Here is a 57203-nt window from a genome sequence, read left to right on the forward strand (position 1 = left end):
CGGTTCAAGGAAAGCCTGTCGGACCAGCAGCCGTTCACGCGCATGCTGGTCAAGCTCAAGCGCGAAATCATCACGATGAAAAAGCCGGCGATTCGCCCGGAACTCGGCCGCGCACCGTTCGTCGACGCACCCACGCTGAAGACCTGGCTCGACCGCGGTCACGACGACGAAGGCCGTCCGGTCGTGATGCTCGACACGCGCAACGCGTTCGAAGTCGACGTCGGCACGTTCGACAACGCGCTCGACTATCGCATCACGAAGTTCAGCGAATTTCCCGAGGTGATCGAGAACAATCGCGCCGACCTCGAAGGCAAGACGGTCGTGTCGTTCTGCACGGGCGGCATCCGCTGCGAGAAGGCCGCGATCCATATGAAGGACGTCGGCATCGACAACGTGTACCAGCTCGAAGGCGGCATCCTCAAATACTTCGAGGAAGTGGGCGGCGCGCATTATCACGGCGACTGCTTCGTGTTCGACTATCGCACCGCGCTGAATCCGCAACTCGAACCGACCGCGACCGTTCAATGTTTCGGCTGCCGCGCGGTGGTCACGCCCGAGCAACAGCAATCGCCGATGTACGTCGCGGGCAAGACCTGTCCGGTGTGCCATCCGGACCGCAAGGCCGCGTGCGCCGCGTAATCACAGCCCGGGCGGCAAGCGGCGCGTGCGCGTCGCCTGTCGTCCCCAAACCATGACCTATCGCGGACGCTTCGCGCCGTCGCCGACCGGCCCGCTGCATGTCGGCTCGCTGGTCAGCGCGCTCGCGAGCTGGCTCGACGCGCGCGCGCATCGTGGCGTGTGGCTCGTGCGCATCGAAGATGTCGACGGACCGCGCACGGTGCCCGGTGCCGCCGAGGACATCCTCGCGACCCTCGAACGCTTCGGCATGCACGCCGACGAAACGCCGGTCTGGCAAAGCCAGCGCGTGGCGCGCTATCAGCGGGCGCTGGAGCAGTTGAAATCGACCGGTCTCGTCTATCCGTGCGGCTGCACGCGCAAGGAAATCGCCGATTCGCTGGTGCTCGCGCACGCGCGCAACACCACGCTCGCCTACCCCGGTACGTGCCGCACGGGTCTGCATGGCAAGCCGGCGCGCGCGTGGCGGCTGCGCGTGCCCGACGGCGAGCGCGCCGTGATCACGTTCGACGACCGCTGGCAGGGCCCGCAGACGCAAAACCTCGCGACCGAGGTCGGCGATTTCGTGCTGCGCCGCGCGGACCATCAGTGGGCATATCAGCTGGCGGTGGTGGTGGACGATGCGGACGCGGGCATCACGCACATCGTGCGAGGCGCGGATCTGATGGATTCGACGGCGCGGCAGATCTACCTGCAGCGTTGTCTCGGCGTGGCGACGCCCGCGTATCTGCATGTGCCGGTCGTCACGAACGAGCACGGCGAGAAACTGAGCAAGCAGAACGGCGCGTCGGCGCTCGATACCGACAAACCGCTGGACGCGCTAGGCGCGGCGGCACGGCATCTGGGACTGGAGCTGGGGAGCGAGCCGCCTGCGACGCTGGAACAGTTCTACAGCGCCGCGACCGCGGCGTGGGCGCAACGGATGAACATTCGCACATCGGCATGATGCGCACGCGCGGCGTTGCACCAGCGCGTCAAGCTGCAGCCTTCGTTACGACGACGAAGGCGTCTTCCTCGGCATCCCGAAGCCACCGAGCAACGCGGCCAGCTGCCGCTTCGGCACCGACTTCTGCTGCGCGTTCGACGTGGCCGTGTCCTCGATCTGGCGCACCGACGCCGGCGACGGCTCGTACGGCTTCAGGAAGAAATCGTCGACCGGCTGCGCGCGATGATGATGCGGACGGTCATACGAACCCGACGCTCCGCCCGTGCGACGGCGGCTGCGCTCGTCGCGCGGTTCGCTACGATCGCGGCGCGGCGGACGATCCTCGTGATGATGGCGCACTGGCGCCTCGACGGTCAGGCGCTGCAAGTCGAGCGGACGCTTGATCAGCTTCTCGATGTCGGCCAGCTGCTTGCGCTCGTTCGGGCTGCACAGCGACAGCGCGTCGCCCGATGCGCCCGCGCGGCCCGTCCGGCCGATCCGGTGCACGTAGTCTTCGGCGTTGAACGGCAGGTCGAAGTTGATCACGGTCGGCAGTTCGACGATGTCGAGACCGCGCGCGGCGACATCCGTCGCGACGAGCGCCTCGACTTCGCCGCGCTTGAACGCGTCGAGCGCCTGCATGCGCTCGCTCTGCGTGCGGTCGCCGTGAATCGCGGTCGCGACTACGCCGTCGCGCTCGAGGCTGCGCGCGAGCCGGCTCGCGCCGATCTTGCTGTTGCAGAACACGAGCACCTGCTTCAGGCCGCGCTCGCGGATCAGTTGCACGACCGCGCCGGTCTTGTCGCCCTCGGCGACTTCGTAGACGACCTGCGTGACATTGGTCGCGGTCGAGTTGCTGCGCGCGACTTCGATGGTCTGCGGGTTGCGCAGATACGTCGCGGCGAGCTTCTTGATTTCGCCCGAGAACGTCGCGGAGAAGAGCAGCGTCTGGCGCTCTTTCGGCAGCAGGTTCAGGATGCGCTGCAGGTCGGGCAGAAAGCCCATGTCGAGCATGCGGTCGGCTTCGTCGAGCACGAGCATCTGCACCTGACCCAGATTCGCGGTTTTCTGCTGCACGTGATCGAGCAGACGGCCCGGCGTCGCGATCAGGATTTCGACGCCGCGGCGCAACTGGTCGGACTGCGGATTCATATCGACGCCACCGAACACGACCGCGCTGCGCAGCGCCGTGTGCTTCGCGTAGGCCTGCACGTTCGCGGCGACCTGGTCGGCGAGTTCGCGGGTCGGCGTGAGGATCAGCGCGCGGACCGGATGGCGCGCCGGCGACGCGCTCGTACTGGCCTGCGGCAGCAGACGCTGGATGATCGGCAGCGAGAAGCTCGCGGTCTTGCCGGTGCCGGTCTGCGCGGCGCCCATCACGTCACGGCCCGCCAGCACGACCGGGATCGCCTGAGCCTGGATCGGCGTGGGCGACGTATAGCCCGATTCCTTGACGGCTTTCAGGATGTCGGGCGCGAGGCCGAATTGATCAAAAGTCTCGGTACTGGGCGTGACGGCGGTGTCGGACATGGTGGCTTTCGCTAAAAATGCGCGTGGCGCGATGCGCGCAGCAGCGGTCGGGACCGCGGAGGGCATCATGATGAAGGCGGAGCCACGTCGTTCCGCGCGAGACCCGTCTGAGTTCGGTTAATGCGGCCGGCTCCGGCTGGCGGAAACACCCGCCGAAAGCCGAGCATTGTAGCACTTCAGCAAAAACGCTCGTGACAGCCGACTGGCGGCTCCCGGCCGTCGCTTCGGTCGAAGCGTAGTGCGCACAAACGACAGTGGCGTGACAGTCGGGCGCTTTGGCGGGCGACCGGCTGCGGGCGACCGGCTGCGGGCGACCGGCTGCGGGCGACCGGCGGCATCAGCCAGCCGCCCCGCCCCGCACGGGCCCCATTGCGAACCGCCGCCCCGCCCCCGCTCACGTCAGATCGATCCCTTCACCACGTCTCGCGCATCACCATCAGCCGCAGTTCGGTCATATCCTCGATCGCGTAGCGCACGCCCTCGCGCCCGAGCCCCGAATCCTTGACGCCGCCATACGGCATGTTGTCGACACGGAACGACGGCACGTCGTTGATGAGGACACCGCCCACCTCGAGCGCATCCCACGCGCGATGCGCATGCGCGAGCGAGTCGGTGAACACGCCGGCCTGCAGGCCGAAGTCGCTGTCGTTGACCTGCGCGAGCGCCGCCTCGAAATCGTCGAAGCGCTCGAGTATCGCGATCGGCCCGAAGGCCTCCTTGCGATACAGGTCGGTGTCGCGCTTCACGCTTTCGAGCAGCGTCGCCTCGAACATCGCGCCGTCGACCTTGCCTCCCGCGACGATCCGCGCGCCCGCCTGCACCGCCCCTTCCATCCAGCCGGCGAGCCGTTTCGCTTCGGATTCGGAGATCATCGGCCCGACGAAGGTCTTTTCATTCTTCGGATCGCCCATCACGAGCGACTTCGTCTTCGCGATCAGCTTCTCGCGCAGCGCGTCGTAGACGCTCGCATGGGCGAGAATCCGCTGCACGCCGATGCAGCTCTGCCCCGACTGATAGAACGCGCCGAACGCGAGCCGGTCGACCACGTAGTCGAGCTTGCCGCCCTGGTCGCCGTCGACGATCGCGGCCGCGTTGCCGCCCAACTCCAGAATCACCTTCTTCTTGCCGGCTTTGCGCTTCAACTCCCAGCCGACCGCGGGCGACCCCGTGAACGACAGCAGCTTGAAGCGCTCGTCGGTCGTGAACAGGTCGGCGCCGTCGCGATGCGCGGGCAGAATCGAGAATGCGCCCTTCGGCAGATCGGTTTCGGCGAGAATTTCGCCCATGATCAGCGCCCCGACCGGTGTGCGGCTCGCCGGCTTCAGCACGAACGGCACGCCCGCCGCGATCGCCGGCGCGACCTTGTGCGCGGTCAGGTTCAGCGGAAAATTGAACGGCGAGATGAACGAGCATGGCCCGATCGGCGCGCGCTTCACGTAGCCGTGGTAACCGTTCGCGCGCGGAGAAATCTGCAGATTGACGATCTCGCCGTCGATACGCACGCTTTCCTCCGCGGCAACCTTGAACGTATCGATCAGGCGCGTGACTTCGCCCTTCGAATCGTTGATCGGCTTGCCCGCCTCGATGCACAGCGCGAGCGCGAGTTCGTCGTAGCGCTCGCGAAAGCGCTTCACGCAATGTTCGAGCACCGCCTGGCGCTTGAACGGCGGGTAGGCGCGCATGGCGGGCATCGCATCGACCGCGAGGCCGATCGCCTTGTCGATCGCGGCGGCGTCGGCCATTGCGACACGCGTGGCGACTTCGCCGCTGAATTTGTCGGTGACTTCGAGGTCGGTGTTGGCGGCCACCGGCTCGTTGGCGAGGTAGTAAGGATAGGTTGTCTGCAACATGTCGCACTCTCCTTGATTCGATGCACGGAAGCTCAAAGCCGCGCGGACAGCCGCTTGATCTCGCGATTGAGCACGCGCTCGTTGTCCGAATAGTCGATCGGCACGTCGATCACGTGCACGCCGGGCGTCGCGAAGCACTCGCGCAACAGTGGCGCGAACTGCCCTGCCGCCTCGACCCGATGCCCCTGCGCGCCATAACTCTGCGCATAGGCGACGAAATCGGGGTTCGCAAGCGTCATGCCGTAGTCCGGGAAGTTCATGTTCTCCTGCTTCCAGCGGATCATGCCGAAAGCGTCGTCGCGCAGAATCAGGATCACCAGATCGAGCTTCAGACGCACCGCCGTTTCGAGCTCCTGCGAGTTCATCATGAAGCCGCCGTCGCCGCATACGGCGATCACCTTGCGCTCCGGATGCACGATCTTGCTCGCGATCGCCGACGGCAGCCCCGCACCCATCGACGCCAGCGCGTTGTCGAGCAGCAGCGAATTCGGCTCGTGCGCGCGGTAGTAGCGTGCGAACCAGATCTTGTACATGCCGTTATCCAGACACACGATGCCGTCGACCGGCGTGGTCTCGTACACGTCGTTGACGATCCGCACCGGGTACATCGGAAAACGGTCGTCGTGCTGGCCTTTCACCAGATGCGCCTCGAAGTGCTCCTTGATCTCCTTGAAGCGCGTGAAGTCCCAGTGCTCCTGACGCGTCTTCAGGCTCTCCTTGAGCTGCCACACCGCGTTGGCGATATCGCCGACCACTTCGATCTGCGGGAAATACACCGGATCGACTTCGGCGCCCAGGAAGTTCACGTGGATCACGGTCTTTTCGCCCGCCTCGCCGCTGCGCATGAAGAACGGCGGCTTTTCGATCACGTCGTGACCGACGTTGATGATGCAGTCCGCGAGTTCGATCGCGCGGTGCACGAAGTCGCCGTCGGAGAGCGTCGCGTTGCCGAGCCACATAGGATGCGATTCGTCGATCACGCCCTTGCCCATCTGCGTCGTGAAAAACGGAATGCCGATCTGGTCGACGAACTCGCGCAGCATCTTCGTCGTAGTCTTGCGGTTGCCGCCAGCGCCGATCATCAGCAGCGGATGCTTCGCGGCGGTGATCGCCTCGACCGCGCGCGCGACCGCCTTCTCCTCGGCGACCGGACGGCGGCTGTAGCTCTGCGGAATCGGCTTGCCGTCGCCCTCCTCGTGCGCGACGTCCTCGGGCAATTCCAGATGCGTCGCGCCCGGACGCTCTTCCTCGGCGCGGCGCACCGCCTCGCGCACCGTCGCCGGAATATTGCCGATCGACACGATCTGCCGTGTGTATTTCGTGAGCGGCTCCATCATCCGCACCACGTCGACGATCTGGAAGTGCCCCTGCTTGCTCGACTTGATCGGCTTCTGGCCCGTGACCATCAGCATCGGCATGCCGCCCAGCTGCGCGTAGGCGGCCGCGGTCACGAAGTTGGTCGCGCCGGGGCCGAGCGTCGCGAGACACACGCCGGTGCGGCCCGTGAGCCGCCCGTAGGTGGCGGCCATGAAGCCGGCCGCCTGCTCGTGGCGCGTGAGGATCAGACGGATTTTCGAGCGGCGCAGCGACTCGAGCAGATCGAGATTTTCTTCACCGGGGATGCCAAACACGTACTCGACACCTTCGGCTTCCAGCGATTTGACGAACAGGTCCGATGCTTTCATTGAGGGTCTCGCTTGATGACTCGGGGGACAATCGAAGACGATAACGACGGCAGCGCGCGAAACACGGCACCGCGCGCGGCATGGCAAACGGCATGGCGAGCGCCATGCCGGACAGCTTACTACTCGAATGGAAACGATGCGCGCGAAAGCGGGAGGCCGCGCGGGGGGCAGGAGGCCAAGCACGAGAAGTGCGCGCAAAGAAGGAAGCGGCGGAAGGAGGCGGCGGCAGAGGAAGGAACCATCGCATCGGGTCCATGTGTCGCCGATCGGCGAATCAACGGATCACGGTCACGCAGTCGGAGAGGATCGGCGGCGCGTTCTCGCCGCTCGTCAGGTCATACAGGTTGGCGCGCGGACCCTTGGTCCACCACGTATAGCTGCCGGCCTGGTACTTCGCGCCGGACGCCGAGATCGTGTTGACGAACAGCATCGACGTGCCTTTCACCGGCAGCACGGCGAAGCTTTGTCCGTTCTGCGCGTTCCAATAGGTGACCTGCAGAATCTTGCCGGTCGCGCACGTGTATTTGCGCGTCTGGTGGTTCTTGCCCTCGATGTGCCGGAACTGCAGCGGCGCGGCCGACGCGCCGCCGGAAAATGCCGCCGCCCAGCCCACCGTCGATACTGCCGCCGTGAGGAGTGCAACACGCCATGTCTTCATCGAGCACCTCGATTGTTGCGGGGGTCAGGCGGGGAAGGCACACCAGCCGCGAGGCCGGCTTACAGACGAGTCACAGGCAGTTCAACGATAGGTCAAGGATCGATCACATCGGCGCACGCATCGGTCGGCGCGGCGGCGACGTGCCCGACGATCGGCACGATCTTCAGTCCCGCCGAAGCGACCCGGCAAGGTGCGGCCGCGAGGCCGCAGCCGCTGATGCCGGCACACAGCGCGAACGCCACGCCGAGTGCGCCGACACGGCGAAACGCGCCGCGCCATCGATTGCTACGCGATTCAGGCGCCATACGATCCTCTGCTCCAATCTCTTTGCTTCGATAAGCGAAAAACGAATGCGGCGGGCTCGTTCGCGTGCGTCCCGCACACTGTTGCGCCACGCGTCGCCGCCTCCCCTTACTTCGCCGACACCGGCCGCACCGCGGCCGCGGCCTGCTTCGCGCGCGAGCGCGCCTCGTCGATGTTCTCGCCGGTCGCGAGCGCGACGCCCATGCGACGTTTGACGAAGCTCTCCGGCTTGCCGAACAGGCGCAGGTCCGCATTGGGTACCGCGAGCGCCGCCGCGACGCCTTCGAACGCGATGCCGGCCTCGTCGCGACCGCCGTAAATCACCGCCGACGCGCCCGGCGCACGCGGCGACGTGTCGACCGGCAGGCCGAGGATCGCGCGCGCATGCAGTTCGAACTCCGAGAAGCGCTGCGAGCACAGCGTGACGAGCCCAGTGTCGTGCGGACGCGGGCTGACTTCCGAAAACCATACGTCGTCACCGCGCACGAAAAGTTCCACGCCAAAGAGACCGCGGCCGCCGAGCGCCGCCGTCACCTTGTGGGCGATCTCGCGCGAACGCTCGAGCGCGAGCGGGCTCATCGGCTGCGGTTGCCACGATTCGACATAGTCTCCCGCCACCTGCACGTGGCCGATCGGATCGCAGAAGTATGTGCTGACCGCGCCGCTCGCGGGGTCGATCGCGCGCACGGTCAGCAGCGTGATTTCGTATTCGAAGTCGATGAAACCCTCGACGATCACGCGCCCGTAATTCACGCGGCCGCCCGCCATCGCATACTGCCACGCGGGTTCGACATCGGCGTCGCTGCGCAGCACCGACTGCCCCTTGCCCGACGACGACATCACCGGCTTCACGACGCACGGATAGCCGACCGTCGCGATGCCCGCGCGCAGCTCGTCGAGCGAATCGGCGAACGCATACGGCGAGGTCGCGAGGCCAAGCTCTTCAGCAGCGAGGCGGCGGATGCCTTCGCGGTTCATCGTCAGTTGGGTGGCGCGCGCGGTCGGGATCACTTCGGCGAGCGCCTCGGTTTCGATTGCGGCGAGCTCGTCGGTGGCGATCGCCTCGATTTCAGGGACGATCAGATGCGGGCGTTCCTGCTCGACCAGCGCGCGCAGCGCGGCGCGGTCGGTCATGTCGATCACGTGCGCGCGATGCGCGACCTGATGGCCCGGCGCATTCGGGTAACGGTCGACGGCGATCACTTCGACGCCCAGCCGTTGCAGCGCGATGATCACTTCCTTGCCGAGCTCGCCGGCGCCCAGCAGCATCACGCGCGTCGCGGATTCAGAAAGGGGCGTGCCGATCCGTTGGCCGATCTGCATGGGAACTCCAGATAAAAGTCGGGATGAGGGTGGGATTGGATAGACCGCGATGTTAACATGCGGGCCCCTTGCCGCGCGGCGGCCGTGGGCGCGCTCGCGAGGCCATCGCGGTCGGTCGGAACCGCGCTGCCGCTGCGACGTTGGTACCCGCGATCACGTCGCCGCGAGCATCGCTCGCGCACGGCAAGCTTAGTACGTTACCCTTACGCCTTCGCCAGTTTGAACAGGAACGACGCCATGCTCATCCGCTCCCGCCCGCGACGTCTTGCGCGCATCACTCCGTGCCTGCGCACGGCCGTCGCCGCGTTGAGCATCGCCGCGCTGCTCGGTGCCTGCGCGATTCCGAAACATCCGGACACGTCGGCGCCGCCGCCCGATCCGTTCAATCCCGCCGCCGCGCAACTTCTCGACGACACGAGCTGGGTGCTGAGCGCGTGGAAGAACGCCGATGGCACGGCGCGCGCGGCGCCGCCGAAGGATCAGGGGCCGCTCACGCTGACGTTATCGACCGAAGGCGGTCAGCGTCACGCGAGTGGCTTTTCCGGCTGCAACCGCTTCATGGGTTCATACATGCTGAAGGACGGCAAGCTGAGCTTTGGCACCCTCGCCGGCACGCGCATGGCGTGCGTCTCGCCGCGCGGCGACATCGAAAAGCCGTTCCTCGATGCGCTCGAGCGCATCGATCGCACCGGCGTGCAGATGCGAGCGCCGCAGCAGATGCAGCTGATCCTCGATAACGGCGACACACTTACGTTCGATCGTAGCGACAAGTGATGCGAGTTTGCGCTGCGTTCGGGACTCACGCCGGCCTTCGAAGCCGCGCGCTGCGCCGTTTAAACTCGACGGATTGCGCTTCTCGCGCGCGCTCCGTCATTCGTAGATGTCTGGTATGCACACGGTAGTTTTCGGCTGGTTCGGCGGGTCGGCCGTCTGGTTCATTCCACTTTTGTGGCGCCTCGTGAAATCGGTGCTGCCGGGCGGCGCGGGTCTGCGCGGCCCCGGCACGATCCGGCTGTGGCTCGGCTTCGTCTGCGTGCTGGTCGCGAGTTGCACGCTCGAGGGCTCGCTGATCGGCAGCGTCGGCGTCAATGGTTTCGGTCATGCGCTCGCCGCGGGGCTGGGTCATCTGCTCGGCCGTATCGGCACGCCGCTCGCGGCGCTCGCGCTGCTCGTGATCAGCCTGCCCTGGCTGATCGACTTCCGCTGGAGCGACGTCGCCGCCTGGGCCGACGGCGCGTTCGGCCTCGGTCTGTCGCGCGGACTCGCGAAGCGCGACGAGGATGCGCGCCGCCACCGCAGCGTCGACGACGGCGCGCCATCGCATGTTTCGCCTGCTACCAACACGATGGCACCGCGCAACAGCAAGGGTCGCTACGCGCGGCCGACGGTGTGGCGTCCGCCCGCGAGCGGGCGCGGCGCAAGCGCCGCCGCTGCAGCGGCCGGCATTGCGGGTAGCAAGGACGCTTCCGCCCGTAGCGCCGGCGCGGGCCGGCGCGCCGATGTGGCCGCTGGCCCCGCGCGCGGGCCGGCCAGGCAGAACGAGCCGGAGTTGCGCCCGGGGTCGATTGCGTCGCCGCGTCCAGCCGCATCGATGGCGACCCAGGCGCCGCATGTCGATCGAGCGGCGCACAGGCCCGCCGCATCGTTCGTGCCGACCGAGCCGGTCGCGCCGGCCGGCTGGCTGCGCCCGACGCAGCCGCGTGCGGCGACGTTGGCGGGATCGCTGGGTGCCGCGGGTGCATCGTCTGCATCGGGCACGTCGGCTCGTGACGGCGCGGCGCAGGTCGGTCGGCGCTCCGTCGGCGAACAGCGCTCGGCCGCGCCGTTCGGCTCCAGTGCCGCGTTGGCGGCGACGGCCGCGGCCGCGTCCGGCGTATCGGCGCGAGCGGCACAGGCAATGGCGGGTCGCGCCGCCGCGTCGGGCGCCGGTATCGGCGTGACAGCGGGATCGATGAATGCTGCGGGCCGCGCAAGCCGTCCGTCGTCGCTGCCACGTCCGGCCGATGGCAGCGCGGCGGTCAATCGCGGTGCGACCGCGCGTCAACCGTTCCCGGCCGCTACGCGCGCCAATGGCGTGACATTGCCGTCGACCGTGGGCCGGCCCGTACCGAACTTCACGCGGACGATGGCGAACGCATCGACAGTCGCGCCGCCCGCGAGCGTCGAGGAAACGCTGCGCAGCATCGCGGAAAACGCCGCGCGCTGGACCGATATGGCCGGCGTGAGTCTCGCGCGCAGCCGTGGCGCCGATAGCGCGAAGATCGGCGATGCGGAGCATGCGTCGACGGCGTTCGATCTGCCGCCGGCGCAGCAGGACGCGCTACCTGTCGAAAACGGCGAGACGATTGCGGCCTCGCATGCGCAGAACGTGCAGAGAGCGGCGCAGAGCGTGCTGCCGGCGCAGTCGCAGCAACAAGCCGCACCGGTCGAGTTGACGGCTGAGCATACGGCGGCTGAGTCTGATACGCCGGTCGAGGGCGGCAACGAAGCGGTTGCGCAATGGCCGACCGAACCGCCGGTCATTCATGCGCCGCTTACGGCTGCGATGGAGTCGGTGGCCGACGTGGCGGCTGCGGCTGTCGAAGCCGCGGGGGTAGAGCCCGTTGCGGCGGTCGAGCGGTCGATATCCGCTGCAAGCGCGCCGCAACATGAGACGCCGGGCGAGGCACCGATGGCCACTCCATTCCAGCGCTTCGCAGCCAGCCTGCACGACGACGCTTCGCCAGAAGACGTACCGCCGGTCGACAACGATCCGACGCAGTCGGCGCCCGTGATCGACAGCCCCGCGCAGATCGGCGTCACCGCTGCGCAAGCGACTACAGCCATACAGACAAACACCAGCATCCCGGCATCGCAGAGGGAAGAATCCGCGCGAACCGTCGAATCGGCCCCCGCCGTCGACGCGACGCCGCACCAAGCGCTCGCGCCTGTCGCCGAAATCGTCAACGACAAAACGCTGGTGCCGTGGGAGAGCAAGCTCGGCCCCGCTTCCCTGCCCGCTCGGACCGAGCCCGCGATCGAGCCCGCGAACGCCTCGCCGTCATCAACTTCGACGCCGACACCGCAACCGCAGGACCAACCCATCAACCAACCCGCCGACCAAGCCGCCACCGAGCCCGCCGCCCGCCCGCCGCTGCGCGGCCACGTGCCAGTCAACGGCTTCGAGTTCCATGCGCCGGCCGCATCGATGGTCGAACTGCCGACGCTCGATCTGCTCGCCCCTGCGGACACCGACATCGAATCGATCCCGGACGAAAAGCTCCGCGAAACCGGCCAGCTGATCGAGCAGCGCCTGCAGGAATTCAAGGTGCCGGTGACGGTGGTCGGCGCATCGGCGGGGCCGGTCATCACGCGCTTCGAAGTCGAGCCGGCGCTCGGCGTGCGCGGCAGCCAGATCGTCGGTCTGATGAAGGACCTGTCGCGCGGGCTCGGTCTCACGTCGATTCGCGTGGTCGAAACGATTCCGGGCAAAACCTGCATGGGCCTCGAACTGCCGAACGCGAAGCGCCAAACGATCCGGCTATCGGAAATTCTCGAAGCGAACGTCTACCAGAACTCGCACTCGCAACTGACGCTCGCGATGGGCAAGGACATCACCGGTCATCCGGTCGTTGCCGATCTCGCGAAGGCGCCGCACATGCTGGTGGCCGGCACGACCGGTTCGGGCAAGTCGGTCGCGATCAACGCGATGATCTGCTCGCTGCTGTTCAAGGCGACGCCCGAGGAAGTGCGCCTGATCATGATCGACCCGAAGATGCTCGAACTGTCGGTCTATGAAGGGATTCCGCATCTGCTCGCGCCCGTCGTCACCGACATGAAGCTCGCGGCCAACGCGCTGAACTGGTGCGTCGGTGAAATGGAAAAGCGCTACCGGCTGATGTCGGCGGTCGGCGTGCGCAACCTCGCGGGCTTTAACCAGAAGATCCGCGACACCGAGGCGAAGGGCAAGAAGCTCGGCAACCCGTTCTCGCTGACGCCCGACGCACCCGAGCCGCTCGCGCCGCTACCGCTGATCGTCGTCGTGATCGACGAGCTCGCCGATCTGATGATGGTCGCCGGCAAGAAGATCGAAGAGCTGATCGCGCGGCTTGCGCAGAAGGCGCGCGCGGCCGGCATCCACCTGATCCTCGCGACGCAGCGGCCGTCCGTCGACGTGATCACCGGCCTCATCAAGGCGAACATTCCGACGCGCGTCGCGTTCCAGGTGTCGTCGAAGATCGACTCGCGCACGATTCTCGACCAGATGGGCGCCGAGTCGCTACTCGGCCAGGGCGACATGCTGTTCCTGCCGCCGGGCACCGGCTACCCGCAGCGCGTGCATGGCGCGTTCGTCGCCGACGAGGAAGTGCATGCGATCGTCGAGTATCTGAAGCAGTTCGGCGAGCCGCAATACGAGGAAGGTATCCTCGACGGCCCAGCCACCGATGGCGGCGCGGCCCAGGACCTGTTCGGCGAGGCGCCGGATGCGGAAGCCGATCCGCTGTACGACGAAGCGGTCGCCTTCGTCGTGCGCACGCGGCGCGCGTCGATCTCGTCGGTGCAGCGGCAATTGCGCATCGGCTACAACCGCGCGGCGCGGCTCGTCGAGCAGATGGAGACGGCCGGACTCGTGTCGGCGATGAGTATCAACGGCAGCCGCGAAGTGCTCGCGCCGGGGCCGGCGGAATGAGCGCGCGGTGAATTGGCGAGGCGGTGTGCGTCACGACGGCGACACCAGCTTGAAATCGACCGGCGAGCCGAGTTCGAAATGCTGCTTCGGATTCGGATCGAGCAGCCCCGTCTGCGGATCGCGCTTGAACACATAGACCGTGTCGCTCAACTGATTGCCGACGATCAGCCAGTTGCCGGTCGGATCGATGGTGAACTCGCGCGGTGACTTGCCGAGGGTCGACTGCCGGCCGATCTGCTTCAAATGCCCATTGGCGGGATCGACCGAGAAGATCACGATCTCGTTTGCGTCGCCGCGATTGGACGCATACACGAAGCGACCGTCCGGCGACATGTGGATCGCCGCCGCGCCCACCTGCCCCTTGAAGCCAGGCTCGGTGAGAGACAGCGTCTGTACGAGCTCGAGCTTGCCGTCGTGGTAGTCGAACGTGCTGACGGTGGCCGCCAGTTCGCTCGTCAGATACGCGTGCTTGCCGTCAGTGCCAAAGATCAGATGGCGGGGACCGGTGCCGGCCTTCTGCTGCGTGTAGCCCCAGTCGGTCGCCACGAATGGGCCCGCGCCGGCGCTGCTCTGCGGCGCGTAGCGGTACGAGTACAGCTTGTCGGCGCCGAGGTCTTGCGCGAACAGATAATGGCCGTCCGGCGAGAACACGGTCGAATGCACGTGTGAGTTGTCCTGCCGCCCTTTCACCGGACCGCCGCCCTCGTGATGCACGGTCTGCACCGAGGTGCCGAGCTGGCCGTTCGCCTGCAGCGGAAACACCGCGAAGCTGCCGCCCGGATCGGGCGCGACCGAATAGTTTGCGCTCAGCAGATACTTGCCGTCCGGCGCGATGCTCAGATAGCAAGGATCATTGCCATCCGACGACACCTTGTTCAGAAACGTCAGCTGCCCGCGCGCGGCATCGAAGCCGAACGCGCTGATGCCGCCACGCTGGGTGGCCGGGCCGTTGTCGCCGGGCAGTTCGTTGACCGAATAGACGAAGCGGCGGTCGCGGCTCACGACCAGAAACGACGGATTGACCGTCTGCGCGACCGACACCTGGGTCGCCGCGCCGGTCTTCGTATCGAAGCGGAAGACGTAGATGCCCTCGCTCTTGCCGCTGGTGTAAGTACCGACCAGCATCGTATAGACGCCGTCCGCGGGGACCGGGCCGGAATCTTGCGCATACGCGTGCGAAGCAACAATCGAAACCATCAGCGCGAAACCTTTTATCATCGAACGGGCGGCCCGCAAGTGCGCTGGCCGCCTCGCGCGACGCGCGGCGCGGTCCGCGCGATGCGGACGGGAACCCGAAAGACAAACACGGGCAAGAACAGAAGTAAAAGCGGAAGTCGGGACTGGGCGCACGGCAACACGCCAGACGGCACGGCGACTGCGAAGCATGGGGCCTCCTGGACATCGGTTGTCCGGTACGGGCTCGCGAATGAGCCGGTGTACAAGCGGGTGTTACGGTGTCTGGTCTGCCGCGCCGCGAATCGAGTGTCGTTCCGCGTTGTTGTTGTCGCAGTCAGTATAAGAGCGTTAGGTCGGATCATGCAGTGAATCCGCCGCTGCCGCGCGGTCTGCGCCAGCGGCTCTGGTCCCGCGCGGCGGGGCGTTCTTCAATCGTTTTCTCAATCGCGCGTCACGCGTCTCAACTACGGAGTCTTCATGAACGTCACTCTCAGCCTGGGTCCGCTCGTTTCGCTGATCGCCGGCATCCTGATCCTGATCATGCCGCGCCTGTTGAACTACATCGTCGCGCTTTATCTGATTATCATCGGCATCATCGGGATCTTCGGCGTGGGCTCGTCGCATCTGTGAGCGACATGCGGCAACACCGGGCGCGAGATTTGCGTCCGGTGTCGAGGCGTTTTGGCCTGAAGGGAACGTTCGGGCGGTGCCAACGCCTTTCGCACGAGTCAGAGCGCGGCAAATGTCACGCCGTGACATACGCGAGATGCGGGCATTGTGCGAAATGCACGCGCGCGACTTCAACGCGCCACGCGAACATCCGCCTACGCCACGCGAAGGCGCAGTACGAAAGAATGCGGCGAAAGCGCGGCGCGGATACGCCAGGATCTGCGCGACGAACCCGCGGCGCTACCGCTCAACCGTTCGCCAGTTGATCGAGCCGCAGGCGTCCCTGCAACGACAGCGCGCCGACCGCATAATGACCGGCGTCCTGCTGATAGCGCCGGAAGCAGGCCCGCTCGACCAGGAAGGACGCGGCAGCCAGCATGCCGTTGCGGCTCAGGCCGAGCCGGTCATGATCGAGCGGCAGCATGGAATCGCCGGCAAGCTGACTGGCGGCGGAGAGAATCGTGATGCAATCGGATTTCGAAGGGTTCAGCATGGCTTTCGTCCTCGGAAACGGCGTCTGCATGCGCCATGAGCAAGGCCGATTCGCAGTCCGGCATATCGCCGGACATCGGCATGAAATCCGATTGTAGGCATGGATTTGACAATTTACCAATCCACGTTTTGCCGCACTATGTGGTGAACCAAACAATGCTGATCGTAGTCCGGTAATAACACTCCCTCGAAGCGCGGCTGTTGTCGCCGTCCGTAATAACGACTCGTTTTTCCGACACGTTGTCCATGCCTGCACACATCGAAGACTATGCACTGATCGGCGACGGCCATACCGCCGCGCTCGTCTCCCGCGAGGGTTCCATCGACTGGCTCTGCTGGCCGCGCTTCGACTCGGGCGCATGCTTCGCCGCGCTGCTCGGCACGCCCGACAACGGCCGCTGGCTGCTCGCCCCCGCCACCGGGGGCGAGCACGGCGCGCCGACCATCACGCGGCGCTATCGCGGCGAAACGCTGATTCTCGAAACCGACTTCGAAACGCCCGACGGCGCCGTCACGCTGATCGACTTCATGCCGCCTGGCAACGGCTGGTCGGAGTTGATCCGTATCGTCGTCGGCAAGCGCGGCACCGTGCGGATGAAGATGGAACTCGTGCTGCGCTTCGACTACGGCTTCTCGATTCCGTGGGTCGACAAGCTCAAGCACGACAGCGGCATCAAGGCGATCGTCGGCCCGGACAACGCGGTGCTGCGCACGCCGGTCGAACTACACGGCGAAGACATGAAGACGGTCGCCGAATTCACCGTGACCGAAGGCGAGCGGGTGCCGTTCTCGCTCGCCTACGCGCCGTCGCACCTGCGCATTCCGCCCGCGCACGATCCGCACACGTCGCTCGCGCGCACCGAGAACCACTGGCTCGAATGGGCGGCCCGCGGCACCGTCGAGGGGCGCTGGGCCGGACCGATCCGCCGCTCGCTCATCACCCTGCGCGCGCTCGCCTACGAGCCGACCGGCGGCATCGTCGCGGCGCCCACCACGTCGCTGCCGGAGCAGCTCGGCGGCGAGCGCAACTGGGACTACCGCTACTGCTGGTTGCGCGACGCGACCATCACGCTTCTCGCGATGATGCGCGGCGGCTACTACGACGAAGCGCGCGCCTGGCGCAGCTGGCTCGGCCGCGTGATGGCGGGCGCGCCGAACCAGTTGCAGATCATGTACGGCATCGGCGGCGAGCGGCGCCTGCCCGAATCCGAAATCGACTGGCTGCCCGGCTACGAGGGCGCGAAACCGGTGCGCATCGGCAACAACGCGGTCGGGCAGCGTCAGCTCGACGTCTACGGCGAGGTGATGAACGCGCTGCATCTCGCGCGCGTCGGCGGACTGCAGGCCGACGTCACCGCGTGGAGCGTGCAGCGCGCGATGCTCGAGCACCTGAGCACGATCTGGCGCGAACCCGACGAAGGCATCTGGGAGACGCGCGGCGGCCCCGAGCATTTCACGTTCTCGAAGGTGATGGCGTGGGTCGCGTTCGACCGCGCGATCCGCTCGGCCGAAATGTTCAAGCTCGACGGCCCCCTCGACGAATGGCGCGCGACGCGCGACACGATCCACGCCGAGGTCTGCGAGAAGGCGTGGAATCCGGAGCTCAATGCGTTTTCACAGTACTATGGCAGCGACCAGCTCGACGCGAGCGTGCTGCTGATGCCGCTGGTCGCCTTCCTGCCACCGCACGATCCGCGTATCAAGGGCACGGTCGAGGCGATCGAGCGGGACCTGATGCACGGCGGCTTCGTGCGGCGCTACCGCACCACCGAATACGACGACGGCCTGCCGCCCGGGGAGGGCACCTTTCTTGCATGTTCGTTCTGGATGGTGGACAACCTCGCGCTGCAGGGGCGCGTGCAGGAGGCGATCGAGATGTATGAGCGGCTGCTCGCGCTATGCAACGACGTCGGCCTGCTGTCCGAGGAGTACGACCCGGTCGAAAAACGTCTGGTGGGCAATTTTCCTCAGGCGTTTTCGCACGTGGCGCTGGTACACACCGGATTGAACCTGATGAAGCACGAGCAGGAAATGGCGCAGGCGACCGGCCATCCGCCGCATAACGGCATCCGCGCGATGGAGCTTGAGGTTCAGGCAAGCCCTGATAGCGGCGGAGCAGCATCGCCATTAGCATGACGCCGTGACAATTCGCGTACACTGAATGCGAATATTGTTGCTTTGCACAAATTTGCCTTGTTCGATATCATCGATGACTGTCGGCCGACAATAATGTGCCTACAACTACAATGGCCCGCCGCAACGCCTCACGCGTGTTTGCGAAGCCCCATGCGAACCGCTTAATACGGAGCAAACATGCTCTATCAATTTCACGAATTCCAGCGGGCGATCCTGAGCCCCCTCACTGCCTGGGCTCAGGCCGCATCGAAATCATTTGCGAATCCGGCCAGTCCGCTAGCCTATGTGCCGGGCGCCACGCGCCTTTCCGCCGGCTACGAACTGCTGTACCGGCTCGGCAAGGACTACGAGAAGCCTGAATTCAATATTCACCAGATTGTCAAGGACGGTCATAACATTCCGATCGTCGAGCAGACGTTCATCGAAAAGCCGTTCTGCCGTCTGATGCGCTTCAAGCGTTTCGCGGACGACAGCGAAGCTGTCAACCAATTGAAAGACGAGCCGGTCGTGCTCGTCTGCGCACCGTTGTCGGGACACCACGCCACGCTGCTGCGCGACACCGTCACCACGTTGCTGCAAGACCACAAGGTCTACATCACCGACTGGATCGACGCGCGCATGGTGCCGTTCGAAGCCGGCGAGTTCGGTCTGAACGACTACATCGCGTATATCCAGGAATTCATTCGCCATATCGGCGCGAAGAATCTGCACGTGATCTCGGTGTGCCAGCCGACGGTGCCGGTGCTCGCCGCCATTTCGCTGATGGCGAGCCGCGGCGAGGACACGCCGCGCACGATGACGATGATGGGCGGCCCGATCGACGCACGAAAGAGCCCGACCTCGGTCAATTCGCTGGCCACGCAGCACTCGTACGAGTGGTTCGAGAACAACGTGATCTTCACGGTGCCACCGAACTATCCGGGCGCGGGCCGCAAGGTCTATCCCGGCTTCCTGCAGCACACCGGTTTCGTCGCGATGAATCCGGAGCGTCACGCGGCGTCGCACTGGGATTTCTACCAGAGCCTGCTGCGCGGCGACGAGGACGACGCCGAAGCGCACCGCCGCTTCTACGACGAGTACAACGCGGTGCTCGACATGGATGCCGACTATTACCTCGACACGATCCGCGTCGTGTTCCAGGAATTCCGTCTTGCCGATGGCACGTGGGTCGTCAACGGCGAACCAGTGCGGCCGCAGGACATCACGACGACCGCGCTGTTTACGATCGAAGGTGAACTCGACGACATTTCCGGAGACGGCCAGACTTACGCGGCGCACGACTTGTGCAGCGGCATTCCGGCGAAGAACAAGCGTCACTTCACTGCGGAGAAATGCGGCCACTACGGCATTTTCTCGGGCCGCCGCTGGCGCACGATCATTTACCCGCAATTGCGCGACTTCATTCTCGAGCACAACAAGGCGGCAAGAACGACGAAAGAGAAAGTCGAAGCCTGAGCACTAAACCTGCAATAGCATTGAAAAAGCCAACGGTCTCGTTCGAGGCCGTTGGCTTTTTTATCTCGCTTTGTTCGTGATACTGATTTTTTACCGCAGCAATGGTCCCCGCGGCAACACCCGTTACTTTCTCAACAGATACGCGAGCAGCAGTTCGGTATTCATCTGAATCACCTCGCCGCGTTCGGCGGCGCTGCTGAAATCGCGGCCGAGCGTCGCCTCGAGCGTGAAACGGTTCGACACGATGTAGTAGCCCATGCCCGACAGCGTGACGTAAAAGCGCAGCGGGTCGATGTTCGTGCGAAACAGCCCCGCGCGTTGCCCGCGTTCGAGAATGCCGCCGAGCGTGGCGACGATCGGCGAAATCATTTCGCGTATGCGCGTCGACTTCTGCATATAGCGTGCTTCGTGCAGATTCTCGTTGTTGATGAGTCGCAGCAACTCGGGATGATCGCGGTAGTAGTCCCACACGAAATGCGCGAGACGCGTAACGGCCTCGACGGGCGCGACTCCACCGAGTTCGAGCGTGCGCTCCGCTTCGTTGAGCGCGCTGAACGCGTGCTCGAGTACCGCGGTGAATAGCTGCTCCTTGCTACCGAAGTAGTAATAGAGCATACGTTCATTGGTTTCCGCGCGGCGGGCGATCTGATCGACTCGCGCGCCGAACAGTCCTCCACTTGCAAACTCTTCGGCAGCCGCAAGCAAAATGCGGCGCCTCGTGCCTTCAGGATCTCTTTTGATTTTCGGCTGATTCATGGTGGCATCGTCTTCGTGAGCCGCGTTGTCCGGATCGCGCCGCCGGCCTCTCCTCGAGCCTTGCAGTGGCGGCGTTTAGCGGGCGCGTCGTGGTTGGGAAACACACCCTTTCTGCGGTCTTTCGAATGAAGCGCTTCGATTATGGCACATGGATTGCGAATGGCAATCCGGGAAATCGGCGATAATGGGTTATTTATTTCAGGCTGTGCGATCGCACGGCAAGTCCCCGCGTCGTAACCGTGACAGACGTCAAAACACTCGCGGATCGCATCGAAGATCTGCTGCCCCAAACGCAATGCACGAAGTGCGGTTATCCCGCATGCCGTCCGTATGCCGAAGCCGTCGCTAGCGGCAAGGCGAACTATAACCAGTGCCCGCCCGGCGGTGCCGAGGGCATCGCGCGCCTCGCCGCGCTGCTCGGCAAACCGGTGATTCCGCTGAATTCCGCCAATGGCGTCGAACGTCCGCGTCCCCTGGCGGTTATCGACGAACAGGTGTGCATCGGCTGCACGCTGTGCATGCAGGCGTGTCCCGTCGACGCGATAGTTGGCGCACCGAAACAGATGCACACCGTGATCGCCGAGCTATGTACCGGCTGTGACCTGTGCGTGCCGCCCTGCCCGGTCGACTGCATCGCGATGCTGCCCGTGACTGGCGAGGCCTCCGGTTGGAACGCCTGGAGCCAGAGCCAGGCCGACGCGGCGCGAGCGCGTCATGACCGCCACGAGACGCGTATCGCGCGCGAGCGCGATGCCGCCGAAGCGCGTGCGGCGGCGCGGCGAGCGGCGAGCGCGAGCGCGCCGGCGACTGCGCCGGCCGCGGTGCAGGCCCCCGCCGCGACAGCGCCGTCCGACACTTCCGCTTCACCGCTTGCGGACGACGCAGAAGCGAAGAAACGCGCGATCATCCAGGCCGCGCTCGAACGCGCGCGCAAGAAGAAAGAAGACATGGTCGCGAAGGGCGAGGGACCGCTGAATACCGAGAACGTCAGCGCCGACGTGCAGGCCCAGATCGACGCCGCTGAAGCGCGCCGCCGCCGTCTCGGCCTCGCTGGCGGCGACGACACGGGCGGCTCGGAGCAGCCATCCGACGAGCCGAACCCGCCGTCCAACTCGCCACCGACCGCGCGCTGACCATGCTGGCGCAGCCTGCCCCATCCACACGGACCCGCTCCGCATGAACGCGAACAAACGCCGCGCGATCTACGAAACGCTTCAGAGCCTGAATCCGCATCCGACCACCGAGCTCGAGTACACGACGCCGTTCGAACTGCTGATCGCGGTGCTGCTGTCGGCGCAGGCGACCGACGTATCCGTTAACAAGGCGATGCGCAGGATGTTCCCGGTCGCGAACACGCCGCAGAAGGTGTTCGACCTCGGCGAGGAAGGTGTCGCGAGCTATATCAAGACGATCGGTCTGTATCGCACGAAGGCGAAGAACGTGATCGCGACCTGCCGCATCCTGCTCGACCAGTACGGCGGCGAGGTGCCCGAGAATCGCGAGGCGCTCGAAGGGCTGCCCGGCGTCGGCCGCAAAACGGCCAACGTGATCCTGAACACGGCGTTCGGCCATCCGACCATCGCGGTCGACACGCACATTTTCCGCGTCGCCAACCGCACCGGCCTCGCGCCCGGCAAGGACGTGCGCGCGGTCGAAGCGGCACTCGAAAAATTCACGCCCGCCGAATTCAGGCACGATGCGCACCACTGGCTGATTCTGCATGGACGCTACGTGTGCAAGGCGCGCCGCCCCGAATGCTGGCATTGCGTGATTGAGCCGCTGTGCGAGTTCCGGCCGAAGACCCCGCCACCCGATCTCTAGGCGCGGACCAGCTCGAAACCCGAGGCCGTGCACCGCGCCTGCAGCCCGCGTGGCCGCCGCGTAAAATAGTGTTTTACCCGAAGTGCGCAGTGCTTATACGCACCGTCGCGCACCATCGCGCATCATCGCGCCTCGCACACGCCCCACTCCCACGCACCGGTTCCACGATGTTCAATCCCAGCCGCGACGAAGTTCGCCTCTTTTTCACCGACACCTGGCGCAAACAGCGCCAAGGCGAGATTCTGACGCCGCTCGAGGCGATCGCCGCCGACTGGATCGTCGAGCATCCGGAATACCACGCCGACCTCGGAGACGGCCCCGCCGCCCAGGCGCAGGACTATTCGCCGGAGCGCGGACAGACCAATCCTTTCCTGCACCTGTCGATGCATCTGGCGATCTCCGAGCAGTTGTCGATCGACCAGCCGCCCGGCATTCGCGCCGCGCACGAGCGGCTCGCCGCGCGCCTCGGCTCGACGCACGAGGCGCAGCACGCGATCATGGACTGCCTCGGCGAAACTATCTGGGAAGCGCAGCGCACCGGCACACCGCCGGACACCGACGCGTATCTTCAGCGCATCGAACGGCGCGCGACTCGCGACTGAAGCCCACAGGAGCCACTGAAGCGACTGAAACTCCCAGCGCCGCGTCACCCCCAAAGCAAAACACCCCGCCGAAGCGGGGTGTTCTGCTTTTGAAGCTTCGGCGCGAAACCCACGCGCGACGCTTACTTCTTCTGCACGAGGTCGCCTTCCAGCGATTCGACGTAAGCGGCGATGTCTTTCATGTCGCTTAGCGACAGGCTCTGCACCTGTGCCTGCATGATCGCGTTGTTGCGGCCGAGGTGCGGATTGCCGGTACCCATCTGGTATTGACGCAGTGCCCAGAACACATAGTCGGAGTGCTGACCGGCCAGCTTCGGATACTCCGGGCTCACCGGCTTGTTCAGGTTGACACCGTGGCAGGCCGCGCAGTTGTGGCTGTCGGAAAGCACCTTGCCGTTGCCGGCGTCCGCCGCGTGCGCGGCGTTCGCCGCGGCCAGACCGATTACCGCCGCCGCGCCGACCGCCTTGAATACCGTGTGGAGTGCCTGTTGGGGCTTGATCATGAAATCTCCTATCCCGCGAATTGGATGTGCTGGTGACCGACGCCGATCACTTGTCGGGATTGTTTTTCGAAGCGGCAGTTTGCGCTGCGTAGTACGCGGCGATGTCGGCGATGTCCTGGTCCGACAGCGACGTCGCGATCGCGTGCATGGTGGCGAAATGGCGGTCGCCTTTCTTGTAGGCGTGCAGCGCGTTGTCGAGGTACGCCTGATTTTGTCCGCCGAGCTTCGGCACGCGGAAAACCTCTGGATAAGCCGTGCGGTACTCAGGGATGCCGTGGCAGCCGATACACATCGCGACCTTGTCCTGGCCCGCCTTGGCGTTGCCTACGACATCCGCTGCGTGCGCACTGGCCGCATACCCCGCGAGCACCGACAGCGCTGCGATCACGACGTGTTTGCCGACGAATTTATTCATAGATGTAACCTGGCTTGAGGGGAAACGGGTGCCCACAAAGGCAGCGGTCCGCGCCGTTCTTCTTGTAGGGTAGCCACGCAGGCCAAAAAAATCGGGCCCATTGTACCGCGACGCCGCGCCGAACGTCCACCAGACACGGGCACCGCGCAACCCCCGCCGGGACTGGCCCCGCGCCGTGCCCGCGGCGGCATCGCAACGGCACTGAGGCGGTATCACAGCGGCACCGCAGCGGCATCACTGCGCGGCTGACACCCTACGTGAGCCGGTTTCAGGCCAACAGGCCTTCTGACTTATACTGGGTTTTTTCCTGCACAAGAGCATCTCGCCATGCGTTTCGAAGGCTCATCGCAGTACGTCGCCACCGACGACCTCAAGCTCGCGGTCAACGCCGCGATGACGCTCAAGCGTCCGCTGCTGATCAAGGGCGAACCCGGCACCGGCAAGACCATGCTTGCCGAGGAAGTCGCCGCGGCGCTCGGCATGCCGCTGCTGCAATGGCACATCAAATCGACCACCAAGGCGCAGCAGGGGCTCTACGAATACGACGCGGTATCGCGTCTGCGGGATTCGCAGCTCGGCGACGAGCGTGTGAAGGACATCCGCAACTACATCGTCAAGGGCGTGCTGTGGCAGGCGTTCGAATCGGACGAACAGAGCGTGCTGCTGATCGACGAGGTCGACAAGGCCGACATCGAATTCCCGAACGACCTGCTGCGCGAACTCGACCGCATGGAGTTCTACGTGTACGAGACGCGCGAGCTGGTGCGCGCGAAGCATCGCCCGCTCGTGATCATCACGTCGAACAACGAGAAGGAATTGCCCGACGCGTTCCTGCGCCGCTGCTTCTTCCACTACATCAGGTTTCCGGATGCGTCGACGATGCAGCAGATCGTCGACGTGCATTACCCCGGCATCAAGAAGGATCTGCTCGCGGCGGCGCTGCAGAGCTTCTTCGAGCTGCGCAACGTCGCGGGACTGAAGAAGAAGCCGTCCACGTCCGAACTGCTCGACTGGCTCAAGCTGCTGCTCGCCGAAGACATCCCGCCCGAAGCACTGCGCTCGGCCGATCAGAAGCAGATCGTGCCGCCGCTGCACGGCGCGCTGCTGAAAAACGAACAGGACGTGAGCCTGTTCGAGCGGCTGCTGTTCATGAACCGCAACAACCGTTGAGCGGGCGCCGCGCCGCAGGACATCCAGCATGCTGATCGACTTTTTCTACTCGCTGCGCGCCGCCCGACTGCCGGTCTCGGTGAAGGAATACCTGACGCTGCTCGAAGCGCTGAAGGCCAACGTGATCGCGCCGTCGCTCGACGAGTTCTACTACCTCGCGCGCATCACGCTCGTGAAGGACGAGCAGTATTTCGACAAGTTCGACCAGGCGTTCGGCGCGTTTTTCAACGGTGTCGCGGCGACGTCGGAACTCGCGTTCGAGATTCCGCTCGACTGGCTGAAGAAGAAGCTGCAACGCGATCTGTCGCCCGAGGAAAAGGCGCAGATCGAAGCGATGGGCGGCCTCGACAAGCTGATGGAGCGGCTCAAGGAATTGTTCGACGAACAGAAGGAGCGTCACGAGGGCGGCAACAAATGGATCGGCACGGGCGGCACGTCGCCGTTCGGCAATGGCGGCTATAACCCCGAGGGCGTGCGCATCGGCGGCGACGCGGCCGGCAATCGCACCGCCGTCAAGGTCTGGGAAGCGCGCGCGTATCGCGATTACGACGACCAGATCGAAATCGGCACGCGCAACATCAAGGTGGCGCTGCGGCGGTTGCGCCGTTTCGCCCGCGAAGGCGCCGCGGAAGAGCTCGATTTGCCCGATACGATCCGCAGCACCGCCGCCAACGCCGGCTGGCTCGATCTGAAGATGGTGCCCGAGCGGCACAACAACGTGAAGGTACTGATGCTGCTCGACGTCGGCGGCTCGATGGACGATCACGTGAAGCGCACCGAAGAGCTGTTCTCCGCCGCGAAGGCCGAGTTCAAGCACCTCGAGTTCTATTATTTCCACAACTGCGTATACGACTTCCTGTGGAAGCACAACCGCCGCCGCCACGCCGAGCGCACGCCGACGTGGGACGTGCTGCACAAGTTCACGCCCGACTACAAGCTGATCTTCGTCGGCGACGCGACGATGAGCCCATACGAAGTGTTGCAGCCGGGCGGCTCGGTCGAGTACAACAATGCCGAGGCCGGTGCGGTGTGGTTGCGCCGGCTCGCCGATCATTTCCCGCACTTCGCGTGGCTGAACCCGGAACCGGAAGCACTGTGGCCGTACCGGCAGTCGGTCAGCGCGATCCGCGAAGTGCTGGGCCACCGCATGTATCCGCTGACGCTCGCGGGCCTGGAGACGGCCATGCGGGTGTTGAGCAAGTAACGCCCGCCGTTCAACCCGCCGCGCCCTGACGCTTTAGCTTCCACAACAACAAAGCCTTCGCATGAGTTCGTCCCCGACGCCCCAGCTGTCCCCCGCCGCCACGCCACCGAGGCGCTTCAATCCGCTCGGCGATACGTCGCTGTCGACGATCGTCGCGGGCTTCGTCGCGGCGATGACCGGCTACACGAGCTCGCTCGTGCTGATGTTCCAGGCGGGCCAGGCCGCGCATCTGAGCGATGCGCAGATTTCGTCGTGGATCTGGGCGCTGTCGATCGGCATGGGCCTTTGCACGATCGGCCTGTCGCTGCGCTTTCGCGCGCCGATCGTGATAGCGTGGTCGACGCCGGGCGCCGCGCTGCTGGTGTCGTCGCTGCCGCATGTCGAGTATGCGCAGGCGATCGGCGCGTTCATCTTCTGCGCGGCGCTGCTGACGCTGGTCGGCGTCACCGGCTGGTTCGACTCGCTGATGAAGCGGATTCCGTCCGGCCTCGCGTCGGCGCTGCTCGCGGGCATCCTGTTCGAGATCGGCATCGAGATTTTCCGCGCGGCGCAGTTCCAGACCGCGCTCGTGCTGACGATGTTCTTCACTTACCTGATCGTCAAACGGTTCGTGCCGCGTTACGCGATTCCGACGACGCTCGTGGCCGGCACGGCCGCCGCCGGCGGCCTCGGACTGCTCGATTTCAGCCACTTTCACGTCGCGCTCGCGCATCCGGTGCTGACGATGCCGTCGTTTTCGGTGGCGGCGTGCGTGAGCATCGGCATTCCGCTGTTCGTGGTCGCGATGGCTTCGCAAAACGTGCCGGGCATCGCGGTGCTGCGCGCGGACGGCTACGCGACACCGTCCGCGCCGCTGATCGCGACGACCGGCGTCGCATCGCTGCTGCTCGCGCCGTTCGGCTCCCACGGCATCAATCTTGCCGCGATCACGGCGGCGATCTGCACTGGCCCCGAAGCGCATGAAAACCCCGTCAGGCGGTACACGGCAGCCGTGTGGGGCGGCATTTTCTATCTGCTCGCGGGGGTGTTCGGCGCGACGATCGCCGCGCTGTTCGCGGCGTTCCCGAAGGAACTGGTCGTCTCCGTCGCGGCGCTCGCGCTGTTCGGCTCGATCATGAGCGGGCTCGCCAATGCAATGCAGGATACGAGGCAGCGCGAGGCGGCGCTCGTCACCTTCATGGTGACTGCCTCGGGGCTCACGCTGCTGTCGATCGGCTCGGCGTTCTGGGGGCTCGTCGCCGGCGTGGTGACGCAAGCCGTGCTGAACGCGCGGCGCGTGTAAACGGATCGCCATGCCCGGCTGTCCCTACCCGGTGTTCATACCGTCCTCGGCGATCCGCCATAGAATAGAAGTATCCGGCAGCGTTTCCCGGCGCCATCGTGGGACGCGCTGCGGCTTGATCCGCGGCCGCCGGCGCCGGCTGGTTTCTCTGCTCTGTCCAGCCGGCGCGGCGGCGTCCTCACTTCTCCTGAACCACGGCGCGTATGCGCCCTGAAGGCCCGAACATGACAACCGCACTCGACCAACTCAAGCAGTACACCACAGTGGTGGCCGACACCGGCGACTTCCAGCAGCTCGCGCAGTACAAGCCGCGGGATGCGACCACCAATCCGTCGCTGATTCTGAAGGCCGTGCAGAAAGACGACTACCGGCCGCTGCTCGAAAAGACCGTGAAGGCGCACGCGTCGAAGCCGGCCGGTGCGATCATCGACGAGTTGCTGATCGCCTTCGGCACCGAAATCCTGAAGATCATCCCGGGGCGGGTGTCGACCGAAGTCGACGCGCGCCTGTCGTTCGACGTCGAAGGCTCGATCGCGAAAGGCCGCGAGCTGATCGCGCTGTACAAGGAGCACGGCGTCGAGCGCGACCGCGTGCTGATCAAGCTCGCGTCGACGTGGGAAGGCGTGCGCGCGGCCGAGGTGCTACAGAAGGAAGGCATCCACTGCAACATGACGCTGCTGTTCTCGCTCGTGCAGGCGGTCGCCTCTGCGGAAGCTGGCGCGCAGCTGGTCTCGCCGTTCGTCGGCCGCATCTACGACTGGTACAAGAAGAACGCCGGCAGCGAATGGGACGAAGCGAAAGACGGCGGCGCCAACGATCCGGGCGTCAAGTCGGTGCGTCGCATCTACGCGTACTACAAGAAGTTCGGCTACAAGACCGAGGTGATGGGCGCGAGCTTTCGCACGACCTCGCAAATTCTGGAACTCGCCGGCTGCGATCTACTGACGATCAGCCCCGACCTGCTGCAGAAGCTGCATGAGAGCACCGACAAGATCGAGCGCAAGCTGTCGCCGGAGGCATCGCACGACGCGGATATCGAGCGCGTGCCGGTCGACGAGAAGTCGTTCCGCTTCCTCCTCAACGACGAAGCGATGGCGACCGAGAAGCTCTCCGAAGGCATCCGCACGTTCGCCGCGGACGCGGTGAAGCTGGAAAAGCTGATCGAAACGCTGCGCTGATCCACGCGAAGCCATCATCCATCACAGGCGGCGCTGAACCTCACGGTTCAGCGCCGCTCCTCGTTTGCAACGACGGCGCCACCCCAACGCCTGACCATGGAGACGATCATGTACGTTCAGCCTTATGTGTTTTTCAACGGCCGTTGTCAGGAAGCGCTCGACTACTACACCGACAAGCTCGGCGCCCAGGTGACCTTCAAGATGCTGTACAAGGAAGCGCCACCGGACGCGCACAACCCGCCGCGCCCCGAGCTCGCCGACAAGATCATGCACGCCAACGTGCAGCTGGGCTCGAGCACGTGGATGGCTTCCGACGGCAACTGCGATCCGGCGGCCGGCCCGTTCAACGGCTTCAGCCTGTCGTTGACCGTCGAAGACGGCGCGTCGGCGGAACAATGCTTCAACGCGCTCGCCGACGGCGGCCAGGTCGTGATGCCGTTCCAGCAAACGTTCTGGAGCAAGGGCTTCGGAATGGTGATGGACCGCTTCGGCATGATGTGGATGGTCACCTTGCCGGCCCAGGTTTGAGGATCAGCGCCGCCTAAGCGATCCGCGCCGCCCGCGCATGACGCTCGATATTCCAGTTCGGCTCCGTCTCCAGTAGCAGCGCGCGCAATCGGTCCACCTGCTCCGCGAGCCGCTGGCCGAGCCAGTACGGTCCTTGCCAGTCGGGCGGCAGCGCGGTGGCCGCGTGGCCATGCCCGTTCGCGAGCGGGGCTGCCGCCGGAATGCCGAAGCGCGCCGGGCGGCCAAAGCGCAGCCCGCGCGCGGTGGACAGCAGGATCGCGCGCACGGCGCGCACCTCCGCGCCGCACTGCGCCGCGTAGGCGGTGCGCGCGGCGGCGTCCGCGCTCATCAGCGGGCCCGTCGCGAGCAGTTCGAGCGAGCTGAGCACTGAGCGATGCAGCCGCTGGATTTCCTCGAGCTTCGTCTGCGGCACGTCGATTTCCTTCGCGACCGACGGCATCAGCGAGCGCAGTTGCACGAGCCGCTTGTTGATCTGCAGGAAGCGCTTGACCTGCTCCTCCTCGGTAATCGTCTCGCCGTCGAGCAGCCGCGCGTAGATACCCGCGCATTCGCGCAGATTGGCGGCGAGCCCGTAGCGCCACGAATACGTCGCGTGCAGCGGAAAGGCAAACGAAAACGCCAGCGCGATCACGATGCCGATCAGCACGTTCAGCGTGCGCCACAGGCCGACGGCGATCAGGTTGTCGCCGTGGCCCGCGACGATGCACATCGTGATCGCGGTCAAGAGCCCGACATAGCCGGACGAGCCGATCGCGAACCACGCGCAGATCGATGCGATGATCGCCTCCAGCACATAGGTGAGCGGCAGCGAACCGATAAAGTTCTGCTGCACGATCAGCAGCAGCCCGATCGACGCGCCGAGCAGCGTGCCAGCCGCGCGTTCCGCCGCTTTCTTGCGGATATTGCCGTGATGCTGCAAGCCGCCGATCACGACCAGCAGCGTCACCGACGACCAGATGCCGTGCGGAATATCGATGCCGGTCGTCGCGAGAATCGACACCAGCATCGCGAGCCCGACGCGCAGGCTATGCAGCACCTTCGCGTGCCGGTAGCGGTAATACGGCGACGTGACCGCGCGCACCATCCGGCTGAGCGCCGCGCGGCGGGGAATAAGTTTGGGAGAATCGGCAGCAGCCATGGCGGCGCGCGGCGAGCGCGTGAAAGGACGGTTCCGCTATCCTGCCCTGAAGTGGCCCGCCAACACAAACGCCCGCCAACTTTCGTTGGCGGGCGTCGCGTTGTTCAAAGCGTGAATTTCAGCCCGATCAGCCTTCGACGACGTCCAGGTAGTCTTCCGGACGCGTGCGGTCCTCGGCACGCTGCATGCCCACCGCGCGCACGATCAGGCTCACGACCACCGCCACCACGAGGTTCACGATCAGCGACCACATGGCCGCATAGCCCGGAATCGCCATGCCGAACAGGTGGATCGTGAAGATCGAGCTCGCGAGCTTCAGCGAAAGCGCCATCCACGTGCCGGTCGCGATACCGGCCGCCCAGCCGATCAATAGACCCCGATAGTCGAGCACGCGCGTGTACAGACCGAGCACGATGGCCGGCAGCGTCTGGATGATCCAGATACCGCCGAGCAGCTGCAGCTGGATCGCGTACGTGAGCGGCAGACCGAGAATGAACGCGACCGCGCCGACCTTGACGATCAGCGACACCAGCTTCGCGACGTTGGTCTCCTGCTCGTGCGTCATGTTGCGGTTGACGAACTCCTTGTGCACGTTACGCGTGTACAGGTTCGCCGCCGCGATCGACATGATCGCCGCCGGCACCAGCGCGCCGATACCGATCGCCGCGAATGCGACACCGACGAACCACGACGGGAAGAAGTGCAGGAACAGCGCAGGCACCGCGAAGTTCGGGCCGAAGGCCTTGAAGTACGGCGCGAACTCCGGCATGTCCTTCACGCCGGCCGCGAGCGCCATGAAGCCGAGCAGCGCGAGCAGGCCGAGCACCAGCGAATACGCCGGCAGCAGCGCCATGTTGCGGCGGATCGTGTTGCCCGATTTCGACGACAGCACCGCGGTGATCGAGTGCGGATACAGGAACAGCGCGAGCGCCGAACCCACCGCGAGCGTCGCGTACGCGCTATAGCCGTTCAGGCTCGACACGTCCGGCGACTTCAGCAGCAGCTTGGCCGGCGGCACCGCGCCGAAGATATGGCCGAAGCCGCCCAGCTGCGGCGGAATCACGATGATCGCGGCGAAGATGGTCACGTAGATCAGGATGTCCTTGACAACCGCGATCATGGCCGGCGCGCGCAGGCCCGACGTGTACGTATAGGCCGCGAGAATCGCGAACGCGATGATCAGCGGCAGATCGCCGACGAAGCCGGTCGTGTCGAAACCGAGCGCGCCGATCACCACTTCGATACCGACCAGCTGCAGCGCGATGTACGGCATCGTCGCAACGATGCCGGTCACGGCGATCGCCAGCGCGAGCATGCGGCTGCCGTAGCGGGCCGACACGAAGTCCGCCGACGTCACGTAGCCGTGCCGCTTCGCGACGCTCCACAGCTTCGGGAACACGACGAACGCGAACGGATAGATCAGGATCGTGTACGGCAGCGCGAAGAAGCCCGTTGCACCCGCGCCGAACACGAGCGCCGGCACCGCGATGAAGGTGTAGGCGGTGTACAGGTCGCCGCCCAGCAGGAACCACGTGACGATCGTGCCGAAGCGCCGGCCGCCGAGGCCCCACTCTTCGAGATGCGCGAGATCGCCGCGCCGCCAGTGGGCCGCGACGAAGCCGAGAACCGTGACGCCGATGAAAAACAGAACGAAGACGAAAGTTGCGATGGGGTTCATTATTGCGCGCCCCCGTTCGTGCGACCCGTGTAGCGGGACCTGGTCTTCAGGTAGACGAACGCGGTGATGACCGCGCTGATCAGCACCCACAGCAGCTGATACCAGTAGAAGAACGGGAAATCGAACAGTTGCGGCTCGATCCGGTTGTACGACGGGACCCAGACCATCGCGATCCAGGGTAGCAGCAATAGCCAGAGCCAGTGCTTGCTGGCCTTCTTCACGTCGGCGTCGTGAGCCATGACGTCTCCTGTTTCCTATTTAGAATTTATCTGCCCGTGGTCGATGGCAGGTGGAACTCAGCGGGTGGTCGTCCCGCGGTTGGCCACGGGCGCCCCGAAAGCTTCGAAAGAGTATAGGAGCGGCGAACGCCCGGTCAAGCAGGGACGACCCGAGGCGCACTGGCGTGGGACAAGGCGTCGGCCGGACCGACGATGCACTCTGGATCGCGTCGCTCAGATCGCAAACGATGCGCCCGTCTGCCCCGTCGATTCGCGCAGACCCTTGATCCACTTGCGCGCCGGCAAGCCGAGCTCGGCTTCGATCAGCTTCGCGCGCCCCTCGAGCGCGGCGAACGGCACGTCGAGCGCGGGGCCCGAAAACGCGATCGCGATGCGGTTGCCATCGTGCACTTCGGGCAGCGCGACGACGCGGCCGTCGAAGGCTTCGTTCAGACGCTTCATGTTGCGCACGAAGCTAGGATGATCGCCGAACAGATTCACCGTGACGATGCCCGCCTCGGTCAGACATGCGCGCGCCGCGCGGTAGAAGCCGACGCTGTCGAGCACCGGGCCGCGCGCGGTCGCGTCGTACACGTCGATCTGAAGCACGCCGATGGTGCCGTGGTTCGCGCTGTCGTTGACGAAGTCCCACGCATCGGTTTCATGCACGGTGAGACGCGCGTCGTCGGGCGGCAGCTCGAACATCGTGCGCGCGGCCACGACGACTGCGGGATTCAGTTCGACCGCCTCGACCTTCGCGCTCTTCAGAAAGCGGTGCGCGAACCTGGTCAGCGACGCTGCGCCGAGCCCGAGCTGCACGATGCGCTTCGGCGTTTCGAGAAACAGCAGCCAGGCCATCATCTGCTGCGCGTATTCGAGTTCGATGTGATCGGGCTTGCGCAGACGCATCGCGCCTTGCACCCATTCCGTGCCGAAATGCAGGTAGCGCACGCCGCCCTCTTCGGAGAATGTCACCGGCGCAAAACGCGGCTTGCGCGGCGTGTCGATTTGCGGCGCGTCGTGGATGTCGTGATCGACGGCGCGGTTCGCGTTGCGCGCGGCTTTCGGCCCTTGTTTGTGCGCCAATTTCTGCTTGCCGCCGATGATTTCGGCGTCCCGGTTACGGAAAGCGCGCGCCTCGGCCGAAGCGCGCTTGATCAGTTTTGTCATGTGTGGATGTCGCGCCACGAGCGCAATATTTTCGGTCGACCGAGAGCATAGCATTCGCTGCCGCTCGCTCATTCGAATCACCCGTTGGCAATCTGCTTGCGCATCAATGAAAAAAATTTTGCGGCCGCCATGTCCAGGCATATTTGCGCCATCTTGCCGCGCGCAAACGATTCACCGATCGCTTTATCGCCGTTCTTCTGATCCGGGCGCGGCTTGCGGCGCGTTTGCTTCCAGTCCGGCCCTGCTTTGCCCGTTAAAGAGTCCCTGCCCCGATGTCGTAAACGGGCGTACAGGGAATGGCTGCCGACCCATGCGATGCAATGCGCCGCGTCGCACAGCCGCAACCACAAAACCGCGCTGCAGGGGAATTACTTTGAATCGTCAACAGTCGTGGACGCGCACAGCGGCGCCCGGCGAGACCATTTATTCCGAGGGCTACTCGGGTGAGCCCGTCGTTTTTCTGATCACGGAAGGCAAGGTCGAACTTTCCACTCGCTGCGACGACAAGAAGGTCGTCGTCGCGACGCTGGGCCGAGGCGAATTCTTCGGCGAAGCCGCGTTGCTTGCTGCCGAGCCGCGCAGCAACACCGCGAAGGCGCTGACGTTCTGTCAACTGACCGTCGTGCCGGCCAGCATGCTCGACGACGAAATCGAGCGCGTGTCGCCGTTGCTGCGCCATATCACGCGCACGCTGATTCGTCGCGTGAAGCGCAAGGACGATCTGCTCGCAACCTACACGCACGCCGATTTTCTGCCCGGCGTGCTGTCGTATGCGCACGTGCTGACCCTGATGTCGAACGGCGAACGGCGCGATGCCAACGACAGCTGGGGACGCCGGCCGCTGCAAGGGCAGGCCGAGGAAATCTCGGTGCCGCTCGTCGAAGTGATCAAGAAGTGCCGCGCGATTGCCGGCCATTCGCGTCCGCACGTGATGGCGATGCTCAAGCGGATGGAGAAGCTCAACCTCGTGACGATCGAGGCCGCTCAGCCCGGACAACTGAATAACGTGTCGACCGAATACTCGGCGTACGACGGCGCGGCCGCGCGTCAGGTCGTTACGTTCGACGCCGCGCGCATCGTCGATCGCGCGCAGCAGGTGGCGGACAGCGACCTCGATCTCGCGGTGAGCGGCGAGCTCGAACTGATCGAGCTGACCGATCTGGAGGCGTTGATCGGCGTCGACAAGACGTTGATTCTGAACAAGCTGTCGCACGGCGAAATCGCCGACGAGGTCTTCGCGTTCCGTAAGTCGAAGGTGCTGACCTATGTCGAGCAGCAAGGCGTCGCGTATTTTTCGCGACGCAATACGCGCCAGAGCGGCGCGCTGAATTCGCTCGACGACCTCGCGTTCGTCGACCAGCGCACGCTGTTCGAAGTCGTCAGCGGCTTCGATACGTACGATCTCGCCAAGCTGCTCGCGAGCCTCCACGGGCAGCCGGTGGCGGAGCGCCTGCTCTCGGTGATGACCGAAGTGCGCCGCAACGAAGTGTCGTGGGTGATGCGGCGCGATATCAAGATCGATGCGATCGAAGTCGGCGACATCGAGCAACGGCTGCTCGACGCGGTGAAGACGCTGAAGGCATCGCCCGCGCCGCACGCGGCGCTGCAGGACGCCGCGCGCTGAGCGCTTTGACGGCGCGCCGTCGCTGATGGGCGCAGCGTGAGCGCGGCGCCGTTCGAGGAAAAGCATGGATCTGTTGACGTTATTGGGTGTGCTGTTCGGTGGAGCGGCAATCGTTTTTGGCTTCGCGCTCGAAGGCGGGCATTTTCTGACGCTGTTCCAGTACGAGGCGTTCGTCATCGTGCTCGGCGGCACGCTCGGCGCGGTGATGATCCAGAACACGTGGGCACGTTTTTTCGATGCGGTGAAGCTGCTCGGCCTCGCGTTCACGCGCGCTCGGCAGGTCGACCAGAAGAGTCTGTCGGACCTGCTTGAATGGGGTGACCAGGCGAAGCTCAACGGCCTGCTCGCGTTCGAATCGATGGACGTGAGCGGCATTCATCGGTTCGCCAGACGCGGGCTCGAACTGCTCGCCAACGGCGTATCGACCGCCGTGCTCGAAGATGCGCTGCAGCGCGAGCTCGATGCGTACGCGCGCAATCACATGGCGGCGGCGCGCGTGTGGCAGCAGGCCGGCGGCTATGCGCCGACGTTCGGCATTCTCGGCTCGGTGCTCGGGCTGATCCAGGTCACCCATCATATTCTCGACCCGGCGCAACTCGGCTCGGGCATCGCGACGGCGTTCGTCGCCACGTTGTATGGTCTCGCGCTCGCGAATCTGGTGTTTCTGCCGCTGTACGGCAAGCTGCAGGCGCAGGTCGACAGCGAGGTGCGGTTCCGCCGGCTTTATCTCGACGGACTGCTCGCGATTTCGCGCAAGGAGTCGCCGCATACGATCGAGACGCGCCTGACGGGCGAAGTGCGCGGGCGCGCGGCCGAGTCGCTGGCCTGAGCCTGTCATAGGGCGCGTGGCTCAGCGGCGCGCTGTCATTCGAAACGGACCTATCACGTATGCAAACGACGTCTGGCAGCAAGCGCCTCGCCAGCGGCGCGGACGATCACGCCGAACATGGCGGCGAAGGCACCGAGGGCGGCCGCTGGTTGATCTCGTACGCGGATCTCATCACGACGATGATGGTGCTGTTCCTCGCGCTGTACGTGTTGCAGTTGGCGAAATCGAATCAACTCGAGCTCAGGTATCAGACGCTCGAAACGAAAACGGCGCAGCAGAGCGCGCCCGCGCCGGCCGGCGGCACCCAACTGGACGCGCGCAAGCAACTGACCGCGTTGCTCGATGCGCTGCGCGCGAAAGGCTTGATCACCGTGACGGACGTGCCGCACGGCGTCGAAATCGCCGTCAACGCGAAGATCCTGTTCAATGCCGGCGATGCGCGGCTGCTGCCCGATTCGTTCGAGGTACTGAATCAGATCGCGCAGGTACTGCAAAAGGATTCGACGGGGAATCTGCTCGTCGAAGGCCATACCGACAGCGTGCCGATTTCGACCGCGAAGTATGCGTCCAACTGGGAGCTGTCGTCGGCTCGCGCGGGGGCGGTGGTCAGGTATCTGGTCGAACGTGGGATCGAACCGCATCGGCTGGCCGCGATCGGGCGGGCGGACAATTTCCCGCTGGTCGCGGGCGATGACGCGGCCGCGCGAGCGGCGAATCGGCGGGTCGCGATCGTCGTGCAGTACTGAACGCGTTGGTTGGCAGCATTCGTCGGCAGCATTCGCCGCCGTTGCCTGCGACGAGCCGCCCGCCGGCGGCTCGCCTTCGTTTCCCTTCCGGTTGCGTCACTCGACGCGAAGCGCCTTCAGCGCCTCATTGAACGTGCGGCTCGGCCGCATCACCTCACCGAGCAGGTTGAAGTCCGGCTTGTAATAGCCGCCGATGTCCGCCGGCGCGCCTTGCACCGAGGCCAGCTCCGCGAGGATCACCTGCTCGTTGGCAGTCAGTTGCGTCGCGAGCGGCGCGAACTGCGCGGCGAGCGCGGCATCGTCCGTTTGCGCGGCCAGTTCCTGCGCCCAGAACATCGCCAGATAGAACTGGCTGCCGCGATTGTCGAGCTCGCCGGTCTTCGGGCTTGGGCTGCGGTTGTTGTCGAGCAGCTTGCCGGTCGCGGTGTCGAGTGTCTTCGCGAGGATCTTCGCTTTGTTGTTGCCGGTCTTGATGCCCAGTTCTTCGAGCGACACCGCGAGCGCGAGAAATTCGCCAAGCGAGTCCCAGCGCAGATGGTTCTCTTCGACGAGCTGCTTCACGTGCTTCGGCGCCGAACCGCCCGCGCCGGTCTCGTACATGCCGCCGCCCGCCATCAACGGCACGATCGACAGCATCTTCGCGCTGGTGCCCAGCTCCATGATCGGGAACAGATCGGTCAGATAATCGCGCAGGATGTTGCCGGTGACCGAGATCGTATCGAGCCCGCGCACCACGCGCTCCAGCGTGTAACGCATCGCGCGCACCTGAGACATGATCTGGATGTCGAGGCCCGTGGTGTCGTAATCCTTCAGGTAGGTCTCGACCTTCCTGATCAGTTCCGCTTCGTGCGGACGATACGGGTCGAGCCAGAACACCGCGGGCGTGCCGGAATTGCGCACGCGCGTGACCGCGAGTTTGACCCAATCGCGGATCGCCGCGTCCTTCACCTCGCACATGCGCCAGATGTCGCCCTGCTCGACGTTCTGCGTGAGCAGCACCTCGCCGCTCGCGAGATCGACGATGCGCGCCTCGCCGTCTTCCGGCACTTCGAAGGTCTTGTCGTGCGAACCGTATTCTTCCGCCTGCTGCGCCATCAGGCCGACGTTCGGCACGGTGCCCATCGTGACCGGATCGAACGCGCCGTTGGTCTTGCAGAAGTTGATCATCTCCTGATAGATGCGCGCGAAGGTGCTCTCGGGGATCACCGCCTTGGTGTCTTTCGGACGGCCGTCGGCGCCCCACATCTTGCCGCCGAGGCGGATCATCGCCGGCATCGACGCGTCGACGATCACATCGTTCGGCGCGTGCAGGTTCGAGATGCCCTTCGCCGAATCGACCATCGCCAGTTCCGGACGATGTTCGTGGCACGCGTGCAGGTCGCGGATGACTTCCTCGCGCTGCGATTCCGGCAGCGTCTCGAGCTTCTCGTAAAGATTGGCGAGGCCGTTGTTGACGTTCACGCCGAGTTCGTCGAACAGCTTGCCGTGCTTCGCGAACGCGTCCTTGTAGAACACCTTCACCGCGTGGCCGAAGACGATCGGGTGCGACACCTTCATCATCGTCGCCTTCACGTGCAGCGACAGCATCATGCCGGTTTCGCGCGCGTCTTCCATCTGCTCTTCATAGAACGCGAGCAGCGCCTTCCTGCTCATGAACATGCTGTCGATGATCTCGCCGTCCTGCAGCGCAACCTTCGGCTTCAGCACGATCGTCTTGCCGTTCTTCGTCACGAGTTCCATCTTCACGTCGCGCGCGCGATCGAGCGTCATCGATTTTTCGCCGTGATAGAAGTCGCCGTGCCGCATGTGCGCGACGTGCGTGCGCGACGCCATGCTCCAATCGTCCATGCTGTGCGGATGCTTGCGCGCGTAGTTCTTCACCGCGGCCGGCGCGCGACGGTCCGAGTTGCCCTCGCGCAGCACCGGGTTCACCGCGCTGCCGAGACACTTCGAGTAGCGTTGGCGGATCGCCTTCTGTTCGTCGGTCTTCGGATCTTCCGGATAGTCGGGCACGTTGTAGCCTTTCGCCTGCAGCTCCCTGATCGCGCTCGTCAGTTGCGGCACCGACGCGCTGATGTTGGGCAGCTTGATGATGTTGGTGTCGGGCAACGAGGTCAGGCGACTGAGCTCCGCGAGGTTGTCGGGCACCCGTTGCGCTTCGGTCAGAAACTCGGGGAACTCGCCGAGGATGCGGCCCGCGACCGAAATGTCGCTGGTTTCGACCTCGATGCCGGCCGGCGCCGTGAAGGTCCGGATGATCGGCAAGAACGCGGCGGTCGCGAGCAGCGGGGCCTCGTCGGTGAGGGTGTAGATGATGGTCGGTTGCTGGGTCGTCATTGCTGGGCTCTGGGCGGGCAGTTGAAAGGCACGTCGCGCGCGTGGTGCGGGCTGGGCTGGAGGCACGAACGTCGATCAGGAAAACGACAACACTGGGCGGGTCGCACGTTTGGATTCTGCCTCATTTTTGTGCTGGCGCAAAAGCGGGATTCCGGTGGGTTGCGTCGGCGGGGGTGCGGTGGACTGACCGGCCGCAGGTTGGCACGAACGTGCGCAACGCCAGCGAGCTGCCCCACCGTGCGCCGAGCGTCCACACAGATACAATGAGCCGATACGGAGGTTCCCGCGGATCTGCGCAAACGAGCCCGGAGAGTGTGATGGACGGCGTGACCACGAAAGCCCAATCCGACTGGATTTCCCGTTCGGAATCCATCGGCGGAGTCGAACGCATCGAAGCCTTTTTCCACGGCAACGCGTATTCCCTGCATCGGCACGACACGTACGCGATCGGCGTGACCCTCGCCGGCGTTCAGTGCTTCCATTACCGGCGCGGCTTGCGCACCAGCCTGCCCGGACAGACGATGGTCCTGCATCCCGACGAAGCGCACGACGGTCAGGCCGGCACGAACGACGGATTTCGTTATCAGATGATTTACGTGCAACCCGCCGCGATCCAACAGGTCCTTGGTGGCCAGGCGTTGCCGTTCGTCGAAGGCGGCGTCACCAACGATCCGCGTCTGTTCGAAGCGACGCAAACAGCGCTGCGCCAGCTATGCGCCGACGCGGAGCCGCTTGAACGCGACGACGCTGTTGCCGGCCTCGCGCTCGCGCTGGATAGCGCGTCGGGCGCGCGATCGACGCGCAAATCCGCGGACTTCGCGGCGGCGCAGCGTGCGCGGGAATATCTGCTTGCATCGTGCACCCGCGCCGTCACGCTCGATGAACTAGCCGCCGTCAGCGGACAGGACCGCTGGAGCCTGTCGCGCGATTTCAGAACCTTTTACGGCACCAGTCCTTATCACTACCTGGTCATGCGCCGGCTCGAAGCGGCGCGCGCGATGATGCTGCGCGGCGTTTGCCTCGCGGACACCGCGGCCGCCGCCGGCTTCGCCGACCAGAGCCACATGACCCGACATTTTCGCCACGCATACGGGATCCCTCCCGCGCGTTGGCTCGGGATGATGAGCGATCGGCGCGCAGGCTAGCAGGCGTGCACGATCGTTCAAGACACGGGCCCGCGGCCGGCCTAAGCTCGATTCCAGCTATCACCCGAATGGAGCAACCATGCACACCGATTCCCCGCCGGCACCCGAGCAACGGGGCCAATCCAGGACGATCAACCTGCTCGACAAGATCCGCCAGATCGACGGTCACTGGCAGCCGCGCGTCGTTGCGGAAATGAACGACTATCAGTTCAAGGTCGTGAAGATAGCCGGCGACTTCGTTTGGCACCGGCATGCCGACACCGACGAGACGTTCATCGTCCTCGACGGCCGGTTGCGCATCGACTTCCGCGACCGCTCGATCGAGTTGTTGCCGGGAGAAATGGCCGTGGTTCCCAAGGGAGTCGAGCACAAGCCGTATGCCGAGTCCGAAGTGAAGCTGCTGCTGATCGAACCGCGCGGCGTCGTCAACACCGGCGATACGACCAACGAAAGAACGGCGGCAAACGACGTATGGATCTGAGAGCCGCGATGCAAATGTCGCCGCCGATCGTTCGCGAAGCCGTGTTCCCTGCTGATACGCACAACCTCGTCGCCTTGATCCGCGAGTATGTCCGCTGGCTGGATATGGATCTGTCGTATCGTGGATTCGACGCCGAAATGGACGCGTTCGAACAGGTTTATACCTTGCCTTCCGGCATGTTCTTCGTCGCCGACGCCGGCGGCGAGCTTGCCGGTTGCGCGGGGCTGCTTCGTCATACGGCCGGGACCGCGGAAATCAAACGGCTCTATGTTCGCGAAGCATTCAGAGGGATGTCTCTCGGCGAAGCGCTGATTGCGTCGGTGATCCGCAAGGCCAAGACGTTGGGATTCTCGACGCTGGTCCTCGACTCGGTACCGCAAACCCGTTTCGCACAGCGCATTTACGAGCGCTCAGGATTCGTCGAAATCGCGCCGTACTACGAAAATCCCGTCGAGGGCACGCGGTTTCTTGGGCTCGATCTTTGACGGCGAATGGCCGGCTGTCAGCCGCAGCAGCCCCGGTTGGCGACAGGATGTGTTGCGCCGGTGTCAGGACACGATCTCGCGCCAAACCAGCAGCTTCTGATCGAAAGAGAGCGCAGCATGCGCCGGACTCGACGACGGCAGTACGAGCGTTTGATAGCCTGCCGCACCGATGACCGGCGCAAACCGCCCCGCCGTCTTGCCGTTGAAGCAAACCTTCTTCAGCAACGGCGCATGCTCTCTCAACGAGTCGAAGTCGTTTGCCTGCGCATTGCGAATCGCCGAGTCGAGGCTGCCGTCACGGTGGCATGCGTCGAGCACGTCCCAGATGCCGATGCGATGCGCCAGCACGCGCGTGAGGCGCGCTTCGTAGGGCAACTCGTGCAGCGAAGGTTCGTCGAGCACCGCGCCGAGCAGGCGCCAGAACTGGTTGCGCGGATGCGCGTAATACTGCGCCGCGGCCAGCGACGCTTCGCCGGGAAAACTGCCGAGTATCAGCGTGTGCGTGTCGGCCGCGGCGACCGGGGGAAAGCCGCGCAACATCAGCGGCTCCGGTCGCCCGACGTGCGCGCCGCGGCATGGGCCCGCGACGCAGTGTGATCGAGCGGACGACCGTGCTCGCGTATCCGCGCGAGCGCGACCTGCGCCGCGCGGGCGCCCGAGCCGGCCAGCTGCGCGCGATCGGCCGCGTCTAACGCACGCAAATGCTCCCACAATGCCGGCAACATGCACTCCGTCACCATCAACGGCGCACGATGCCGCTCGAACACCGAGCGTCGCGCGACCAGCCCATGCGGCGCATGCCGGGCGCCGCCGCCGATCTCAGGCGCGGCCAGCCGATACAACGGATGCCGCTCCCCGACCCTGCGGCTCACCAGCGACGAGCGCGCGACACTGCTATCGCTATACAGCAGCTCGGCGAGCGGCCGCGTGCGCAGCCGCCGCGTCGCCTGCCAGACACCGACGCTCACGGCGCGCGGCGTCACGCTATGCGCGGCGACGAACGGCACACCATCGACCGACAGCACCACTTCTCGCACCCACACGGGCGCGCGCGGCGCGAGTCCGAGCGCGGCGGCTTCGTCGGGCCACGGCAGCGCGACGGTTTCGCGGGTCACGCGCACCGTGACCACGCCGAGCGCACGCAGATGCGCGGTCAGTGAACCGCCTCGGGTCAGCCAGTCTTTCTCAGCAGCGCTGAAAGTGGGCAAAGGCGCGACGCGCCAGTGGGCGTCGGCGGGATCGAAACGGATAGGCATGGTGTCGGATTATAGCGGCGTGGTCCGACGGCAATTGGTCGCGGCGACGACCGCGGCAATCGTGCGCGCTCCTTCAGCCTGGAAGCCGACGCAAACTACAGGTAAAAAAAAATGCGCTGCCGAAGCAGCGCATTTCTCAACCACGAAGCGTCAATCCGACAACGGCGACATCAACGGGCCCAACTCACCTTCACCGACGCTCAACCCGCGCGCGCCAGCAGCAACGCATTGGTGCGCTTCACGAAGCTCGCCGGATCTTCCAGCGCGCCGCCTTCGGCAAGCAGCGCCTGATCGAACAGCAGATGGCACCAGTCGCCGAAATTCGCGCTATCGGCATGCAGGCCCTTCACGAGCGCGTGCTCCGGATTCACTTCGAGAATCGGATGGAACTCCGGCGCCTGCTGGCCCGCGGCCTTCAGCATGCGCTGCAGGTAGCCGCTCATTTCGCCGTCGTCGGCGACGAGGCACGACGGCGAGTCGGTCAGGCGGAACGTCAGACGCACGTCCTTCGCCTTGTCCTTCAGCGCTTCCTTCATCTTCTCGACGAGCGGCTTGAACGCTTCGCCGATCTTCTCCTGCGCCTCTTTTTCCTCGTCGTTCAGCGCGCCGAGATCGAGGTCGCCGCGCGCGACGCTTTGAAGCGGCTTACCGTCGAATTCGTTCAGGAACGACAGCATCCATTCATCGACGCGATCGGTCAGCAGCAGCACTTCCACGCCCTTCTTGCGGAACACTTCGAGATGCGGGCTGTTCGACGCGGCCTGCCACGTGTCGGCGGTCACGTAGTAGATCTTCGTCTGCTCGGGCTTCATGCGAGCGACGTAGTCGGCCAGCGACACGGTCTGCTCGGCCGTGCCCGTATGCGTCGTCGCAAAGCGCACGAGCTTCGCGACGCGCTCGCGATTGGCGAAGTCCTCGCCGATGCCTTCCTTCAGCACCTGGCCGAATTCCTTCCAGAAGCCGGCGTACTTTTCCTTATCGGCGTCGTTGTCCGCGTTGGCCAGTTCTTCGAGCATCGACAGCGCGCGCTTGGTCACGCCTTCGCGGATCGCCTTCACGTCGCGGCTTTCCTGCAGGATTTCGCGCGACACGTTGAGCGGCAGATCGGCCGAATCGACCACACCCTTCACGAAACGCAGATACGTGGGCAGCAGTTGCTCGGCGTCGTCCATGATGAACACGCGCTTCACGTACAGCTTCAGTCCGCCGCGCTGCTCGCGGTTCCACAGGTCGAACGGCGCGTGCGCCGGCACGTACAGCAGCTGCGTGTATTCGCTGCGGCCTTCGACGCGGTTATGCGTCCACGTCAGCGGATCCTGATGGTCGTGCGAGACGTGCTGGTAGAACTGCTTGTATTGATCGTCGGTGATGTCGTTCTTCGAACGGGTCCACAGCGCGCTGGCCTGATTGACGGTCTCGTCCTCGTCCTTGGTGACCATCTCGCTCTTTTCCGCGTCCCACTCTTCCTTCTTCATCAGGATCGGCAGCGCGACGTGGTCTGAGTACTTCTGGATGATCGACTTCAGCCGATACGACGACAGCAGCTCGTCTTCATCGGCACGCAGATGCAGCGTGATGGTCGTGCCGCGCGCGGCGCGCTCGATCGTCTCGACCGCGAAATCGCCCTCGCCCGCGCTTTCCCAGTGCACGCCTTCCGAGGCCGGCAAACCGGCGCGGCGCGTCTCGACGGTGATCTTGTCCGCGACGATGAAGCCCGAGTAGAAGCCAACGCCAAACTGGCCAATCAGCGCCGCGTCCTTCTGCTGGTCGCCGGACAGCTTGCCGAAGAACTCCTTCGTGCCCGAACGCGCGATCGTGCCGAGGTGCGCGATCGTTTCGTCGCGGCTCATGCCGATGCCGTTGTCGTCGATCGTGACGGTGCGCGCGGCCTTGTCGTACGACACGCGAATTCGCAGGTTCGAATCGTTTTCGTACAGCGCGCTGTTTTCGATCGCCTCAAAGCGCAGCTTGTCGGCCGCGTCGGACGCGTTCGAGATCAGCTCGCGCAAAAAGATTTCCTTGTTGCTGTACAGCGAATGGATCATCAGTTGCAGAAGTTGCTTCACTTCTGCCTGAAAGCTCATGGTTTCTTGTGCCATGGTCGGACTTCCTCTCTGTTGCGAATGGGGGATGGGCGGCGGCCGAAGCGGATTCAAACCGCGCTTCGGGCCTGCCGTGCCGGATCGCCGGACCGCCGGATCGTTCGCGCAAATGGGGACGATCCGGCGCGGTTTCAAGAGGCGCGGCGCGCGACGCCGTCGAGATAACGGCTCAGAAACGCTGGTAATTCTGGATCGCCGCAATTGGCGATATTGAAGCGCATCCACGTGCTTGGCGACTGCTGCGGCGAAAACAGGCCGCCCGGCGTCAGCAGATAGCCGGCTTCGTGCGCGGCCGCGGCGAGCGCGCCCGCGTCGACGCCGGTGTCGGCCCACAGGAACATGCCGGCCGTCGGCGTCAGGAACAGCTTCATGCCGGTCTTCTCGATCATCCGCACGGCCTTCTCGCGCACGCCGTCGAGGCGCGCGCGGATGCGCTCGACGTGCCGCCGGTAGTGGCCCTCGGTCAGGATCTTGTAGATCACGCGCTCGTTCAACTCGGGGCTCGTCATGCCGACCAGCATCTTCTGATTGCTGAGCACCATCGCGACTTCCGGCGCGCACGCGATGAAACCGACGCGCAGATTCGGCGCAAGTGTCTTCGAGAAGCTGCCCAGGTAGATCACGCGCTTCAACTGATCGAGGCTCGCGAGCCGCGTGCCCGGGTAGCCGGGCGGGCACAGGTCGCCGTAGATGTCGTCCTCGACGACGATGAAGTCGTACGCCTCGGCAAGCCGCAGGATGCGGAACGCCTGCGCGGCGCTCAGCGACGTGCCGGTCGGGTTCTGCAGCACCGAGTTGATCACCAGCATTTTGGGGCGCCATTGCTGGACCAGCGCTTCGAGCGTGTCGAGATCGGGGCCCTCCGGCGTGTATGGCATGCCGACGAGCCGCGCGCCCTGCGACGCGAAGCAGCCAAACATTTGAAACCACGCCGGATCGCCGACGATCACCGCATCGCCCGGCTTCACGTAGATGCGCGAAATGAGGTCGATCGCCTGCGTGATGCCGGACACCATCACGATCTGCTCGGGCGACGCACCGATCTCCAACTCTTCGAGCCGCGTCTGCAACTGTTGGCGCAGCGGAAGGAAACCTTGCGCGGTGCCGATGCCGAGCATCTGCATGCCGCTTTGCCGGCCGAGCGTGCGCAGCGCGTTGGTGATCAGGTCGCCGTCGAGCCAACGCGCCGGCAGATAGCCGAGCCCCGGGCTGCGCTCGGGCCGCGCGCCCGTGTGCAGCATGTTGCGCAGCAGCCAGACGACGTCGATATTGGCCGGCGCGGGCAGCGTCTCGGCGCGCGGGCGCAGCTCGGAGACCATCGCCGCGCCGCCCTGGCGTTCGCGCACATAGAAGCCGGAACCACGCCGCGACTCCAGAAAACCCTGCGCGACGAGCCGCTCGTAGGCCTCGACCACCGTGAAGCGCGACACGCCCTTGTCGAGCGCGAGCTTGCGGATCGACGGCATGCGCATGCCGGGGCGGAACACGCGCTCCTCGATGCGGCGCCGCGCCCATTGAACCAGCTGTTCGACCAGCGTCAGCGACGCGGTGTCGTGCGGGGCGGGAATCTGGGCAAGCGGGACGGACATGACGGGCTCCAACTGTACCGAACAGTATCGCGCCGATTGTACCGTTACTGTGCAGGTCACGGCCGTTACATTTGAATCCCGCGACGGTGGTGACGCCATGCAAAACCATCCGCCTGGCGCGCCGATCGATCCGGCAACGGTTATGCTTACGGCCCCGGCAGCGCAGCCGTTACGCGTGGCGCGCAGCTAGCCTTTGCGCAGAACAGCGTTTTCCGTCGATCCGCCATGACAGCCCTGACAGCTCAATCGCTCAGTCTCGATCATCTCGTCGTCTCCGCGCGCACGCTGGACGAGGGTGTCCAGTACGTCGCCGATACGCTCGGCGTCGCACCGGCCGGCGGCGGCGCGCATCCGTTGATGCGCACCCATAATCGCCTGCTCGGCCTGTGGGCCGGCGTCTACCTGGAAGTGATCGCGATCGATCCGCGAGCCGCGGCCGACGCGGCCGACGGCGCCACGCCGCGCCCGCGCCTGTTCGCGCTCGACAACCCGGCGACGCACGCGCGACTCGAAGGCGGGCCGTATCTGTCGCATTGGGTCGCGCGCGTCGAGCGGCCGAAGCACCTCGCGACGTGGCAGGCGCAGTACCCGCAGCGCATCGCGCCGGTCGTACCGATGACGCGCGGCGATTTCACGTGGGGCCTGACGGTGCCCGACGACGGGTCGTTCCCCGCCTGGCAAGGCGCCGGCGACGGCGTGCTGCCATCGCTGATCCAGTGGGACTCGACGCGTCATCCGTCGCAGCTGCTCGCGCCGACGAACCTCGCGCTGAAGGCATTGAAAGCCGTGCATCCACGGCCGGAGTTGATCGGCGAACAACTGCGCTGGCTCGGCGCCGCGCACCTGCTCGACGTCCAGCCGACCGACGGCGCCGCGGCGCTCGTCGCGGAATTTGAAACACCCGAGGGTCCGCGAACTCTCGGATAAGCAGCGCGTGGTTCGGCAGACCGGTGGCACCCTGCTGGCCTGCCTGCGGCAACGGTTGCCGAGTCACGCGATAATCGAAGTTTTGACCGGTTCCAGAAATACCAGTAGAGGAGATCATGGACCAAAGCGATCTGAAAGCCCCGATGTGGCAATTGTCCGAACGCGCACGCAAGCTCACGAGCTCCGCGATCCGCGAGATCCTCAAGGTCACGGAACGGCCCGAAGTCATCTCCTTCGCCGGCGGCCTGCCCTCGCCGGCCACCTTCCCGGCCGAGCGCATGCGCGAGGCGTCCGACCGCATCCTGCGCGACACGCCCGCCGCGGCGCTGCAGTACAGCGCGACCGAAGGCTATCTGCCGCTGCGCGAATGGGTCGCGCAACGCCACTCGCTCAACGGCGCGCAGATCCGTGCGTCGCAGGTGCTGATTACTACCGGTTCGCAACAGGCGCTCGACCTGCTCGGCAAGGTGCTCGTCTGCGTGGATAGCCCGGTGCTGGTCGAAACGCCGACCTACCTCGGCGCGCTGCAATCGTTTTCGATGTACGAGCCGCACTACGTGCAGGTGCCGACGGACGAGCAGGGCCTGATCCCGGAAAGTCTGCAGCCGGAACTGACCCAAGGCGCGCGTCTGCTGTACTCGCAGCCGAATTTCCAGAATCCGACGGGCCGCCGTCTGCCGGTCGAACGCCGCCGCGCACTCGCCGAGTTCGCGAAGACCGCGCCGTTCCCGGTGATCGAAGACGACCCCTACGGCGCGCTCGACTACGCGGGCGAACCGCTGCCGACGATGCTGTCGATGGCGCTCGATCACATCGTCTATCTCGGCTCGTTCTCGAAGGTGCTTGCGCCGGGTCTGCGCGTCGGCTTCATCATCGCGCCCGAAGAGCTGATCTTCAAACTCGTGCAGGCCAAACAGGCCACCGACCTGCACACGCCGAGCTTCACGCAGCGCATCGTGCACGAAGTGGTCAAGGACGGTTTCCTCGACACGCACGTGCCGACGATCCGCGAGCTGTATCGCGACCAGTGCGACGCGATGCTCGCCGCGCTCGAACGCTATATGCCCGAAGGCGTCAGCTGGAACCGCCCGGAAGGCGGCATGTTCATCTGGGTCAATCTGCCGGCGGCGATCGACACCATGAAGCTGCTCGAGGAAGCGGTCGCGCAAAACGTCGCGTTCGTACCGGGCGCTCCGTTCTTCGCGAGCGACGCGCAGCACAACACGCTGCGTCTGTCGTTCGTCACGGTGCCACCGGCTAAAATCGACGAAGGCGTGGCGCGTCTGGCCGCAATCGTGCGCGCAAAAATCTGAACGGCGCTAGCCGCACTGCCATCGGGGCGAAGTTACCACGCGCGTTGCGTGCGGATTTCGCCCCGCCCGCATTCATCCAATCTCACCGAAACGAGGACAAGACATGGCTCAATCGAATGTGTACGACAAGCTCAAGGAACTCGGCATCGAACTGCCGGCGGCGGGTGCGCCGGCAGCGGCCTACGTGATGAGCGCGCAAAGCGGCAACACGGTGTACCTGTCGGGCCACATCGCGAAGAAGGACGGCAAGGTGTGGGTCGGCAAGCTCGGCGCGACGCTCGGCACCGACGAAGGCAAGGCCGCGGCGCGCTCGATCGCGATCGACCTGCTCGCCACCTTGCATGCGCACGTCGGCGACCTGAACCGCGTGACGCGCATCGTCAAGCTGATGAGCCTCGTCAACTCGTCGCTCGATTTCACCGAGCAGCATCTGGTCACGAACGGCGCGTCCGAACTGATCGCCGACGTATTCGGCGAGCGCGGCAAGCACGCGCGCTCGGCGTTCGGCGTCGCACAGATCCCGCTCGGCGCTTGCGTCGAGATCGAGCTGATCGCCGAGGTCCAATAGCGTCGACGCAATGTGACGACGCATGCGGTGTCGCGTCGGATTCGTACATGATTCACGCCGCATTGCGATTCAAACGCGCCGTCGGGTGTCACGCACCGGCGGCGCGTTTCTGTTTTATGGCGACGGTGGATCGCCGGCGCGCAGGCAGATAGAATCCGCGAATTCCCTTAACGTCCATTGCGCCGGGGCCTGTCGATGTCCGCTCACACCGTTCGTTTCAAACAGGTCGACGTGTTTACGTCGACACCGTTCAAGGGCAATCCGCTTGCCGTCGTGTTCGATGCCGACACGCTCGATACCGCGCAAATGCAGGCCATCGCGCGCTGGACCAATCTGTCGGAAACCACGTTTCTGCTGAAGCCCACCGATGCGGCCGCCGACTATCGCGTGCGCATCTTCACGCCGGGCGGCGAGTTGCCATTCGCGGGTCATCCGACGCTGGGCACCGCACATGCTTTGCGTGAAAGCGGCTACCAGCCGAAGCAGGCCGGCAAGCTGATCCAGCAATGCGGCGTGGGTCTCGTCGAACTCGAAGCGCTCGACGGCGCCGACAGCATGCACGGCGCATGGGCGTTCGCCGCGCCGCCCGCGCGCGTGACACCACTCGCCGAGCATCGTTACGCAGCGCTGTCTACGGCTTTACGTAGTCAGGCGATCGACTTCAGCGCGCCGCCGTGCGCGGTCGACAACGGCGCACCGTGGCTCGTCGTGCGCGTCGATTCGGCGCGCGCCTGCCTCGCGCTCGACCCTGATACGGCGGCGCTCGCTGAGCTCGTGCATGCGGTCGACACACATGGTGTTGCGGTGTACGGGCCGCACGACGCCGACGGCCCCGCAACGTTCGAAGTCCGTTGCCTGATGGCGGGCGGCGGCTTCGGCATCGGCGAAGACCCGGTGACGGGTAGCGCCAATGCCGCACTCGCGGGTCTGCTGAACCTGCAACAACGTCGTCCCGGCGCGCGCTACACGGCGCGTCAGGGCACCGCGCTCGGCCGCGCGGGCGACGTGTCGGTCCACTACGACGATGCGCGCGGCAAGATCTGGATCGGCGGGCCTTCGGTGACCATCGTCGACGGCACGTGCCGGCTCGCGTAAGCGAATTGCGGCTTCGCGCACACGCCACGAGACGCCGCAAGTCGCCACTCCACACCACAAAAAGGCTCAGCGCGATGACGTCGCCATACCTGGTTCTCCGAATTCATCGCGGCCGGGTGTCGATGAAGTCTTCGACACACCACCGATCGATCGCGTCATAAGACCGGCGATGCAGCGCACATGAACAGCCGGACAGAGGCGCCGCCGCGCCAGCGTATACCCCATGCCCGGACGCTTCCTTAATCCAGTGCCATTCAGTAATATCGAGACGTATATAGCGAACCCTGTCCGATGACCTGTGGACGGTCCGGCGCGGCGCCACGCTCTCCCCCCTGCGCAGCAGCTTTGGCACCTTGGTCTCCATGCAGCCATCCATCTATTTCGCGCAGTCGATGCCCGTGCGTTTGCAAGCGGCCCGCACCCAGCCAAGGCCCGCACGATGACTCAGTCCCGCTTCTCCGAGCCGCGCGACACCAGGCCGCGACGCGATCCAATGGTCACGCGCCGGCGCGCGTTGCTCGTCATTCCCGCGCTCGGGGTACTCGTACTGATCCTGCTGTGGACCGTGATCTTCGCGCGGCTGTCGGTAGAACGGGATGCGACGTACCGCGAAGCGATGGCGTCTTCCGCCATACTTTCCGCGGCGCTCGAGCAGCACACCATCAAGGCGATACACCAGGTCGATCAGATCACGCGATTCGTCAAGTACGAGTTCGAAAAGACGCCCAATCATTTCGATCTCGCGAGCACGGTCGAAAAAGGCGTCGTGCAAAGCGAAACGCTCGTGCAGGTGTCGATAATCGACGAGCACGGCAGACTGCTCGCCACTACGGCCGAACTGAATCCCGTTCACATTGACCTGTCCGACCGCGAGCACTTCAAGGTCCACGAGCACGAGAACGACGACCAGCTGTACATCAGCAAGCCGGTGCTCGGCCGCGTGTCGGGTCACTGGACGCTGCAGATGACGCGGCGCCTCAATCATCCGGACGGCTCTTTCGCGGGCGTCATCGTGGTATCCGAAGATCCAGGCTACTTCACGTCGGACTTCTACAACAACGCGGCGATCGGCCGCGAAGGCGTGATCGCTGTGATCTCGGACCGCGGCACCGTGCTCGCGCGCCGCACCGGCAACACCAGCAAGGCGAGCAGCACGTTCACCGCGAGCGGCACGTATCCGACTTCGGAGCACGTGTCGGGCACTTACGTCGATTCGATCGACAACGTCACACGCATCGTGTCGTACCGGCACATCGACGGCTATCCGCTCGGCGTGCTCGTCGGTCTTTCGCAGGGCGAAGAATTCGCCGACTACAACCACACGCGCAACGTCTATCTGTTGATGGCGGGCTTCGTCTCGCTCGCGATGCTCAGCTTCTTCGCGGTCGCCACCGGCCTGATCGGCAAGCTGCTCGGTCGCGAGCGCGAGATGACGCAGCTCGTCGAATACGATCTGTTGACCGGCCTGCGCAATCGCTATGCGACGTTGCAGGCGCTGCGCCACGACGTCGCGCAGCCGTTCAGTCTCGGCCGCCTCGCGATTCTTTTTATCGACCTCGACAACTTCAAGACCGTCAACGACACGCTCGGCCACAACGCCGGCGACATCGTGCTGCAGATGACGGCCTCGCGCCTCGCCACCGCGGTCGGCGAGAACGGCACGCTGAGCCGCATCGGCGGCGACGAGTTCGTCGTCGTGATCAAGGGCGACGATGTCGAGAAGCGCGCGGTCGTGCTCGCCGAAGCCGCCGCGGAAGCGTTCTCGAAGCCGTTCGAGGTGCGCGGCAGCTCGTTCGTGCTGCATGCGAGCATCGGCATCGCGCTGTACTCCGTTGCCAACGAAAGCGAGATCGACCTGCTGAAAAAAGCCGACCTCGCGATGTACAGCGCGAAGGACGCGGGCAAGAACTGCTATCAGTTCTATTCGCCGGATCTGTCGCATCGCGCCGACCATCTGATGAAGTGGGAGCAGCAGTTGCGCGTCGCGCTCGTCGAGGGGCAACTGTTCCTCGCCTACCAACCGAAGATCGATCTGGCGCGTCGCTGCATTACCGGCTTCGAAGCGCTCGTGCGCTGGAACCATCCGCAACATGGACTGATTGCGGCCAGCGAATTCATCCCCGTGGCCGAGTCGACCGGCCTGGTCGTGCCGATCGGCGACTTCGTGATCGAGACCGCATGCCGTCAGCTCGCGCAATGGCAGCAGCAGGGCTACGACACGCTGTCGCTCGCGGTGAATATCTCGGCGGTGCAGTTCTGGCGCGGTGACCTGTTCGAAACGATCTCACGCGCGATCGAGAAAACCGGCATCTCCGCGCGCCGCCTCGAGCTCGAAATCACCGAAACGACGATGATGGAATTTCCGGAAGTCGTCTCCGAAAAAATCTTCGCGTTGAAGCGTCTCGGCGTACGCATCGCGCTCGACGATTTCGGCACCGGCTATTCGTCGCTGTCCTATCTGAACCGCTTCGCCGTCGATACGCTGAAGGTGGACCGTTCGTTCGTCCAGGCGATCCCGGGCGATCGCAGCGTCTGCGTGATGGTCACCGCGATCGTCAACCTCGCGCGCTCGCTCGGGCTCACGGTGGTGGTCGAAGGCACGGAGACCGAAGAGCAGATCGCGTGGCTGGCCGCGCTCGGCAATATCGAGGCACAGGGCTTCCTGTTCTCGCGTCCGGTGCCGGTGGAGGCGATCCCCGCACTGCTCGATCGCTTCGGGGTATGCGGTATGAACAAGCTCAGCGCCCGCCGCGCCGCGCACGAAGCCGACAGCACAAGCAGCGTATCGAGCACCAACAATTAAAGGGCGGGCGGGCGGTTCGTGGCTCGCGTACGGCGCCGCGACGTGACGTGTCGCGGCTCACGCCACACCACGCCAGCCGCGCCGCTGGCGATCGGCGATATCGGCAGATCAGAATCCGCGCGACAGCACCGCGACGCCGATCGTCACCACACCCAGCACGAGATTGATCAGCACCAGACGGCGGACCGTGCCGACCGCTTGCGCGCCATCGGGCCACTTCTGCGCCTGCACGGCGCGGCGAATGCGCGGATACACCGCGAAGCGGATATGCCCGAAGATCAGCATCATCACGATGCCGAGGCCGGCCATCGCATCCAGAGGCCAACTGGCATGACCGCCGCCGAATTGCATCAGCAGAAAGCCGCCGCTGATCAGGATCACGAGCACCGACACCCCGACCCAGTTGAAGAAGCGGCCGAACACCGACTCCCATAGCGGCAGGCGCAGTTGCGGCGACAGATCGCCGAGCGCCGGACGCAGGCAGAAATGCGCGAACACCATACCGCCGACCCACACCGCCACCCCGAGCAGATGCAGAAAAAGCGCGACTTCGATAGCTTTGTTCATGTAATTTTCCTCTCCCGACGACGCCACACCATTTAGGACACTCGATCCCGCTCAGCAGCAACCGAGCGCGTTCGACCATGCGTGATGCGGGCAGTTCCGGATATCGACGTCGATTGCATCGTATTTTGTCGAGACTCCACTAAGCCGGTAGGACCGGGCGCATGCTGTCGAGCTTCAGCTTGCTGTCGGGCGCGCGTCCCTTGCGCGCGCGTTTGCCGACATGCGCGGCAAGCCCGGCGCCGGCAAGCTTCTCTTCGTCGACGCGGCCGCCACGGCGCGTGCCGATCAGCATCACGCCGGCCTTGTTGATCGCAAGCGCCTGCACGAGCGTCTCGTTGTCGTCGAGCGCCATCAGCGTGACGCCGCGGCCACCGCCCGACAGCGTCTTCATCTCGTCGAGGCCGAACACGAGCAGACGCCCGCCCGACGACAGACACGCGACCTGCGCCGCATCCGGCAGCATCGGCATCGGCGCGAGCGGCGCGGCACCGGCATCGATCGTCATGAACGACTTGCCGGCCTTCACGCGGCTCACCATGTCGCCGACCTTCGCGATAAAGCCAAAGCCGTTGCTCGACGCGAGCAGCAGCGCCTGTTCCGCCGGCGCGGCGTAGTAGTGCATCAGATGGCTGCCCGATTCGAGCTCGATCAACGACGTGACCGGCACGCCGTCGCCGCGTCCGCCCGGCAGCTGAGCCACCGCGACCGAATAGACGCGCCCGTTGCTGCCCCATGAGATCAACGTGTCGGGCGTGCGGCACTGGAACGCCGCATAGAGGCCGTCGCCGGCCTTGAAGCTGAAGCCCGCGGGGTCGAGGCCGTGGCCCTTCAGCGCGCGCACCCAGCCCTTCTGCGACACCACGACCGTCACCGGCTCGTCGACCACGCGCGCTTCGAACGTCGCGCGCTTTTCCTGCTGGATCAGCGTGCGGCGCTCGTCGCCATATTGTTTCGCGTCGGCTTCGATTTCCTTGATCAGCAGCCGCTTCATCGCCGATTCGCTGCCGAGCAGCTCTTCGAGCTTGGCCTTCTCGTCGCGCAACTCGGCCAGCTCCTTCTCGATCCTGATCTTCTCGAGGCGCGCCAACTGACGCAGCCGGATTTCGAGGATGTCCTCGGCCTGGCGGTCCGTCAGCCCGAACGCGGCCATCAGCGCGACCTTCGGCTCGTCCGATTCGCGAATGATGCGGATGACTTCGTCGATATTCAGGAAGACGATCATCCGGCCTTCGAGAATATGAATCCGGTCGTCGACCTTCGACAGACGATGCCGCGTGCGGCGCGTCACCGTCGTGAAACGGAACGCGATCCACTCGTGCAGGATTTCGCTCAACCCCTTCTGACGCGGCCGGCCATCGCCGCCGACCATCACCATGTTCAGCGGCGCGTTCGATTCGAGGCTCGTGTGCGCAAGCAGCGTGTTGACGAACTCGGTCTGATCGATGCGGCTCGACTTCGGCTCGAACACGAGACGCACCGGCGCGTCTTTGCCCGATTCATCGCGCACCGCGTCGACGAGCGCGAGCAGCGTCTGCCTCGTCTGCAACTGCTCGGGCGTCAGTGCCTTCTTGCCGAGCTTGATCTTCGGGTTGGTCTGTTCTTCGATTTCCTCGAGCACCTTCTGCGCGGCCGTATTCGGCGGCATTTCGGTGATCACGAGTTGCCACTGGCCGCGCGCGAGATCTTCGATCTTCCAGCGCGCGCGGACCTTCAGGCTGCCGCGGCCGGTTTCGTACGCGGCGGCGATTTCCGCCTCGCTCGAAATGATCTGGCCGCCGCCGGGGAAGTCCGGACCTGGCACATGCTGCATCAGCTCCGCGTGCGAGAGTTTCGGGTTGCGGATCAGCGCGACCGCCGCCCCCGCGACTTCGCGCAGGTTGTGCGACGGGATTTCCGTTGCGAGGCCGACGGCGATGCCCGATGCGCCGTTGAGCAGCACGAACGGCAGACGCGCCGGCAGCACCTTCGGCTCTTCGAACGAGCCGTCGTAGTTCGGCATGAAGTCGACCGTGCCCTGGTCGATTTCGGCGAGCAGCAGCTTCGCGATGGGCGTCAGGCGCGCTTCGGTGTAACGCATCGCCGCCGCGCCGTCGCCATCGCGCGAGCCGAAGTTGCCCTGGCCGTCGATCAGCGGATAGCGCATCGAGAAGTCCTGCGCGAGACGCACGAGTGCGTCGTACGCGGACTGGTCGCCATGCGGGTGGTACTTACCGAGCACGTCGCCGACCACGCGCGCCGATTTGACCGGCTTCGCGTTGTCGCCGAGGCCCATCTCGTTCATCGCGAACAGGATGCGGCGCTGCACCGGCTTCTGGCCGTCGCAAACATCCGGCAGCGCGCGGCCCTTGACCACGCTGACCGCATACTCGAGGTACGCGCGCTCCGCGTAGTTGCCGAGCGTCAGCACGTCGCTGTCCGACGGCGGCTCGTTGAAAAGGTCGAGAGTGTTATCGTCGTCCATCTAGATTCCGTGTCCGTGTTTGGCTTGAAGTGTCATATGCGGTGGTGCAGCGCGCGGCGCTCAGATGTCCGCTTCCACTTCGTTACCCTTCTCTTCGAGCCAGCTGCGGCGCGACGCCGCCTCGCCCTTGCCCATCAGCATCGTCATGCGCGCGACGGTCGCGTCGTAGTCGAGTACGCCGAGCGCGACCGGTTGCAGGCGGCGCGTGTCGGGATTCATCGTCGTATCCCACAGCTGCTCCGCGCTCATTTCGCCGAGACCCTTGAAGCGGCTGATCGACCACTGGTTGTCGCGCACGCCGTCCTTGCGCAGCTTGTCGAGAATCGCCTCGAGCTCGCCTTCGTCGAGCGCATAGAGCTTCTGCGCGGGCTTCTTGCCGCGCGCGGGCGCATCGACGCGAAACAGCGGCGGCCGCGCGACGCACACATGGCCGCGCTCGATCAGCTGCGGAAAGTGCTTGAAGAACAGCGTGAGCAGCAGCACCTGAATGTGGGAGCCGTCGACGTCCGCGTCCGACAGAATGCAGATCTTGCCGTAGCGTAGATTCGACAGATCGACCTTGTCGTCCGGACTGTGCGGATCGACGCCGATCGCCACCGAAATGTCGTGCACCTCGTTGTTCGCGAACAGGCGATCTCGCTCGGTTTCCCACGTGTTCAGCACCTTGCCGCGCAACGGCAGGATGGCCTGATACTCCTTGTCGCGGCCCATCTTCGCGGAGCCGCCCGCCGAGTCGCCCTCGACGAGGAACAGCTCATTGCGGCCGATTTCCGTCGATTCGCAATCGGTCAGCTTGCCGGGCAGCACCGCGACACCCGAGCTCTTGCGCTTCTCGACCTTCTGCCCCGCGCGCGTGCGCGCCTGCGCCTGCTTGATCACGAGGTCCGCGAGTTTCTTGCCGTGCTCGACGTGCTGGTTCAACCAGAGTTCGAGCGCCGGCCGCGCGAACGACGACACGAGCTTCACCGCATCGCGGCTGTTCAGGCGCTCCTTGATCTGGCCTTGAAACTGCGGATCGAGCACTTTCGCCGACAGCACGAACGACACCCGCGCGAACACGTCTTCGGCGAGCAGCTTCACGCCCTTCGGCTGCAGGTTGTGCAACTCGACGAAGCTCTTGACCGCTTGGTAAAGACCGTCGCGCAAGCCCGACTCATGCGTGCCGCCCGCGGGCGTCGGAATCAGGTTCACGTACGACTCGCGCGTGAGCGGCCCTTCCTCGCTCCACGCGACGACCCATGTCGCGCCCTCGCCTTCGGCGAACGTCTCTTCGCTCGAACGCGAGCTTTCCGCGTAGCGCTCGCCTTCGAACAGCGGAATCAGCAGGTCGCTGCCGTTCATGCCTTCGAGCAGATAGCCGCGCAGGCCGTCTTCGTATTTCCAGCTTTGCTGCTCGCCGGTTTTTTCGTTGACGAGCGTGACTTCGACTCCCGGCAGCAGCACCGCCTTCGAGCGCAACAGACGCTGCAGTTCGCCGAGCGGCAGGTTCGGCGAATCGAAGTATTTCGGATCGGCCCACGCGGTCACGCGCGTGCCGGATTTCTTGTCACCCCTGGCGGCGGCGCGCACTTCGAGCGGTTTCGCGACGTCGCCGTGCGCGAAGCTCAAATCGGCGACCTTGCCGTCGCGCCACACCGTGACGTCGAGTCGCGTGGACAGCGCGTTCGTCACCGACACGCCCACACCGTGCAGGCCGCCCGAGAAC

General features: G+C 65.1%; 50 protein-coding genes (2 of these 50 cut by a window edge). 26 read left to right on the forward strand and 24 right to left on the reverse strand.

Translation table 11 applies throughout. From position 1 onward, the window contains the following. Positions 1–639: the 3' portion of a sulfurtransferase gene (locus F6X42_RS15500; protein WP_187635057.1), read on the forward strand. 225 nt of this gene lie to the left of the window's left edge; 639 of the gene's 864 nt are visible here — the last part of the coding sequence; the start codon falls outside the window, past its left edge; its stop codon occupies positions 637–639. Positions 640–691: 52 nt separating this feature from the next. Continuing rightward, a complete protein-coding gene (gene gluQRS, locus F6X42_RS15505) occupies positions 692–1582 on the forward strand; it encodes a tRNA glutamyl-Q(34) synthetase GluQRS (protein ID WP_187635058.1) in 891 nt (296 codons plus the stop codon). Positions 1583–1627: 45 nt separating this feature from the next. On the opposite strand, the gene F6X42_RS15510 is transcribed toward gluQRS, so the two are convergent. The 6 genes from F6X42_RS15510 to purT all read right to left on the reverse strand — a co-directional run bounded on the left by F6X42_RS15510 (position 1628) and on the right by purT (position 8910). Then, positions 1628–3091 carry a DEAD/DEAH box helicase gene (locus F6X42_RS15510; protein ID WP_187635059.1) on the reverse strand — a complete coding sequence of 488 codons (1464 nt, stop codon included), beginning with the start codon at positions 3089–3091 and terminating at the stop codon, positions 1628–1630. Between the two features lie 413 nt (positions 3092–3504). Continuing rightward, a complete protein-coding gene (locus tag F6X42_RS15515) occupies positions 3505–4941 on the reverse strand; it encodes an aldehyde dehydrogenase family protein (protein ID WP_187635060.1) in 1437 nt (478 codons plus the stop codon). Between the two features lie 32 nt (positions 4942–4973). Beyond that, positions 4974–6626, reverse strand: coding sequence for an acetolactate synthase large subunit (locus F6X42_RS15520; RefSeq protein WP_187635061.1), 1653 nt, complete (start codon positions 6624–6626; stop codon positions 4974–4976). A 274-nt stretch (positions 6627–6900) separates the two neighbouring features. Then, the gene (locus tag F6X42_RS15525; protein ID WP_187635062.1) at positions 6901–7284 is read right to left on the reverse strand and encodes an MliC family protein; all 384 of its coding nucleotides are present in this window, start codon (positions 7282–7284) and stop codon (positions 6901–6903) included. A gap of 92 nt (positions 7285–7376) precedes the next feature. After that, entirely contained in the window at positions 7377–7589 is a 213-nt protein-coding gene (locus F6X42_RS15530) for a DUF6726 family protein (protein WP_187635063.1), read from the reverse strand. 106 nt (positions 7590–7695) lie between these two features. Next, a complete protein-coding gene (gene purT / locus F6X42_RS15535) occupies positions 7696–8910 on the reverse strand; it encodes a formate-dependent phosphoribosylglycinamide formyltransferase (RefSeq protein ID WP_187635064.1) in 1215 nt (404 codons plus the stop codon). Between the two features lie 237 nt (positions 8911–9147). Here purT and F6X42_RS15540 point away from each other — a divergent pair, with 237 nt between their 5' ends. Next, a complete protein-coding gene (locus F6X42_RS15540) occupies positions 9148–9684 on the forward strand; it encodes an META domain-containing protein (protein ID WP_187635065.1) in 537 nt (178 codons plus the stop codon). Between the two features lie 115 nt (positions 9685–9799). Beyond that, positions 9800–13579: a DNA translocase FtsK gene (locus F6X42_RS46590; protein ID WP_187635066.1), complete on the forward strand. Its 3780-nt coding sequence runs from the start codon at positions 9800–9802 to the stop codon at positions 13577–13579. Between the two features lie 30 nt (positions 13580–13609). On the opposite strand, the gene F6X42_RS15550 is transcribed toward F6X42_RS46590, so the two are convergent. Next, entirely contained in the window at positions 13610–14965 is a 1356-nt protein-coding gene (locus F6X42_RS15550; RefSeq protein ID WP_376776371.1) for a lactonase family protein, read from the reverse strand. Positions 14966–15232: 267 nt separating this feature from the next. On the opposite strand from F6X42_RS15550, the gene F6X42_RS15555 reads away from it, so the two are divergent. After that, on the forward strand, positions 15233–15385 hold the full coding sequence (locus F6X42_RS15555; protein WP_013088853.1) for a DUF3096 domain-containing protein: 153 nt from the start codon (positions 15233–15235) through the stop codon (positions 15383–15385). 286 nt (positions 15386–15671) lie between these two features. Here F6X42_RS15555 and F6X42_RS15560 read toward each other — a convergent pair whose 3' ends face one another. Then, positions 15672–15917, reverse strand: a complete 246-nt coding sequence (locus F6X42_RS15560; protein ID WP_187635153.1) for a hypothetical protein — start codon at positions 15915–15917, stop codon at positions 15672–15674. 245 nt (positions 15918–16162) lie between these two features. Between F6X42_RS15560 and F6X42_RS15565 the strand changes: the two genes are divergently transcribed. Together F6X42_RS15565 and F6X42_RS15570 are read left to right on the forward strand one after the other, a co-directional pair. Continuing rightward, positions 16163–18052, forward strand: coding sequence for a glycoside hydrolase family 15 protein (locus tag F6X42_RS15565; RefSeq protein WP_187635068.1), 1890 nt, complete (start codon positions 16163–16165; stop codon positions 18050–18052). Positions 18053–18229: 177 nt separating this feature from the next. Continuing rightward, positions 18230–19507, forward strand: a complete 1278-nt coding sequence (locus F6X42_RS15570) for a polyhydroxyalkanoate depolymerase (protein WP_187635069.1) — start codon at positions 18230–18232, stop codon at positions 19505–19507. Positions 19508–19630: 123 nt separating this feature from the next. Here F6X42_RS15570 and F6X42_RS15575 read toward each other — a convergent pair whose 3' ends face one another. Beyond that, positions 19631–20263: a TetR/AcrR family transcriptional regulator gene (locus tag F6X42_RS15575; protein ID WP_187635070.1), complete on the reverse strand. Its 633-nt coding sequence runs from the start codon at positions 20261–20263 to the stop codon at positions 19631–19633. 239 nt (positions 20264–20502) lie between these two features. Here F6X42_RS15575 and rsxB point away from each other — a divergent pair, with 239 nt between their 5' ends. From rsxB to F6X42_RS15590, 3 genes are all read left to right on the forward strand, one after another. After that, on the forward strand, positions 20503–21396 hold the full coding sequence (gene rsxB, locus F6X42_RS15580; RefSeq protein WP_187635071.1) for an electron transport complex subunit RsxB: 894 nt from the start codon (positions 20503–20505) through the stop codon (positions 21394–21396). A gap of 43 nt (positions 21397–21439) precedes the next feature. Then, a complete protein-coding gene (gene nth / locus F6X42_RS15585; protein ID WP_187635072.1) occupies positions 21440–22084 on the forward strand; it encodes an endonuclease III in 645 nt (214 codons plus the stop codon). Between the two features lie 167 nt (positions 22085–22251). Beyond that, positions 22252–22686 (forward strand): DUF1841 family protein, encoded by a 435-nt coding sequence (locus F6X42_RS15590; RefSeq protein WP_187635073.1) that lies wholly within the window; start codon positions 22252–22254, stop codon positions 22684–22686. Between the two features lie 122 nt (positions 22687–22808). Here the strand turns inward: F6X42_RS15590 and F6X42_RS15595 are convergent, their stop codons facing one another. Together F6X42_RS15595 and F6X42_RS15600 are read right to left on the reverse strand one after the other, a co-directional pair. Further along, a complete protein-coding gene (locus F6X42_RS15595) occupies positions 22809–23189 on the reverse strand; it encodes a c-type cytochrome (RefSeq protein WP_187635074.1) in 381 nt (126 codons plus the stop codon). Between the two features lie 46 nt (positions 23190–23235). After that, positions 23236–23604, reverse strand: a complete 369-nt coding sequence (locus F6X42_RS15600) for a c-type cytochrome (RefSeq protein ID WP_187635075.1) — start codon at positions 23602–23604, stop codon at positions 23236–23238. Between the two features lie 327 nt (positions 23605–23931). On the opposite strand from F6X42_RS15600, the gene F6X42_RS15605 reads away from it, so the two are divergent. From F6X42_RS15605 to F6X42_RS15625, 5 genes are all read left to right on the forward strand, one after another. Further along, entirely contained in the window at positions 23932–24774 is an 843-nt protein-coding gene (locus tag F6X42_RS15605) for an AAA family ATPase (RefSeq protein WP_187635076.1), read from the forward strand. A gap of 28 nt (positions 24775–24802) precedes the next feature. After that, complete coding sequence (locus F6X42_RS15610) at positions 24803–25978, forward strand: vWA domain-containing protein (RefSeq protein ID WP_187635077.1); 1176 nt, start codon at positions 24803–24805, stop codon at positions 25976–25978. A gap of 61 nt (positions 25979–26039) precedes the next feature. Next, positions 26040–27260 carry a benzoate/H(+) symporter BenE family transporter gene (locus F6X42_RS15615; protein WP_187635078.1) on the forward strand — a complete coding sequence of 407 codons (1221 nt, stop codon included), beginning with the start codon at positions 26040–26042 and terminating at the stop codon, positions 27258–27260. 224 nt (positions 27261–27484) lie between these two features. Next, positions 27485–28438, forward strand: coding sequence for a transaldolase (gene tal / locus F6X42_RS15620; RefSeq protein ID WP_187635079.1), 954 nt, complete (start codon positions 27485–27487; stop codon positions 28436–28438). Between the two features lie 108 nt (positions 28439–28546). Continuing rightward, complete coding sequence (locus tag F6X42_RS15625; RefSeq protein ID WP_187635080.1) at positions 28547–28966, forward strand: VOC family protein; 420 nt, start codon at positions 28547–28549, stop codon at positions 28964–28966. Between the two features lie 13 nt (positions 28967–28979). Here the strand turns inward: F6X42_RS15625 and F6X42_RS15630 are convergent, their stop codons facing one another. The 5 genes from F6X42_RS15630 to F6X42_RS15650 all read right to left on the reverse strand — a co-directional run bounded on the left by F6X42_RS15630 (position 28980) and on the right by F6X42_RS15650 (position 33520). Next, complete coding sequence (locus tag F6X42_RS15630) at positions 28980–30104, reverse strand: FUSC family protein (RefSeq protein WP_187635081.1); 1125 nt, start codon at positions 30102–30104, stop codon at positions 28980–28982. 127 nt (positions 30105–30231) lie between these two features. Further along, a complete protein-coding gene (gene mctP / locus F6X42_RS15635; RefSeq protein ID WP_187635082.1) occupies positions 30232–31782 on the reverse strand; it encodes a monocarboxylate uptake permease MctP in 1551 nt (516 codons plus the stop codon). After that, the gene (locus tag F6X42_RS15640; RefSeq protein WP_187635083.1) at positions 31782–32021 is read right to left on the reverse strand and encodes a DUF3311 domain-containing protein; all 240 of its coding nucleotides are present in this window, start codon (positions 32019–32021) and stop codon (positions 31782–31784) included. Before F6X42_RS15640 ends, mctP begins: the two co-directional genes overlap by 1 nt. A 213-nt stretch (positions 32022–32234) precedes the next feature. Continuing rightward, positions 32235–33170, reverse strand: a complete 936-nt coding sequence (locus F6X42_RS15645; RefSeq protein ID WP_187635084.1) for a class I SAM-dependent methyltransferase — start codon at positions 33168–33170, stop codon at positions 32235–32237. A gap of 77 nt (positions 33171–33247) precedes the next feature. Next, a complete protein-coding gene (locus F6X42_RS15650; RefSeq protein ID WP_187635085.1) occupies positions 33248–33520 on the reverse strand; it encodes a hypothetical protein in 273 nt (90 codons plus the stop codon). A gap of 23 nt (positions 33521–33543) precedes the next feature. Between F6X42_RS15650 and F6X42_RS15655 the strand changes: the two genes are divergently transcribed. The 3 genes from F6X42_RS15655 (at position 33544) to F6X42_RS15665 (ending at position 36369) form a co-directional block, all read left to right on the forward strand. Next, positions 33544–34794, forward strand: coding sequence for a Crp/Fnr family transcriptional regulator (locus F6X42_RS15655; protein ID WP_187635086.1), 1251 nt, complete (start codon positions 33544–33546; stop codon positions 34792–34794). Positions 34795–34858: 64 nt separating this feature from the next. Next, on the forward strand, positions 34859–35623 hold the full coding sequence (locus F6X42_RS15660; protein WP_187635087.1) for a flagellar motor protein: 765 nt from the start codon (positions 34859–34861) through the stop codon (positions 35621–35623). A gap of 59 nt (positions 35624–35682) precedes the next feature. Continuing rightward, a complete protein-coding gene (locus F6X42_RS15665) occupies positions 35683–36369 on the forward strand; it encodes an OmpA family protein (RefSeq protein WP_187635088.1) in 687 nt (228 codons plus the stop codon). A gap of 96 nt (positions 36370–36465) precedes the next feature. On the opposite strand, the gene F6X42_RS15670 is transcribed toward F6X42_RS15665, so the two are convergent. Next, entirely contained in the window at positions 36466–38706 is a 2241-nt protein-coding gene (locus F6X42_RS15670) for an NADP-dependent isocitrate dehydrogenase (protein WP_187635089.1), read from the reverse strand. Positions 38707–39023: 317 nt separating this feature from the next. Here F6X42_RS15670 and F6X42_RS15675 point away from each other — a divergent pair, with 317 nt between their 5' ends. The 3 genes from F6X42_RS15675 (at position 39024) to F6X42_RS15685 (ending at position 40817) form a co-directional block, all read left to right on the forward strand. Next, entirely contained in the window at positions 39024–39851 is an 828-nt protein-coding gene (locus F6X42_RS15675) for an AraC family transcriptional regulator (protein WP_187635090.1), read from the forward strand. 79 nt (positions 39852–39930) lie between these two features. Then, entirely contained in the window at positions 39931–40332 is a 402-nt protein-coding gene (locus F6X42_RS15680) for a cupin domain-containing protein (RefSeq protein WP_187635091.1), read from the forward strand. 8 nt (positions 40333–40340) lie between these two features. Next, positions 40341–40817 (forward strand): GNAT family N-acetyltransferase, encoded by a 477-nt coding sequence (locus F6X42_RS15685; protein WP_187635154.1) that lies wholly within the window; start codon positions 40341–40343, stop codon positions 40815–40817. A 63-nt stretch (positions 40818–40880) separates the two neighbouring features. Here F6X42_RS15685 and F6X42_RS15690 read toward each other — a convergent pair whose 3' ends face one another. The 4 genes from F6X42_RS15690 to F6X42_RS15705 form a co-directional block, all read right to left on the reverse strand. Continuing rightward, positions 40881–41357 carry a DNA-deoxyinosine glycosylase gene (locus F6X42_RS15690; RefSeq protein ID WP_187635092.1) on the reverse strand — a complete coding sequence of 159 codons (477 nt, stop codon included), beginning with the start codon at positions 41355–41357 and terminating at the stop codon, positions 40881–40883. After that, entirely contained in the window at positions 41357–42073 is a 717-nt protein-coding gene (locus tag F6X42_RS15695; protein ID WP_187635093.1) for a chorismate--pyruvate lyase family protein, read from the reverse strand. Before F6X42_RS15695 ends, F6X42_RS15690 begins: the two co-directional genes overlap by 1 nt. Positions 42074–42273: 200 nt before the next feature. Then, positions 42274–44172 (reverse strand): molecular chaperone HtpG, encoded by a 1899-nt coding sequence (gene htpG, locus F6X42_RS15700; RefSeq protein ID WP_187635094.1) that lies wholly within the window; start codon positions 44170–44172, stop codon positions 42274–42276. A gap of 134 nt (positions 44173–44306) precedes the next feature. Then, positions 44307–45764, reverse strand: coding sequence for an aminotransferase-like domain-containing protein (locus tag F6X42_RS15705; protein WP_187635095.1), 1458 nt, complete (start codon positions 45762–45764; stop codon positions 44307–44309). A gap of 234 nt (positions 45765–45998) precedes the next feature. Between F6X42_RS15705 and F6X42_RS15710 the strand changes: the two genes are divergently transcribed. The 5 genes from F6X42_RS15710 to F6X42_RS15730 all read left to right on the forward strand — a co-directional run bounded on the left by F6X42_RS15710 (position 45999) and on the right by F6X42_RS15730 (position 52470). Continuing rightward, complete coding sequence (locus F6X42_RS15710; protein ID WP_187635155.1) at positions 45999–46691, forward strand: VOC family protein; 693 nt, start codon at positions 45999–46001, stop codon at positions 46689–46691. 116 nt (positions 46692–46807) lie between these two features. Then, complete coding sequence (locus F6X42_RS15715) at positions 46808–48004, forward strand: aminotransferase-like domain-containing protein (RefSeq protein ID WP_187635096.1); 1197 nt, start codon at positions 46808–46810, stop codon at positions 48002–48004. 103 nt (positions 48005–48107) lie between these two features. Then, the gene (locus tag F6X42_RS15720) at positions 48108–48572 is read left to right on the forward strand and encodes a RidA family protein (RefSeq protein WP_187635097.1); all 465 of its coding nucleotides are present in this window, start codon (positions 48108–48110) and stop codon (positions 48570–48572) included. 195 nt (positions 48573–48767) lie between these two features. Further along, the gene (locus tag F6X42_RS15725; protein WP_187635098.1) at positions 48768–49667 is read left to right on the forward strand and encodes a PhzF family protein; all 900 of its coding nucleotides are present in this window, start codon (positions 48768–48770) and stop codon (positions 49665–49667) included. Positions 49668–50106: 439 nt separating this feature from the next. Then, positions 50107–52470: a bifunctional diguanylate cyclase/phosphodiesterase gene (locus F6X42_RS15730; protein WP_187635099.1), complete on the forward strand. Its 2364-nt coding sequence runs from the start codon at positions 50107–50109 to the stop codon at positions 52468–52470. A 108-nt stretch (positions 52471–52578) separates the two neighbouring features. Here F6X42_RS15730 and F6X42_RS15735 read toward each other — a convergent pair whose 3' ends face one another. The 3 genes from F6X42_RS15735 to F6X42_RS15745 all read right to left on the reverse strand — a co-directional run. Further along, positions 52579–53037 carry a CopD family protein gene (locus F6X42_RS15735; RefSeq protein ID WP_187635100.1) on the reverse strand — a complete coding sequence of 153 codons (459 nt, stop codon included), beginning with the start codon at positions 53035–53037 and terminating at the stop codon, positions 52579–52581. A 139-nt stretch (positions 53038–53176) separates the two neighbouring features. Then, a complete protein-coding gene (gene parC, locus F6X42_RS15740; protein WP_187635101.1) occupies positions 53177–55498 on the reverse strand; it encodes a DNA topoisomerase IV subunit A in 2322 nt (773 codons plus the stop codon). A gap of 60 nt (positions 55499–55558) precedes the next feature. After that, positions 55559–57203, reverse strand: the 3' portion of a protein-coding gene (locus tag F6X42_RS15745) for a DNA topoisomerase IV subunit B (RefSeq protein WP_187635102.1). 341 nt of this gene lie beyond the right edge of the window; the window shows 1645 of its 1986 coding nt (coding positions 342–1986); its start codon lies beyond the right edge, outside the window; the stop codon is at positions 55559–55561.

Source organism: Paraburkholderia podalyriae (assembly GCF_014397785.1).
Taxonomy (GTDB): domain Bacteria; phylum Pseudomonadota; class Gammaproteobacteria; order Burkholderiales; family Burkholderiaceae; genus Paraburkholderia; species Paraburkholderia podalyriae.

What these genes read in the sequence shown, in the direction of transcription:
- gluQRS (WP_187635058.1), top strand. Translation starts at nt 692, where the DNA reads ATGACCTATCGCGGACGCTTCGCGCCGTCGCCGACCGGCCCGCTGCAT.
- F6X42_RS15510 (WP_187635059.1), bottom strand. Translation starts at nt 3,091, where the DNA reads ATGTCCGACACCGCCGTCACGCCCAGTACCGAGACTTTTGATCAATTC.
- F6X42_RS15515 (WP_187635060.1), bottom strand. Translation starts at nt 4,941, where the DNA reads ATGTTGCAGACAACCTATCCTTACTACCTCGCCAACGAGCCGGTGGCC.
- F6X42_RS15520 (WP_187635061.1), bottom strand. Translation starts at nt 6,626, where the DNA reads ATGAAAGCATCGGACCTGTTCGTCAAATCGCTGGAAGCCGAAGGTGTC.
- F6X42_RS15525 (WP_187635062.1), bottom strand. Translation starts at nt 7,284, where the DNA reads ATGAAGACATGGCGTGTTGCACTCCTCACGGCGGCAGTATCGACGGTG.
- F6X42_RS15530 (WP_187635063.1), bottom strand. Translation starts at nt 7,589, where the DNA reads ATGGCGCCTGAATCGCGTAGCAATCGATGGCGCGGCGCGTTTCGCCGT.
- purT (WP_187635064.1), bottom strand. Translation starts at nt 8,910, where the DNA reads ATGCAGATCGGCCAACGGATCGGCACGCCCCTTTCTGAATCCGCGACG.
- F6X42_RS15540 (WP_187635065.1), top strand. Translation starts at nt 9,148, where the DNA reads ATGCTCATCCGCTCCCGCCCGCGACGTCTTGCGCGCATCACTCCGTGC.
- F6X42_RS46590 (WP_187635066.1), top strand. Translation starts at nt 9,800, where the DNA reads ATGCACACGGTAGTTTTCGGCTGGTTCGGCGGGTCGGCCGTCTGGTTC.
- F6X42_RS15550 (WP_376776371.1), bottom strand. Translation starts at nt 14,965, where the DNA reads ATGCTTCGCAGTCGCCGTGCCGTCTGGCGTGTTGCCGTGCGCCCAGTC.
- F6X42_RS15555 (WP_013088853.1), top strand. Translation starts at nt 15,233, where the DNA reads ATGAACGTCACTCTCAGCCTGGGTCCGCTCGTTTCGCTGATCGCCGGC.
- F6X42_RS15560 (WP_187635153.1), bottom strand. Translation starts at nt 15,917, where the DNA reads ATGCTGAACCCTTCGAAATCCGATTGCATCACGATTCTCTCCGCCGCC.
- F6X42_RS15565 (WP_187635068.1), top strand. Translation starts at nt 16,163, where the DNA reads ATGCCTGCACACATCGAAGACTATGCACTGATCGGCGACGGCCATACC.
- F6X42_RS15570 (WP_187635069.1), top strand. Translation starts at nt 18,230, where the DNA reads ATGCTCTATCAATTTCACGAATTCCAGCGGGCGATCCTGAGCCCCCTC.
- F6X42_RS15575 (WP_187635070.1), bottom strand. Translation starts at nt 20,263, where the DNA reads ATGAATCAGCCGAAAATCAAAAGAGATCCTGAAGGCACGAGGCGCCGC.
- nth (WP_187635072.1), top strand. Translation starts at nt 21,440, where the DNA reads ATGAACGCGAACAAACGCCGCGCGATCTACGAAACGCTTCAGAGCCTG.
- F6X42_RS15590 (WP_187635073.1), top strand. Translation starts at nt 22,252, where the DNA reads ATGTTCAATCCCAGCCGCGACGAAGTTCGCCTCTTTTTCACCGACACC.
- F6X42_RS15595 (WP_187635074.1), bottom strand. Translation starts at nt 23,189, where the DNA reads ATGATCAAGCCCCAACAGGCACTCCACACGGTATTCAAGGCGGTCGGC.
- F6X42_RS15600 (WP_187635075.1), bottom strand. Translation starts at nt 23,604, where the DNA reads ATGAATAAATTCGTCGGCAAACACGTCGTGATCGCAGCGCTGTCGGTG.
- F6X42_RS15605 (WP_187635076.1), top strand. Translation starts at nt 23,932, where the DNA reads ATGCGTTTCGAAGGCTCATCGCAGTACGTCGCCACCGACGACCTCAAG.
- F6X42_RS15610 (WP_187635077.1), top strand. Translation starts at nt 24,803, where the DNA reads ATGCTGATCGACTTTTTCTACTCGCTGCGCGCCGCCCGACTGCCGGTC.
- F6X42_RS15615 (WP_187635078.1), top strand. Translation starts at nt 26,040, where the DNA reads ATGAGTTCGTCCCCGACGCCCCAGCTGTCCCCCGCCGCCACGCCACCG.
- tal (WP_187635079.1), top strand. Translation starts at nt 27,485, where the DNA reads ATGACAACCGCACTCGACCAACTCAAGCAGTACACCACAGTGGTGGCC.
- F6X42_RS15625 (WP_187635080.1), top strand. Translation starts at nt 28,547, where the DNA reads ATGTACGTTCAGCCTTATGTGTTTTTCAACGGCCGTTGTCAGGAAGCG.
- F6X42_RS15630 (WP_187635081.1), bottom strand. Translation starts at nt 30,104, where the DNA reads ATGGCTGCTGCCGATTCTCCCAAACTTATTCCCCGCCGCGCGGCGCTC.
- mctP (WP_187635082.1), bottom strand. Translation starts at nt 31,782, where the DNA reads ATGAACCCCATCGCAACTTTCGTCTTCGTTCTGTTTTTCATCGGCGTC.
- F6X42_RS15640 (WP_187635083.1), bottom strand. Translation starts at nt 32,021, where the DNA reads ATGGCTCACGACGCCGACGTGAAGAAGGCCAGCAAGCACTGGCTCTGG.
- F6X42_RS15645 (WP_187635084.1), bottom strand. Translation starts at nt 33,170, where the DNA reads ATGACAAAACTGATCAAGCGCGCTTCGGCCGAGGCGCGCGCTTTCCGT.
- F6X42_RS15660 (WP_187635087.1), top strand. Translation starts at nt 34,859, where the DNA reads ATGGATCTGTTGACGTTATTGGGTGTGCTGTTCGGTGGAGCGGCAATC.
- F6X42_RS15665 (WP_187635088.1), top strand. Translation starts at nt 35,683, where the DNA reads ATGCAAACGACGTCTGGCAGCAAGCGCCTCGCCAGCGGCGCGGACGAT.
- F6X42_RS15670 (WP_187635089.1), bottom strand. Translation starts at nt 38,706, where the DNA reads ATGACGACCCAGCAACCGACCATCATCTACACCCTCACCGACGAGGCC.
- F6X42_RS15675 (WP_187635090.1), top strand. Translation starts at nt 39,024, where the DNA reads ATGGACGGCGTGACCACGAAAGCCCAATCCGACTGGATTTCCCGTTCG.
- F6X42_RS15680 (WP_187635091.1), top strand. Translation starts at nt 39,931, where the DNA reads ATGCACACCGATTCCCCGCCGGCACCCGAGCAACGGGGCCAATCCAGG.
- F6X42_RS15685 (WP_187635154.1), top strand. Translation starts at nt 40,341, where the DNA reads ATGCAAATGTCGCCGCCGATCGTTCGCGAAGCCGTGTTCCCTGCTGAT.
- F6X42_RS15690 (WP_187635092.1), bottom strand. Translation starts at nt 41,357, where the DNA reads ATGTTGCGCGGCTTTCCCCCGGTCGCCGCGGCCGACACGCACACGCTG.
- F6X42_RS15695 (WP_187635093.1), bottom strand. Translation starts at nt 42,073, where the DNA reads ATGCCTATCCGTTTCGATCCCGCCGACGCCCACTGGCGCGTCGCGCCT.
- htpG (WP_187635094.1), bottom strand. Translation starts at nt 44,172, where the DNA reads ATGGCACAAGAAACCATGAGCTTTCAGGCAGAAGTGAAGCAACTTCTG.
- F6X42_RS15705 (WP_187635095.1), bottom strand. Translation starts at nt 45,764, where the DNA reads ATGTCCGTCCCGCTTGCCCAGATTCCCGCCCCGCACGACACCGCGTCG.
- F6X42_RS15715 (WP_187635096.1), top strand. Translation starts at nt 46,808, where the DNA reads ATGGACCAAAGCGATCTGAAAGCCCCGATGTGGCAATTGTCCGAACGC.
- F6X42_RS15720 (WP_187635097.1), top strand. Translation starts at nt 48,108, where the DNA reads ATGGCTCAATCGAATGTGTACGACAAGCTCAAGGAACTCGGCATCGAA.
- F6X42_RS15725 (WP_187635098.1), top strand. Translation starts at nt 48,768, where the DNA reads ATGTCCGCTCACACCGTTCGTTTCAAACAGGTCGACGTGTTTACGTCG.
- F6X42_RS15730 (WP_187635099.1), top strand. Translation starts at nt 50,107, where the DNA reads ATGACTCAGTCCCGCTTCTCCGAGCCGCGCGACACCAGGCCGCGACGC.
- F6X42_RS15735 (WP_187635100.1), bottom strand. Translation starts at nt 53,037, where the DNA reads ATGAACAAAGCTATCGAAGTCGCGCTTTTTCTGCATCTGCTCGGGGTG.
- parC (WP_187635101.1), bottom strand. Translation starts at nt 55,498, where the DNA reads ATGGACGACGATAACACTCTCGACCTTTTCAACGAGCCGCCGTCGGAC.